Annotated in this window: 56 protein-coding genes, 1 tRNA gene and 1 pseudogene (2 of these 58 only partly in view); 29 read left to right on the forward strand and 29 right to left on the reverse strand. The window is 66.1% G+C overall.

Annotated features, from left to right (window positions below):
- The 7 genes from pth to ACSQ1W_RS13415 all read right to left on the reverse strand — a co-directional run.
- Nucleotides 1-522 carry the 5' portion of an aminoacyl-tRNA hydrolase gene (gene pth / locus ACSQ1W_RS13385; protein ID WP_436044112.1) on the reverse strand. The gene continues 60 nt to the left of window position 1, outside the view, so the window shows 522 of its 582 coding nt (coding positions 1-522); the start codon lies at nt 520-522; its stop codon lies beyond the left edge, outside the window.
- 51 nt (nt 523-573) lie between these two features.
- The gene (locus ACSQ1W_RS13390) at nt 574-1,227 is read right to left on the reverse strand and encodes a 50S ribosomal protein L25/general stress protein Ctc (RefSeq protein ID WP_192272463.1); all 654 of its coding nucleotides are present in this window, start codon (nt 1,225-1,227) and stop codon (nt 574-576) included.
- A gap of 112 nt (nt 1,228-1,339) precedes the next feature.
- On the reverse strand, nt 1,340-2,299 hold the full coding sequence (locus ACSQ1W_RS13395; RefSeq protein ID WP_055940747.1) for a ribose-phosphate diphosphokinase: 960 nt from the start codon (nt 2,297-2,299) through the stop codon (nt 1,340-1,342).
- A 32-nt stretch (nt 2,300-2,331) separates the two neighbouring features.
- Nucleotides 2,332-2,407: transfer RNA gene (locus tag ACSQ1W_RS13400), tRNA-Gln, on the reverse strand.
- A complete protein-coding gene (gene ispE / locus ACSQ1W_RS13405) occupies nt 2,406-3,296 on the reverse strand; it encodes a 4-(cytidine 5'-diphospho)-2-C-methyl-D-erythritol kinase (RefSeq protein ID WP_436044115.1) in 891 nt (296 codons plus the stop codon). The genes ACSQ1W_RS13400 and ispE overlap by 2 nt, the downstream gene beginning before the upstream one ends.
- Nucleotides 3,293-3,943: a lipoprotein insertase outer membrane protein LolB gene (gene lolB / locus ACSQ1W_RS13410; RefSeq protein ID WP_436044117.1), complete on the reverse strand. Its 651-nt coding sequence runs from the start codon at nt 3,941-3,943 to the stop codon at nt 3,293-3,295. Before lolB ends, ispE begins: the two co-directional genes overlap by 4 nt.
- Nucleotides 3,940-5,625 carry a tetratricopeptide repeat protein gene (locus ACSQ1W_RS13415; protein ID WP_436044119.1) on the reverse strand — a complete coding sequence of 562 codons (1,686 nt, stop codon included), beginning with the start codon at nt 5,623-5,625 and terminating at the stop codon, nt 3,940-3,942. Before ACSQ1W_RS13415 ends, lolB begins: the two co-directional genes overlap by 4 nt.
- 68 nt (nt 5,626-5,693) lie before the next feature.
- On the opposite strand from ACSQ1W_RS13415, the gene hemA reads away from it, so the two are divergent.
- Genes hemA through ACSQ1W_RS13455 form a run of 8 tightly spaced genes read left to right on the forward strand, consistent with a single transcriptional unit; the run spans nt 5,694 to nt 12,321 of the window.
- A complete protein-coding gene (hemA, locus tag ACSQ1W_RS13420; protein WP_436044121.1) occupies nt 5,694-6,974 on the forward strand; it encodes a glutamyl-tRNA reductase in 1,281 nt (426 codons plus the stop codon).
- The gene (gene prfA / locus ACSQ1W_RS13425; protein ID WP_436044123.1) at nt 6,952-8,037 is read left to right on the forward strand and encodes a peptide chain release factor 1; all 1,086 of its coding nucleotides are present in this window, start codon (nt 6,952-6,954) and stop codon (nt 8,035-8,037) included. Before hemA ends, prfA begins: the two co-directional genes overlap by 23 nt.
- Nucleotides 8,034-8,483 carry an N-acetyltransferase family protein gene (locus ACSQ1W_RS13430; protein WP_436044125.1) on the forward strand — a complete coding sequence of 150 codons (450 nt, stop codon included), beginning with the start codon at nt 8,034-8,036 and terminating at the stop codon, nt 8,481-8,483. Before prfA ends, ACSQ1W_RS13430 begins: the two co-directional genes overlap by 4 nt.
- A complete protein-coding gene (locus tag ACSQ1W_RS13435) occupies nt 8,480-10,207 on the forward strand; it encodes an O-linked N-acetylglucosamine transferase family protein (protein WP_436044127.1) in 1,728 nt (575 codons plus the stop codon). The genes ACSQ1W_RS13430 and ACSQ1W_RS13435 overlap by 4 nt, the downstream gene beginning before the upstream one ends.
- 25 nt (nt 10,208-10,232) lie before the next feature.
- On the forward strand, nt 10,233-10,751 hold the full coding sequence (gene moaB / locus ACSQ1W_RS13440) for a molybdenum cofactor biosynthesis protein B (RefSeq protein WP_192272479.1): 519 nt from the start codon (nt 10,233-10,235) through the stop codon (nt 10,749-10,751).
- A 16-nt stretch (nt 10,752-10,767) separates the two neighbouring features.
- Complete coding sequence (locus ACSQ1W_RS13445) at nt 10,768-11,106, forward strand: helix-turn-helix domain-containing protein (protein ID WP_192272481.1); 339 nt, start codon at nt 10,768-10,770, stop codon at nt 11,104-11,106.
- A gap of 27 nt (nt 11,107-11,133) precedes the next feature.
- Nucleotides 11,134-11,913: a polyphosphate kinase 2 gene (gene ppk2, locus ACSQ1W_RS13450; protein ID WP_436044129.1), complete on the forward strand. Its 780-nt coding sequence runs from the start codon at nt 11,134-11,136 to the stop codon at nt 11,911-11,913.
- Between the two features lie 3 nt (nt 11,914-11,916).
- Complete coding sequence (locus ACSQ1W_RS13455; RefSeq protein ID WP_436044130.1) at nt 11,917-12,321, forward strand: hypothetical protein; 405 nt, start codon at nt 11,917-11,919, stop codon at nt 12,319-12,321.
- A gap of 6 nt (nt 12,322-12,327) precedes the next feature.
- On the opposite strand, the gene ACSQ1W_RS13460 is transcribed toward ACSQ1W_RS13455, so the two are convergent.
- The 3 genes from ACSQ1W_RS13460 to ACSQ1W_RS13470 are packed head-to-tail and all read right to left on the reverse strand — an operon-like array spanning nt 12,328 to nt 14,440.
- On the reverse strand, nt 12,328-12,594 hold the full coding sequence (locus ACSQ1W_RS13460) for an acylphosphatase (RefSeq protein ID WP_436044132.1): 267 nt from the start codon (nt 12,592-12,594) through the stop codon (nt 12,328-12,330).
- Nucleotides 12,594-13,166: a TlpA family protein disulfide reductase gene (locus tag ACSQ1W_RS13465; protein ID WP_436044134.1), complete on the reverse strand. Its 573-nt coding sequence runs from the start codon at nt 13,164-13,166 to the stop codon at nt 12,594-12,596. The genes ACSQ1W_RS13460 and ACSQ1W_RS13465 overlap by 1 nt, the downstream gene beginning before the upstream one ends.
- Nucleotides 13,163-14,440: a YihY family inner membrane protein gene (locus tag ACSQ1W_RS13470; RefSeq protein WP_192272491.1), complete on the reverse strand. Its 1,278-nt coding sequence runs from the start codon at nt 14,438-14,440 to the stop codon at nt 13,163-13,165. The genes ACSQ1W_RS13465 and ACSQ1W_RS13470 overlap by 4 nt, the downstream gene beginning before the upstream one ends.
- Nucleotides 14,441-14,517: 77 nt before the next feature.
- On the opposite strand from ACSQ1W_RS13470, the gene wrbA reads away from it, so the two are divergent.
- The 9 genes from wrbA (at nt 14,518) to ACSQ1W_RS13515 (ending at nt 22,859) form a co-directional block, all read left to right on the forward strand.
- Nucleotides 14,518-15,114, forward strand: coding sequence for an NAD(P)H:quinone oxidoreductase (gene wrbA / locus ACSQ1W_RS13475; protein WP_436044136.1), 597 nt, complete (start codon nt 14,518-14,520; stop codon nt 15,112-15,114).
- Nucleotides 15,114-15,446, forward strand: coding sequence for a DUF2069 domain-containing protein (locus ACSQ1W_RS13480; protein ID WP_436044138.1), 333 nt, complete (start codon nt 15,114-15,116; stop codon nt 15,444-15,446). Before wrbA ends, ACSQ1W_RS13480 begins: the two co-directional genes overlap by 1 nt.
- Entirely contained in the window at nt 15,446-16,150 is a 705-nt protein-coding gene (locus tag ACSQ1W_RS13485) for a hypothetical protein (RefSeq protein WP_436044140.1), read from the forward strand. Before ACSQ1W_RS13480 ends, ACSQ1W_RS13485 begins: the two co-directional genes overlap by 1 nt.
- 20 nt (nt 16,151-16,170) lie before the next feature.
- Nucleotides 16,171-16,656: an asparaginase domain-containing protein gene (locus tag ACSQ1W_RS13490; RefSeq protein WP_436044142.1), complete on the forward strand. Its 486-nt coding sequence runs from the start codon at nt 16,171-16,173 to the stop codon at nt 16,654-16,656.
- A 220-nt stretch (nt 16,657-16,876) separates the two neighbouring features.
- On the forward strand, nt 16,877-17,395 hold the full coding sequence (locus ACSQ1W_RS13495) for an RNA polymerase sigma factor (RefSeq protein ID WP_436044144.1): 519 nt from the start codon (nt 16,877-16,879) through the stop codon (nt 17,393-17,395).
- A complete protein-coding gene (locus tag ACSQ1W_RS13500; protein WP_436044145.1) occupies nt 17,392-18,474 on the forward strand; it encodes a FecR family protein in 1,083 nt (360 codons plus the stop codon). Before ACSQ1W_RS13495 ends, ACSQ1W_RS13500 begins: the two co-directional genes overlap by 4 nt.
- Nucleotides 18,475-18,547: 73 nt before the next feature.
- Nucleotides 18,548-21,187, forward strand: a complete 2,640-nt coding sequence (locus ACSQ1W_RS13505) for a TonB-dependent receptor domain-containing protein (RefSeq protein WP_436044147.1) — start codon at nt 18,548-18,550, stop codon at nt 21,185-21,187.
- 13 nt (nt 21,188-21,200) lie between these two features.
- On the forward strand, nt 21,201-22,364 hold the full coding sequence (locus ACSQ1W_RS13510) for a redoxin family protein (protein ID WP_436044149.1): 1,164 nt from the start codon (nt 21,201-21,203) through the stop codon (nt 22,362-22,364).
- 258 nt (nt 22,365-22,622) lie between these two features.
- Complete coding sequence (locus tag ACSQ1W_RS13515; RefSeq protein ID WP_436044151.1) at nt 22,623-22,859, forward strand: hypothetical protein; 237 nt, start codon at nt 22,623-22,625, stop codon at nt 22,857-22,859.
- A 222-nt stretch (nt 22,860-23,081) separates the two neighbouring features.
- On the opposite strand, the gene ACSQ1W_RS13520 is transcribed toward ACSQ1W_RS13515, so the two are convergent.
- The 4 genes from ACSQ1W_RS13520 to ACSQ1W_RS13535 all read right to left on the reverse strand — a co-directional run bounded on the left by ACSQ1W_RS13520 (nt 23,082) and on the right by ACSQ1W_RS13535 (nt 26,257).
- Nucleotides 23,082-23,447, reverse strand: coding sequence for a GNAT family N-acetyltransferase (locus tag ACSQ1W_RS13520; protein WP_192272510.1), 366 nt, complete (start codon nt 23,445-23,447; stop codon nt 23,082-23,084).
- A gap of 1,252 nt (nt 23,448-24,699) precedes the next feature.
- Nucleotides 24,700-24,954 carry a hypothetical protein gene (locus ACSQ1W_RS13525; protein WP_436044153.1) on the reverse strand — a complete coding sequence of 85 codons (255 nt, stop codon included), beginning with the start codon at nt 24,952-24,954 and terminating at the stop codon, nt 24,700-24,702.
- A 327-nt stretch (nt 24,955-25,281) separates the two neighbouring features.
- Nucleotides 25,282-25,518 (reverse strand): hypothetical protein, encoded by a 237-nt coding sequence (locus ACSQ1W_RS13530; protein WP_436044155.1) that lies wholly within the window; start codon nt 25,516-25,518, stop codon nt 25,282-25,284.
- A gap of 427 nt (nt 25,519-25,945) precedes the next feature.
- The gene (locus ACSQ1W_RS13535; protein WP_436044157.1) at nt 25,946-26,257 is read right to left on the reverse strand and encodes a hypothetical protein; all 312 of its coding nucleotides are present in this window, start codon (nt 26,255-26,257) and stop codon (nt 25,946-25,948) included.
- Between the two features lie 529 nt (nt 26,258-26,786).
- On the opposite strand from ACSQ1W_RS13535, the gene ACSQ1W_RS13540 reads away from it, so the two are divergent.
- Nucleotides 26,787-28,496 (forward strand): diguanylate cyclase domain-containing protein, encoded by a 1,710-nt coding sequence (locus tag ACSQ1W_RS13540; protein ID WP_436044159.1) that lies wholly within the window; start codon nt 26,787-26,789, stop codon nt 28,494-28,496.
- A gap of 444 nt (nt 28,497-28,940) precedes the next feature.
- Here ACSQ1W_RS13540 and ACSQ1W_RS13545 read toward each other — a convergent pair whose 3' ends face one another.
- The 3 genes from ACSQ1W_RS13545 to sufT form a co-directional block, all read right to left on the reverse strand.
- Nucleotides 28,941-30,731: a S8 family serine peptidase gene (locus tag ACSQ1W_RS13545; RefSeq protein WP_436044161.1), complete on the reverse strand. Its 1,791-nt coding sequence runs from the start codon at nt 30,729-30,731 to the stop codon at nt 28,941-28,943.
- Between the two features lie 376 nt (nt 30,732-31,107).
- A complete protein-coding gene (locus ACSQ1W_RS13550; RefSeq protein WP_436046188.1) occupies nt 31,108-32,205 on the reverse strand; it encodes a branched-chain amino acid aminotransferase in 1,098 nt (365 codons plus the stop codon).
- A gap of 51 nt (nt 32,206-32,256) precedes the next feature.
- Nucleotides 32,257-32,808: a putative Fe-S cluster assembly protein SufT gene (gene sufT, locus ACSQ1W_RS13555; RefSeq protein WP_192272519.1), complete on the reverse strand. Its 552-nt coding sequence runs from the start codon at nt 32,806-32,808 to the stop codon at nt 32,257-32,259.
- A gap of 110 nt (nt 32,809-32,918) precedes the next feature.
- Between sufT and ACSQ1W_RS13560 the strand changes: the two genes are divergently transcribed.
- On the forward strand, nt 32,919-33,332 hold the full coding sequence (locus ACSQ1W_RS13560; protein WP_436044163.1) for a hypothetical protein: 414 nt from the start codon (nt 32,919-32,921) through the stop codon (nt 33,330-33,332).
- Between the two features lie 58 nt (nt 33,333-33,390).
- A complete protein-coding gene (locus ACSQ1W_RS13565) occupies nt 33,391-33,855 on the forward strand; it encodes a hypothetical protein (protein ID WP_436044165.1) in 465 nt (154 codons plus the stop codon).
- A gap of 31 nt (nt 33,856-33,886) precedes the next feature.
- Here the strand turns inward: ACSQ1W_RS13565 and ACSQ1W_RS13570 are convergent, their stop codons facing one another.
- The 3 genes from ACSQ1W_RS13570 to ACSQ1W_RS13580 are packed head-to-tail and all read right to left on the reverse strand — an operon-like array spanning nt 33,887 to nt 36,077.
- A complete protein-coding gene (locus ACSQ1W_RS13570; protein WP_436044166.1) occupies nt 33,887-35,275 on the reverse strand; it encodes an NAD(P)(+) transhydrogenase (Re/Si-specific) subunit beta in 1,389 nt (462 codons plus the stop codon).
- Nucleotides 35,272-35,781, reverse strand: a complete 510-nt coding sequence (locus ACSQ1W_RS13575; protein ID WP_436044167.1) for a hypothetical protein — start codon at nt 35,779-35,781, stop codon at nt 35,272-35,274. Before ACSQ1W_RS13575 ends, ACSQ1W_RS13570 begins: the two co-directional genes overlap by 4 nt.
- A complete protein-coding gene (locus tag ACSQ1W_RS13580; protein WP_192272524.1) occupies nt 35,778-36,077 on the reverse strand; it encodes an NAD(P) transhydrogenase subunit alpha in 300 nt (99 codons plus the stop codon). The genes ACSQ1W_RS13575 and ACSQ1W_RS13580 overlap by 4 nt, the downstream gene beginning before the upstream one ends.
- A 162-nt stretch (nt 36,078-36,239) precedes the next feature.
- Here ACSQ1W_RS13580 and ACSQ1W_RS13585 point away from each other — a divergent pair, with 162 nt between their 5' ends.
- Genes ACSQ1W_RS13585 through ACSQ1W_RS13600 form a run of 4 tightly spaced genes read left to right on the forward strand, consistent with a single transcriptional unit; the run spans nt 36,240 to nt 37,994 of the window.
- Complete coding sequence (locus ACSQ1W_RS13585; protein ID WP_436044169.1) at nt 36,240-36,575, forward strand: hypothetical protein; 336 nt, start codon at nt 36,240-36,242, stop codon at nt 36,573-36,575.
- A 23-nt stretch (nt 36,576-36,598) separates the two neighbouring features.
- The gene (locus tag ACSQ1W_RS13590) at nt 36,599-37,168 is read left to right on the forward strand and encodes an RNA polymerase sigma factor (RefSeq protein WP_436044171.1); all 570 of its coding nucleotides are present in this window, start codon (nt 36,599-36,601) and stop codon (nt 37,166-37,168) included.
- A complete protein-coding gene (locus ACSQ1W_RS13595) occupies nt 37,165-37,554 on the forward strand; it encodes a hypothetical protein (RefSeq protein WP_436044173.1) in 390 nt (129 codons plus the stop codon). Before ACSQ1W_RS13590 ends, ACSQ1W_RS13595 begins: the two co-directional genes overlap by 4 nt.
- Nucleotides 37,551-37,994 (forward strand): DUF3106 domain-containing protein, encoded by a 444-nt coding sequence (locus ACSQ1W_RS13600; RefSeq protein ID WP_436044175.1) that lies wholly within the window; start codon nt 37,551-37,553, stop codon nt 37,992-37,994. Before ACSQ1W_RS13595 ends, ACSQ1W_RS13600 begins: the two co-directional genes overlap by 4 nt.
- Before the next feature lie 21 nt (nt 37,995-38,015).
- Here the strand turns inward: ACSQ1W_RS13600 and ACSQ1W_RS13605 are convergent, their stop codons facing one another.
- The 4 genes and pseudogenes from ACSQ1W_RS13605 to ACSQ1W_RS13620 form a co-directional block, all read right to left on the reverse strand.
- Complete coding sequence (locus ACSQ1W_RS13605) at nt 38,016-38,588, reverse strand: tetratricopeptide repeat protein (RefSeq protein ID WP_436044177.1); 573 nt, start codon at nt 38,586-38,588, stop codon at nt 38,016-38,018.
- A 20-nt stretch (nt 38,589-38,608) separates the two neighbouring features.
- Nucleotides 38,609-39,700: an NAD(P) transhydrogenase subunit alpha gene (locus tag ACSQ1W_RS13610; protein ID WP_436044178.1), complete on the reverse strand. Its 1,092-nt coding sequence runs from the start codon at nt 39,698-39,700 to the stop codon at nt 38,609-38,611.
- 74 nt (nt 39,701-39,774) lie between these two features.
- Complete coding sequence (locus ACSQ1W_RS13615) at nt 39,775-42,096, reverse strand: DUF1631 domain-containing protein (RefSeq protein ID WP_436044180.1); 2,322 nt, start codon at nt 42,094-42,096, stop codon at nt 39,775-39,777.
- A gap of 188 nt (nt 42,097-42,284) precedes the next feature.
- A pseudogene (locus tag ACSQ1W_RS13620) lies at nt 42,285-44,408 on the reverse strand (DUF1631 family protein); the annotation flags it as partial.
- A 189-nt stretch (nt 44,409-44,597) separates the two neighbouring features.
- Between ACSQ1W_RS13620 and ACSQ1W_RS13625 the strand changes: the two are divergent.
- The 5 genes from ACSQ1W_RS13625 to ACSQ1W_RS13645 all read left to right on the forward strand — a co-directional run bounded on the left by ACSQ1W_RS13625 (nt 44,598) and on the right by ACSQ1W_RS13645 (nt 49,520).
- Nucleotides 44,598-45,179, forward strand: coding sequence for a nitroreductase family protein (locus ACSQ1W_RS13625; protein WP_436044182.1), 582 nt, complete (start codon nt 44,598-44,600; stop codon nt 45,177-45,179).
- On the forward strand, nt 45,172-46,080 hold the full coding sequence (locus ACSQ1W_RS13630) for a 5'-3' exonuclease (RefSeq protein WP_436044184.1): 909 nt from the start codon (nt 45,172-45,174) through the stop codon (nt 46,078-46,080). Before ACSQ1W_RS13625 ends, ACSQ1W_RS13630 begins: the two co-directional genes overlap by 8 nt.
- Nucleotides 46,081-46,145: 65 nt before the next feature.
- Nucleotides 46,146-47,120, forward strand: a complete 975-nt coding sequence (galE, locus tag ACSQ1W_RS13635) for a UDP-glucose 4-epimerase GalE (RefSeq protein ID WP_436044186.1) — start codon at nt 46,146-46,148, stop codon at nt 47,118-47,120.
- Nucleotides 47,121-47,155: 35 nt separating this feature from the next.
- Nucleotides 47,156-47,902, forward strand: a complete 747-nt coding sequence (locus tag ACSQ1W_RS13640) for a class I SAM-dependent methyltransferase (protein WP_436044188.1) — start codon at nt 47,156-47,158, stop codon at nt 47,900-47,902.
- Between the two features lie 151 nt (nt 47,903-48,053).
- Nucleotides 48,054-49,520 carry a tetratricopeptide repeat protein gene (locus tag ACSQ1W_RS13645; protein WP_436044190.1) on the forward strand — a complete coding sequence of 489 codons (1,467 nt, stop codon included), beginning with the start codon at nt 48,054-48,056 and terminating at the stop codon, nt 49,518-49,520.
- Here the strand turns inward: ACSQ1W_RS13645 and ACSQ1W_RS13650 are convergent.
- The 5 genes in view from ACSQ1W_RS13650 to ACSQ1W_RS13670 are tightly spaced (at most 18 nt apart) and all read right to left on the reverse strand, a layout consistent with a single transcriptional unit that may run on beyond the window.
- Nucleotides 49,486-50,292 (reverse strand): polysaccharide pyruvyl transferase family protein, encoded by an 807-nt coding sequence (locus ACSQ1W_RS13650; protein ID WP_436044192.1) that lies wholly within the window; start codon nt 50,290-50,292, stop codon nt 49,486-49,488. The two genes, ACSQ1W_RS13645 and ACSQ1W_RS13650, sit on opposite strands and share 35 nt — an antisense overlap.
- Complete coding sequence (locus ACSQ1W_RS13655; RefSeq protein ID WP_436044194.1) at nt 50,293-51,156, reverse strand: beta-1,6-N-acetylglucosaminyltransferase; 864 nt, start codon at nt 51,154-51,156, stop codon at nt 50,293-50,295. It abuts the gene before it with no gap.
- Entirely contained in the window at nt 51,153-51,887 is a 735-nt protein-coding gene (locus tag ACSQ1W_RS13660; RefSeq protein ID WP_336187898.1) for a CatB-related O-acetyltransferase, read from the reverse strand. The genes ACSQ1W_RS13655 and ACSQ1W_RS13660 overlap by 4 nt, the downstream gene beginning before the upstream one ends.
- A gap of 18 nt (nt 51,888-51,905) precedes the next feature.
- A complete protein-coding gene (locus ACSQ1W_RS13665) occupies nt 51,906-53,204 on the reverse strand; it encodes a glycosyltransferase family 4 protein (protein WP_436044196.1) in 1,299 nt (432 codons plus the stop codon).
- On the reverse strand, nt 53,201-55,030 hold the 3' portion of the coding sequence (locus tag ACSQ1W_RS13670; protein ID WP_436044198.1) for a glycosyltransferase family 2 protein. Its footprint extends 12 nt past the window's final position; only the last 1,830 of its 1,842 coding nucleotides appear in the window; its start codon lies off the right edge, out of view; the stop codon is at nt 53,201-53,203. Before ACSQ1W_RS13670 ends, ACSQ1W_RS13665 begins: the two co-directional genes overlap by 4 nt.

The raw sequence follows: 55,030 nt of genomic DNA on the forward strand, positions 1-55,030 counted from the left end.
CGGCAGCACGTCCACCGCATCGTCGATCGCCCGCGCGATCAGGATTTCATCGTCCTTGCCCGGCTTGCCCAGTACCCAGCCGGTCACCCGATCCTTGTGCCCCGGATGGCCGATACCGATCCGCAGCCGGTGGAATTTGCCGTGCCCGAGATGCTGGATGGTGTCGCGCAGACCGTTCTGGCCCCCGTGGCCGCCATCGAACTTCAGTCGTGCGGCGCCCGGTGCGAGATCCAGCTCATCATGCGCGAGCAGGGCCTCTTCCGGCGCGATCTTCCAGAAGCGCAGTGCGGCGGCTACCGACTTGCCGCTGAGATTCATGTAGGTGGCCGGCTTCAGCAACCACACCGGCTGACCCGCAATCACGACCTTGGCGGTCTCGCCGAACAGCTTGAAGTCCAGCCCGAACCGCTCACCCTGCCGTTCCGCCAGGGCGTCGACAAAATGGAACCCGGCGTTGTGCCGGGTTCGGGCATGTTCGGCACCGGGATTGCCCAGTCCGACGATGAGGCGCAAGCCTGCCATGGAGACGCATCACGCGCCTGCGCCCGCCGAGGCGGGCGCAGGATCACGCGATTACTTGTCGTCCTTCTTGGCGACCTTCGAAGCCGGCACGTCGGCCGACTCGGCCGGCGCTTCTTCGGCTTCTTCCTTGCCGTGCTTGGCGATCACGACGGCGACGTCGTGTTCCTTGCCCAGCTTCAGCTCGGGGATGGTCACGCCGGCCGGCAGCTTGACGTCGGACAGGTGGATCACCGCACCGATGGCCAGGTCGGCCAGGTCGATCTCGATGAATTCCGGCAGGTCCTTCGGCAGGCACTCGACGACGACTTCGTTCAGCTCGTGGGTGACCACGACTTCGGCGGACTTGCCGGCCGGCGACTTGTCTTCGTTGAGGAAGTGCAGCGGCACCGCGGTGCGCAGCGTCTCGTTCTCGTTCACGCGCTGGAAGTCCAGGTGCATGATCTGCTGCTTGAACGGATGGCGCTGCATGTCACGCAGCAGCACCTTCTGGATGTCGCCGTTGAGGCTCAGGTCCAGGATCGACGAGTAGAACCAGTCGTGCTGGGAGGCCAGCCAGACTTCGTTGTGGTTCAGCTGGATGCTGACCGGCTTCAGTTCGCCACCGTAAACGATGGCAGGCACGGTGCCCGCGTGACGGAGGCGGCGGCTCGCACCCTTACCCTCGTCTTCGCGGCGCTCGACCTTGATTTCATGCGTCTTAGCCATTTTCTTCACTACCTAGTTGTTGGACCGCCCTTCGGCGATCTGATGAAAGGTTCACCCGCGACCAGATGAACCCGGAGAGCCGCCCGCCGATGGTCCGGCGCGCAGCGGAGACTCAATCCACGTATAGCGAACTGACCGACTCGCCGAAGGCGATGCGGCGGATCGTTTCCGCCAGCAGTTCCGCCACCGACAGCTGGCGGATCTTGCTGCAGCCCTGCGCCTGCGGCGAGAGCGGGATCGTGTCGGTGACGACGAGTTCGTCGAGCACCGAGTTGTTCAGATTGTCCACCGCCGGGCCCGAGAGCACGGGGTGGGTGCAGTACGCCGCCACCTTGTTGGCGCCGTGCTGCTTCAGCGCCGCGGCGGCGGCGCAGAGCGTACCGGCGGTATCGACGATGTCGTCCACCAGCACGCAGTCCTTGCCTTCCACGTCACCGATGATGTTCATCACCGTGGCGACGTTGGCGCGCGGGCGGCGCTTGTCGATGATCGCCAGATCGGCGTCGTCGAGGCGCTTGGCCACCGCACGGGCGCGCACCACGCCACCCACGTCCGGCGACACCACCAGCAGGTTCTCCGTGCCGTAGGCGCGCCAGATGTCGGCTAGCAGCAGCGGAGACGCGTACACGTTGTCGACCGGGATATCGAAGAAACCCTGGATCTGGTCGGCATGCAGATCGACCGTCAGCACGCGGTCCGCGCTGACGGCGCCGAACATCTTCGCCGCCACCTTCGCCGTGATCGGCACGCGCGAGGAGCGCATGCGGCGATCCTGGCGGGCGTAGCCGAAGTACGGCACCACCGCGGTGACGCTGCTGGCCGAGGCGCGCTTCAGCGCGTCGATCAGGACCAGCAGCTCCACCAGGTTCTCAGCGCTCGGCGCGCAGGTCGGCTGCACGACGAACACTTCCTGCCGGCGCACGTTTTCCTGGATCTCGACCTGGACTTCGCCGTCGGAGAACCGGGACACCAGCGCCTTGCCGGGACGCACGCCCAGCTCGCGGCAGATGCTGTTCGCCAACGGCTTGTTGGCGTTGCCGGAGAACACGAGCAGGTTACGTTCGTCTTGCATGGGTCGTCTCGGCGGATGCAGCTGGACTGGATTGGCAGGGGCGGAAGGATTCGAACCTACGAATGCCGGGATCAAAACCCGGTGCCTTAACCACTTGGCGACGCCCCTAGGCGTACTTCTCCGTCCCGCGAACCTGCGCCAGCGCATCCAGCAGCGGCGAGCGCGCTGCGCCCTCCACCACCCAGGCATGAAGCCCGGCAGGCAGTGACGCCAGTGCGGCCTCGGCAGAGGTCCGGTCAGCGAACTCGACAAAGCAGCCGCCGCCGGAACCCGTCAAACGTGGCGCACCGATCTGCGACAGGGCCTGGAAGACTGCCTCGATGGCAGGCTCCCGGCGACGCACGACCGGCTCGAACGCGTTGCCGAGCAGTGATCCCGAAACGAAGTCCGATATTTTCGCGGGTGCAGCATCACGCGTCAAATCCGGCGACGCGAAAAGGGCTGCCGTCGGCACGTGGACACCCGGATCCACCAGCAGATACCAGGCTGGCGCGAGGGTCAGGGGCGCCAGAATCTCACCCACACCTTCGGCCCACGCATTCTCACCACGGACGAAGACAGGCACGTCCGCACCCAGCTGCAGCCCCAGCGACGCCAGCCGGTCTGTCGCCTGGCCACAGCCCCAGATCTGGTCCAGGGCGACCAGCACGGTCGCGGCATCCGACGATCCGCCGCCGAAACCGCCGCCGGCCGGAATGCGCTTTTCGACACCGATGTCGACACCTTTAGCGACATTGGCTTCTTTTTTGAGCAGCCTGGCGGCACGAACGACCAGGTCCTCCGCCTCCGGGACGCCCGGGGCGGACTCCCCCACCCGTCGGATCTCGCCATCCGCCCGAACCCGCAGGTGGATCGTGTCCCCCCACGCCAACAGCCGGAACACGGTCTGCAACAGGTGGTAGCCGTCCGCACGTCGCCCGACGATCTGCAGGGCCAGGTTGAGCTTGGCCGGGGCTGGCCAGGCCGACCAGCCCTCCTCCGCCGGGAACGCGCTCACTGCGGCGCCAGTTGCCATTGATCGACGGCGACCTTGACGGTAGCCCCCTGCCGACGCGCCTCCATGCGGCGCGGCATGACTGGCTGGGTACCCTCGGCCGGGAACCAGTCCAGATAGTCCACCCGCCATCCCTGCTGGGTCAGGCTCCGCACCCGGCCATCGGCGGCGTACTCCGTGCCCTCCACGGCGGCGGAGGGATCGGCGACACCGCGGGCCCAGTGCACCATCGAGGCGACCGGGATATCCCAGCCGGTGGCCTCGCGCAGCAGACGATCGGCATCGAGGCCTTCGCGCGGTCCGCCCTCCAGCCCATCCAGGCGGGCCGCCCGGGTCTGCAGGTCGCCGCCCAGGCGCCAGCTCTGCCGGGTGACTGGCGCGCTCAGGGCCACCTGGTAAGCCGTGCCCGTCTGTTGCCAGTCGATACGGCCACTGCCGCCCTTCCCGTTCGCATTGACGGCCACCCGCCCGGCAAACGACCAGTCCGGCTGCGACGCCAGCCATGCCGCACGGGTGGCCTGCGCTGCCTGTGCCGCAGCCAGCGCCTCGGGATCGCTCAGCGTCGGCGAATCCACGGCCGGGCCACGCGTGGCGCAGCCCGCCATCGACAGGGCTGCAAGCCCCGCCAGCAGGAAACCTGAAACATTCATGCGCCTGTCTTCTCCAGCGCCCGCAGCAGCGAGCGATTGTCGGGGTCGAGCTTGCGTGCCTCGTCGAAATACCGGCGCGCCTCGTCCTTCTGCCCCATCACCCACAGCACTTCGGCCACGTGCGCGGCGATCTCGGGGTCCTTCTGCAGCGTGAAGGCACGCCGCAGTTCGACCAGTGCTTCCGCATTGCGGCCGAGCCGGTACAGCACCCAGCCGTAGCTGTCGATGATGGCCGCGTCGTCCGGCACCGCGGTGCGCGCGCGATCGATCAACTCCAGCGCCTCCTGGTAGCGCGTGGTACGGTCGGCCAACGTGTAACCCAGTGCATTGAGCGCCGCCACATTGTCAGGCTCGATCACCAGGATGCGCCGGAAATCCGCCTCCGCATGGTCGATGCGGTCGCGTCGCTCCCACGCCAATCCACGCGAATACAGCAGCGCCAGATCGTCCGGATAGGCGGCCAGCCCGCGCGCGAAAACTTCCAGTTCGCCCTCGTCCTGCTCGGCCTGCTGACGCAGTTCGGCCTCCATGAGATAGGCGTCGCGTCGTGTGCCATCCTCGACGCTGGCGTCGCCCTGCAGTGCCCGGGCCTCGGCGAAGGCTTCGTCCTTGCGACCGAGGTCGAACAACGCCTTCAGCGTGCGGAGGCGGGCATCGGCGCGCTGGTCTCCCGCCGGGACGCTGCGGTACCACGCGAGCGCTTCCTCGCGCTTCTCCAGGAACTCCGCCATCTGGCCCAGCAGCAGGCGCCGGTCCGGGCTGTACTCCGTCGGCTGGTCCGTGCCGACCTTTTTCAGTTCCTCGTACAGCGCATTCAAGGCGGCCTTGTCGTCGGCCTTGGCCAGCAGTTGCGCACGCAATCCGTAGGTCAGCGTGTCCTGGGGGCCCTGCCCCATGGCGTGCGAGGCAGCGGCGGGATCGCCCAGCCGGTCGTACTCCTCGGCCAGCTTCAGCCGCAGTGCCGGATCGGTCGCCGCCTTGGGCAGCAGGCCATCCAGTACGACGCGCGCCTCCTGCTTGCGGTCGGCCTGCAGCAACTGGCTGGCCTGCAGCAGCGCCACCAACGGCTCGCCGGAGAATCGCTTCACGACATCGCCGACCATGCGCTCGGCCAGCGCAGGCTGCTCCAGTTGTTGCGCAAGGCCGGTGAATGCCAGCCACGGCTGCAGCTTGTTCGGAATGGCGCCGTCGTCCACCAGTTCGCGCAGCAATCGCGGCGCCAGCGCCGGATCCTTGCCCCCGCTTCCCAGTGCGGTCAGCGCGTAGCGCCAGCCCAGGTCATCGGCATCCTTCATCAAGGCGGACAGTTCCCGGCGTGCGACCCGCGCCTGACCTTGGCGCAGCGCCAACGTGGCCTCCGCACCACGCAGGGCCAGCGTGCGCGGTCCCCGCGCCCGCCACAGCTTGATCGCCTCGGCTGCCCGGGCATCGTCCTTGGCCAGCAGCGCGATGCGGGTGGCGCGCTCGGCCAACCCGGCGTCGTCGCCCCGCTTCGCCGCGTCGAGATACCAGCGCGCGGCCTCCGGCAGCTGTCCTGCCTGCAGGGCGAATTCGCCGGCCATGACCGTGCCCAGCGCATCGTCGGGCTGGTCGGCGGGCGGAGCCGCTTTCGCCGCCATGGCGGACGGGACAGCGGCCGCGAGGACCAGCGCGGCAACCCAGCTGCGAATCATTTCGGGCATGAACGTCACGTCGGCCGTAAAATGGCGGCCCTGATATGAGCCAGCAGCTTACTGCAAGCGCCTGAACGATGACGTTGTGGGTCCTCGGATTGAACCACCAGACCGCGCCGGTCGATCTGCGCGAACGCGTGGCGTTCGACGCCGGCACGGTGCCGCACGCATTGTCGTCGCTGCGGGCGCTGCCCGACGTGGTCGAGGCCGCCCTGCTGTCGACCTGCAACCGCACAGAGCTGTACGCGGTGGCCGAGGACGGCGATGTGCTGGCGAGCTGGCTGGCCACCCATGCCGAGGGCCTCGAGGGCTACCTCTACCGCCATCGCGATGCGGACGCCGTGCGCCATCTGTTCCGGGTCGCGACCGGGCTGGATTCGATGGTGCTGGGCGAACCGCAGATCCTCGGCCAGGTGAAGGACGCCTGGGCCACGGCGCGCGAACACGGTGCGCTCGGCAACCGCCTGGACCGCCTGTTCCAGCAGACCTTCGCCGTCGCCAAGCGCGCGCGCACCGATACCCGCGTCGGTGCGAACCCGGTATCGGTCGCCTCCACCGCGGTGCGCCTGGCGCAGAACTCCTTCGCCCGCCTCAGTGACTCCACCGTCCTGCTGGTCGGCGCCGGCGAAACCATCGAACTGGCCGCCAAGCACCTGAGCGAAGGCAAGGTGCGCCGACTGCTGGTCGCCAACCGCACGCTGGCGCACGCACAGGAACTGGCCACGCGCCACGGCGGCTACGCGCTGCCGCTGACCGACCTGGAACGGCATTTGGCCGAAGCCGACGTGGTGTTCTCCGCCACCGCGGCGCGCGAGCCCGTCGTGCTGCAGGCCCAGGTCGCGGCCGCGCTGGCCAAGCGCAAGCACAAGCCGATGCTGCTGTTCGACCTGGCGGTGCCGCGAGACATCGAGGCATCCGTGGCCGAGTTGCCCGATGCCTACCTCTACACGGTCGACGACCTGGAGCGCGCGGTCGAGGACAACCGTCGCGGGCGTCGCGAAGCCGCCGACGCCGCCGAAGCGATCATCGATGTGCAGGTCGGGCGCTTCATGGAAAGCCTGCTTGCCGGCTCCCGCCAGGAGCCGCTGAAGCGCCTCCGTGCGTTGGGCGAATCCACCCGCGAGGACGTGCTGGCCAAGGCGCGCCAGCAACTCGCCAACGGCCGCGAACCGGAGCAGGTGCTGGAGTTCCTCGCGCACACGCTGACCAACCGCCTGCTGCATCCGCCGACCGCGGCGCTGCGCGAAGCCGCCATGAGTGGCGACGGCGACCTGGCGCGCGCCGCCGACCGCCTGTTCCCCGCGCAGCCGCCCTACTCCCATCTGAAGAAAGACGATGACGCCGACGCTGCGCCGTAAGCTCGAAGCGTTGGCCGAGCGCCGGGAAGAACTCGAACGCCTGCTCGCCGATCCCGGCGTGATCGGCGACAGTGATCGCTTCCGCGCCTTCTCGCGCGAGTTTTCGCAGCTGGAACCCGTAGCCACCGCGATGGCGGAAGAAAAGCGCGCGCAGGCCGACCTGGCCGCCGCGCAGGCAATGCGCGACGACCCGGAGCTGGCCGAACTGGCCGACGAGGAGATCGCCGCTGCCCAGCAACGCCTGGCGCAGCTCGACGACGAACTGATGCTGTTGCTGCTGCCGAAGGACAACCGCGACGAGGGCAATCTGTTCCTCGAAGTCCGCGCCGGCACCGGCGGCGACGAAGCCGCGATCTTCGCCGGCGACCTGTTCCGCATGTACGCCCGCTATGCCGAGCGCCGAGGCTGGAAGGTCGAGATCGAATCCGACAGCCCCGGCGAACACGGCGGTTACAAGGAAGTGGTGGCGCGCGTCGTCGGCCGCGGCGCGTATTCCAAGCTGAAGTTCGAGTCCGGCACCCATCGCGTGCAGCGTGTGCCCGAAACCGAATCGCAGGGTCGTATCCACACGTCGGCGGCGACGGTGGCGATCATTCCGGACGTGGACGAGGTCGACGACATCGTCATCAATCCGGCCGACCTGAAAGTCGACACCTTCCGCTCCTCCGGCGCCGGCGGCCAGCACGTCAACAAGACCGAGTCGGCGATTCGCATCACCCACGTGCCCAGTGGCGTGGTGGTGGAATGCCAGACCGAGCGCAGCCAGCATGCCAACCGCGACAAGGCGATGAAGCGCCTGAAGGCGCAGCTGCTCGACGCAGAACGTAGCAAGCAGCAGGCGGCGCAGGCGGAGACCCGCAAGCTGCAGGTCGGCAGCGGCGACCGCAGCCAGCGCATCCGCACCTACAACTTTCCGCAGGGCCGCATCACCGACCACCGTGTCGAGGGCCTTACGCTGTACGACCTGCCCAACATCATCCAGGGCGACCTGGACGAACTGATCGACCGCCTCGGCCGCGAGCACCTGGCCGACGAACTCGCACGGCTGACGGAGGCCGCATGACCGCCACGATCAGGAAAGCGACGCCGGACGACCTCGACACTGTCGCCCCGCTGTTCGACCTGTACCGTGTGTTCTACGGCAAGCCGTCGGATCCGGCGCTGGCCCGCGACTTCATCCAGGCGCGCATGGCGCGCAACGAATCAGTGATCCTGCTGGCGGAGATCGGGCGGGATGCCGTCGGCTTCACCCAGCTCTATCCCGCCTTCTCGTCGGTCAGCGCCACCCGCACCTGGATCCTCAACGACCTGCTGGTAGTGCCGGAAGCGCGGCGCAGCGGCGTGGCCCGTGCATTGCTGGTCGCGGCCGCGGATTTCGCGCGCGACGACGGCGCGCTGCGGCTGGAACTGGAAACCGACCACGACAACGCGACCGCGCAGGCGCTGTACCACGCGATGGGCTGGACCGCGTACGACGGCACGCTGCGCTTCCGCCTGCCGCTGCGATGAGCCGCGTCGGTCCGGCCGTCAGCGAGCGTGATCGCCTGCGGCAGGCCGTGAGTGCGCAACCGCAGGATTTCATCGCCTGGGTCATGCTGGCCGATGCCGAACTCGACCACGGCGATGCCGAGGCCGGACTTCGCGCCGCGCAGCGCGCATTGAACCTGCGGCCACGGCATCCCGAAGCGCTCGCGCGACTCGGCCGCAGCCATTGGCTGTCAGGCCAGCACGTACAGGCCGCGCAGGCATTGAGCGAGGCCGCCGCGCAGGCGCCGCAGCATCCCGGCATCGCGCTGTGGCTCGGACACGCGTTGGAAGACGCCGGCGAGGCCGAAGCCGCCGCGCAGGCTTACGAACACGCCTACCGGTTGATGCCCGGCGAACCGATGTTCGCCGCCCATCTGCTCAACTGGCGCCGCAAGCTATGCGATTGGCGCGACCTCGACACGCTGTCGGCGCAGGTGCGTCGCGCCGTGCGTGAGGGGCATGGCGTCGTCGAACCGTTCGCGTTCCTCAGTGAAGACGCGAGCGCGAACGAGCAACTCGCCTGCGCCCGCCAGCGCGCGCAAGCGATAGCCGCCGTCATCCGTCCGTTGCCGCTCGCACCTCGCGCAGCAGAAGACGCACCGCTGCGCCTGGGCTTCCTGTCCAACGGTTTCGGTGCGCATCCCACCGGCCTGCTGACGGTGGCGTTCTTCGAGGCGGTGCAGGTGCAGGAAGCGGTGTCCGCGCACCTGTTCGCGCTTACACCCGATGACGGCGGCCCCATCCGGCAACGGCTGACCGCCGCGACGCAGCTGCACGACGTCGCCGGACAATCGCATGCGCGCATCGCGCAGGCCATCCGCGACCAGCGCATCGACGTGCTGTACGACCTGCGCGGCTGGGGCGGCGGCGGCACGCCGGAAGTGCTGGCGATGCGGCCCGCACCCGTGCAGGTCAACTGGCTGGCCTATCCCGGCACGTCCGGGGCGCCGTGGATCGATTACGTGCTGGCGGACCGCTTCGCCCTGCCCGATACGCTGGTGCCGTCGTACAGCGAAACCGTCGCGTATCTGCCTGGCGCCTTCCAGCCGTCGGACACGCGCCGCTCGATCGACACGCCGCCTTCGCGCGAGGCCTGCGGCCTGCCCGCCACCGGCGTTGTCTTCGCCTGCTTCAACAACAGCTACAAGCTCAATCCACGCAGCGTGTCGCGCATGCTCGATGTGCTGGCGAACGTCGACGGCAGCGTGCTGTGGCTGTTGTCCGGACCGGGCCGGGCCGACGAGCGCCTGCGCGCAGCCGCGCAGGCGCGCGGCATCGATCCCGCGCGACTGGTGTTCATGCGCAAGCTGCCGCATGCGGAGTACGTGGCGCGCTACCGGCACGTCGACCTGTTCCTCGACACGCATCCGTACAACGCACACACCACCGCGTCCGATGCGCTGTGGGCGGGCTGTGCAGTGCTGACCTGCCCGGGCATGACGTTCGCCGCGCGCGTCGCCGGCAGCCTCAACCATCATCTCGGCCTGGGTGACATGAACGTGCCCGATGATGCGACGTTCGTCGCCACCGCCATCCGGCTGGGTCGCGATGCCGATGCGCGCGCCGCCCTGCGCACCCGCCTGCAGACCGCGATCACCCACGCACCGCTGTTCGACATGCCCCGGTTCGCGGAAGGCTTCGCCGGCATCGCCCGGCGCATGGCTGACCGGCACCGCAAGGGCCTGCCGCCCGCGCCACTCGACTGACCCGCGATTGCGCTACCCTGCCGGCATGAGCCATGCCGATGCCTTGATCCCGCTGCACCTCTGCGTGCTGACCGTTTCGGACAGCCGCACCCTCGCCGAAGACCGCTCCGGCGACTACCTCATCGACGCCCTCACGCAGGAAGGTCATCAGCTGCACGAGCGCGCCCTGCTGCCCGACGACCGTTACCGCCTGCGCGCGCAGGTCTCGCAGTGGATCGCCGATCCCGCCGTCGACGGCATCCTGGTGACCGGCGGCACCGGCTTCACCGGGCGCGACTCCACGCCCGAAGCGCTGCTTCCGCTGCTCGACAAGGAAATGCCGGGCTTCGGCGAACTGTTCCGCCATGTCAGCGTCGAAGAGATCGGCACGTCGTCGCTGCAGTCGCGCGCGTTCGCCGGACTGGCGAACCAGACGTTCATCTTCTGCCTGCCCGGTTCCACCTCAGCCTGCCGCACGGCGTGGGAAAAGATCATCCGTGCGCAACTCGATGCGCGCACGCGACCGTGCAACCTGGCCACGCTGCGTCCCCGCCTGAAGGAATGAGCAAGGAGAGCCTGCGATGTCCCTCGATGCCACCCTGCGTCTGCTCACCAAGGCCAGCGGCCTGACCGCCGCCGATCTCGCCGCCGCCATCCCGCGCGCCGGCGTGGCCACGGTGAAGTCCTGGCTCGCCGGCGAGAAGATGCCCGGCGGCGACCAGCTCGCCGCACTGGCGCGTGCCTTCGGCATCCCGGCCGGCGCACTGCTGTCGGAACTGGCCACGACGCTGGACCCCGCCCGCACGCAGGGCGAACACGACCTGCTCGCCGCCTACCGCGCGCTCAACACGCGCCAGCAAGGCGCATTGCTGGAAGTCGCCCGCGGCATGGCCGGGCACAAGGCCCGCCGCAAGCGCTGATTCCCCACCACCGCACAGGATGCCGCGATGAAACCGCTCAAGCGCAAGGACTACGAAGCCCGGCTCAAGCCGCTGCAACTGGAACTGGCGGCGATGGCGCGCTGGGCCTCGCACTGCGGCGCCCGCATCGTGGTGGTGATGGAAGGCCGCGACACCGCCGGCAAGGGCGGCGCGATCGGCGCGATCACCGAGCATCTCAACCCACGCCAGTGCCGCGTGGTGGCACTGCCGAAGCCGAGCGAACGCGAGGCCACGCAGTGGTATTTCCAGCGCTACATCTCGCACCTGCCGGCGGCCGGTGAGATCGTCCTGTTCGACCGCAGCTGGTACAACCGCGCCGGCGTCGAGAAGGTGATGGGCTACTGCACCGACGAGCAGCACGCGCGCTTCCTGCAACAGGCGCCGGTGTTCGAGCGCGGCATCACCGACGACGGCATCCTGCTGTTCAAGTACTGGCTGTGCGTGGACCAGGCGCAGCAGGAGGAACGCTTCGCCGAGCGCGCCGAAGAGCCGCTGAAGAGCTGGAAGCTGTCGCCGATCGACCTGAAGGCGCGCGAGAAGTACGCCGACTACACTGCTGCGCGCGAGACCATGCTCAAGGCCACGCACACCAAGCACGCGCCGTGGACGCTGGTCGACTTCAACGACCAGCGCAGCGGGCGGCTGACGTTGATCCGTGACCTGCTCGATCGCCTGCCCGACACGCAGGTACCGCTGGAACCGCTGGGCCTGCCGCCGCTGAAGGGCAAGCTGCACAAGGAGCGCTACGGCGTGCTGAAGCCGATCAAGCCGCAGCGCGAAGGCTGATCGATGCGGTTACCCCTGATGGCCACGCTGTGGCTGCTCGCTGCACCCGTACTGGCGCAGGATGTGCCGCCGCAGGAGGATGCATCCGCAACCACACTGGATACCCTGGTCGTGCGCCCGGAGCCGGAGGAAGTGCTGGATCTCTACCGCTTCGAGAATCCGGTGGATGTCGAGCCGACAGCGTTCGGACGCAGTTGGAAGGAACCGACCAGCCTGGAGCAGCTGGGCAAGAACGGCGGCATCGTGCCCGTACTGGCCGGACTCGCCGCGAAAGGCATCCAGGCCGGCGCGCGCAAGATCCCCGGCTGGAAGGAGCCGATGCAGGCCGTCGTCGCAAGGCCGCCACCGCTGGACGAGGAACAGCAGGCCCGCGCCCTGCGCCTGCACGACGCCGGCGAGCCGCGGTGAGGCGCGTCAGCCGGTGACGAAACCTTCGTTCACCGGCATCGTCCACGCCTCGCGCACGACCGCATCGACGCGCGCGGCAGGAGGCCCCAGGCGCAACCACGCTTCCAGCGCATCGAGCGCCACGGCATCACCCTCGGCGATCACCTCCACGCGACCATCCGGAAGATTGGTCGCACGACCGGACAGGCCGAGATCCAACGCACGCTCGCGTGTCGAGGCGCGATAGAACACGCCCTGCACCTTGCCGCTGACCAGGAAGCGGGCGCCCGCCATCAGGCCTTCGCTTTCGGACCACCGGCAGCCGCAATGGCCGCTTCGATCTCCTTGCCGGTCACCGGGCCGAGGAACTGCTTGGCGACCTTGCCGTCCGGCGCGATCAGATAGGTGAGCGGCAGGCCGCGCGGCGTGGCGAAATCGGCCGGCGGGTTGTACACGTCGAGGATGGCGATCGGATACACGACCGGCCGTTCGGCGAGGAACGCCTTCAGTTCGTCCGCTTCGATTTCCTCGTAGGCGAGACCGATCACCTCGATATGCTCGTTGTCCTTGTCGAGCGCGGACAGGTCGGGCATTTCCTTCAGGCAGGGTGCGCACCAGGTCGCCCAGAAGTTCACCACCACCCACTTGCCGCGCCGGTCGGCCAGCGCGTACTCGGCACCGTCCAGCGTCTTCAGCTGCAGCGTGGGGATCTCCGCCGTGCGATCGGCCGGCTTCTGCGCGGCGGGATCGATGGCCTGCACGTGCGCTTCGATCGCCGGACCGGCGACCTCGGCAGGCGCCGAGCCGGCATTGCAGGCCGCCAGCGTCAGCACGACAGCCAGCGACAGGGAGGAAACGGACTTCATGCAGGCTCCTGGTTGGATTCGACGAACAGGTCGCTGACGCGCTTCTTCAACAGTTCGCGCAAGGGCATGCGTAGGTCGTCCAGCGCGGCGCGCGCGGCGCGACCCAGCACATCGTCATGGAACGGAAGATGCGCTTCGGCGACCGGGATGCGCAGCTGGCAGGCTTCATAGAGATCGCACAACGTCAGGTCGTCAAGATCGCGCGACAGCAGCCATTCGCCTTCCTCGTCGCGACGCAGCAGGTTGATGCCGGACAGCTGGCCCAGCATCTGCTGGATCAGCGAATCGGTCAGCATCGGTTCCATCGCCAGGATCTGGTCGCTGTGCAGGCCGCGACCCTGCTCGCGCGCCTGCGAGAAGCGGCCGAGCATGCGCAGCAGCCCATACAGTTCGTAGCCCAGCGGCAGGCGCATGGCGACCGGCTGGTAGCGGAAGGCGGCCATGCCCGACGCCAGCGACGCGCCCAGCAGCACCGCGACCCAGCACAGGAAGATCCACAGCAGCAGGATGGGTGCGGCCGCCACCGCGCCATAGATCTTCTGGTAGGAATTGAAGCTGCCCAGATAGAGACCGAGACCCCACTTCGCCAGCTCCAGCAGCACCGTCGCCAGCAGCGCACCCGCCACCGCATAGCGCCACTTGATGGTCCGGTGCGGCACTACGCGGTAGATCACCACGATGGCCGCCAGTTCGATCAGCACCGGTGCCACGCTCAGCGACAGCGCCTGCAGCCATTTGCCGCCGCTGGTCGCGAACACCGGCAGCGCATAGAAGCGCGCCGACAGCGCCAGCGACGCCGCCGCCATCAGCGCCCCCAGCGTCAGCACGGTCCAGTACACCAGGAAGCGCGACAGCTTCGGCCGCGCGCTGTGCACGCGCCAGATGCGGTTGAAAGTGGTCTCGATGCTGTTGAGCGTGATCAGCAGCGACGCCACCAGCGCGATCACGCCCACTGCGGTCAGCTTGCCGGTGTTGGCCAGGAAACCGTCCAGCCGCTCCTTCAGGCTCACCGCCGCGCCGGGCAGGAAGTTGGCGAAGATGTAGTCGCGCAACTGCGCGCTCCATTCCTGGAACACCGGGAATGCGGACAGCACGCCGAATACCACCATCGCCAGCGGGACGAGCGCGAACAGGGTGGTATAAGCCAGCGAACCGGCGGCCTGGAACAGGCGGTCGTCGAGGAAGCGCTTGGCCAGGAAGCGGAAGAACGTGCCCATCCGCGCACGGTCGCGCACGCGGTCGGTCCAGCGGTTCAACGTATCCAGGGGCTCCATGGGCGGAAGGGTAACCGATGCGTCACGGGTCCGACATCGCCGATACTAGGCGCCTTCCACGCAATGAAGATGGCCCGATGCCCGAGATCCTGGTGCTCTACTACAGCCGCGGCGGGTCCGTGGCGCGGCTGGCGCGGCAGATCGCGCGCGGCATCGGCGAAGTGGACGGCATGTCCGCGCGCCTGCGCACCGTGCCACCGGTGGCGGCGGTGACGCAGCAGGCCGCACCTCCGGTGCCCGAGGATGGCGCCCCCTACGTGGACAAACAGGACCTGGCCGAGTGCAGTGGCCTGATCCTCGGCAGCCCCACCCGCTTCGGCAACATGGCCGCGCCGGTCAAGCACTTCATCGATGGCCTGGGCGCGGAATGGGCAAGCGGCACGCTGGTCGGCAAGCCAGCGGCGGTGTTCACCTCCACCGCCACCCAGCACGGCGGGCAGGAATCCACCCTGCTGTCGATGCAGGTGCCGCTGCTGCACCACGGCTGCGTGATCGTCGGCATTCCGTTCACCGAACCGCAGCTCAGCACCACGCGCACCGGCGGCACGCCGTATGGCGCCAGCCATGTGGCCGGTGGCGAGGACGATCCGCAGCCCAGCGATGAAGAAGCCGCGCTCGCGCGTGCGCTCGGCCGTCGCGTCGCCGACATCGCGCGTCGGCTGGAGCCGCGCTGATGGACCGCTCGCGCCTGCTGCTCGCCGGCCTGCTGCAACTGCTGGCCATCCTGTATGCGGTGTGGTTCTGGGGCGACCGCCAGTACACGCTGGCGCTGCTGGTGTTCTCGCTGCCGCCGGTGCTGCTGATGATCGGCGTGATGGCGCGGCGGCGCACGGCGGCGTTCTGGGCCGGCGTGTTCGCGCTGTTCTGGTTTTCGCATGCGGTGATGGTGGCGTGGGCCGATCCGGTGAAGGCGAAGTTCGCCTGGGTGGGCATCGTGCTGTCGATCGGCATCGTGCTGGCGACCAGCTGGCCGGCGTTCGCCAAACGGTTCGGCAGGAAGGGCTGATGCGCTTCGTCGCCGCGCTGCTGTGCTGCCTGCTGGCGCCCTGCGCGTGGGCGCAGGAAGACGCGGTCTGTGAGCCCGGCGAACCGGAGCGCGCGGAGAATCGCGACGGCAGCGTGCTGACCGTGCAGACCGAATGTGCATCGCCCGAGCTGCGCCGCTATGTCGCCACCCTCACCTGCGATGCGGGCCGCGTGTGCGACCGGCTGGAGGTCACCCAAGAGGTGGTCTACAACAGCATGGGGAACATCGGCCTGACCGACCTGGACGAGGACGGGATGCACGAGGTCGAGGTCCGCGGCATGTGCGGCGCCGGACCGAACTGCGAGGGCAACGTCTACCGGATCGACCCGGCCACGCGGACGCTGCAGCACTTCTTCAGCGGCGGCTACTACGAGCTGCAGGTCATCGACGGCTGGCTGGTGGAGGCTGGACGCAGCAGCTGCTGCAGCTGGGAGTTCCACCTGTGGCAACTGGATGCACCGCACGCGCTGCCGCTGGAGTACGACAACATGGACCTGATGGTGCAGGTGGGCGCCAGCGGCGACGCGGACACGGTCGAGGGCGTGGTGTGCACGTTCATCCGGCAAAGCGGCGATAATTCGCAGGTGGTGGCCCCGCCCTCGCGCGCGCTGGAACGGATCTGCGAGCACTACGGCGAGGCCTACGAGCTGACTTCCCCCGATACAACGCCTGGCGCGCCGTGAGCGCCGGCAGGAGCCTTGAGATGGACGAGCTGCTGATCGTCACCACCGGTGGCACGATCGACAAGATCTACTTCGACGACAAGTCCGATTACCAGATCGGCGACCCGCAGATCGGCATGATCCTGCGCGAGCTGGGGGTGACGTTCCGCTTCACGGTCATCCCGATCCTGCGCAAGGATTCGCTGCACATCACCGACGAGGACCGCGAGCTGGTGCGCGCGACCATTGCGGCGCAATCGACGAAGCATGTGCTGGTCACGCACGGCACCGACAGCATGGTGCAGACGGGCCATGTGCTGGCGTCGATCCCGGACAAGACCATCGTGATGACCGGCGCGCTCAGCCCGGCCCGCTTCCGCGGCTCGGACGCCGAGTTCAACATCGGCTGCGCCATCGGCGCGGTGCAGTCGCTGCCGTCGGGCGTATACATCGCCATGAACGGACGGATCTGGGATCCGGCGAGGGTGCGGAAGAACGTGGCGGCGAACCGGTTCGAGGCCGTTTGACGCTGCGAAGCGGCTGAACATCATGAGCGACGGGGCCCGCGGATGCGGGCCTTGTCGTTGAAGGGCCGGAGCGACTCGTCGCCGCCCCCGTGCCCGTGGCGGCCCGCACCCGAATCGGAATCCGGGCACAAGGATGCCCCGCCGTGCCAGGGCCAGCGTATGCGATGACGCGATTGGCGCCCTCGTGCGTCTTATCCTGCGTCGACCCACAGGAGCGCCCATGCCAAGCCGGTCCGCCACGCCCTCGCACCCCACGTTCGAGCAGCTCAACCGTCGCTTCCGCCCAGCGTTGATGGCGTTCTTCCTGCGCCGTCTCGGCCACCACGCCGAAGCCGAGGACCTGACCCAGGAGGTGTTCGTGCGGCTGGCCAGCGTGGATACGGACCGCATGGATTCGAGCGAGGCCTACATCTTCCGCATGGCCGCCAACCTGCTCCGCGATCGCAGCCGCCGCGAGAAGGTGCGCTTCGACTACCGCGCGACCGCGCAGGCCGACGAAGACGCCAATCTCGACCTGCTCGACCCCTCGCGCGTCGCGGCCAGCCGGCAGTCGCTGGAAGGCGTGGCCACGGCCCTGCGCGAACTGCCCGAGGACACCCGCATCATGTTCGTGCTGTATCGGCTGGAACACCTGGACCGGCGTGATATCGCCGCCGCCTTCGAGACGTCGGCCAGCACGGTCGACCGCCACCTGGCCCGCGCCATGGCCCACCTTGCCCGCAGGATGGGGGACGCATGAACCCGATCGACGACATGGACGCCGACCCCATCGATGTCGCCAGCCATTGGTGCCTGCAACTGGCCGATGGCCGCCTGCAGGGCGATGCGCTCGCCCGCTTCCAGACCTGGCTGGACGAGGATCCGCGCCACCGCGCCGCCTTCGATACGGTGGCCAGGACCTGGCAGGCCTTCGATGCCTCGCCCGCCGCGCCGTCGTTGATGGCCATGCGCGAGGAGGCGCTGTCCCACTACGCACGCCGCCAGTCGCGTCGCTGGCGACGCCCGGCCGGTATGCGCCGCCCGATGCTCGCCGCGGTGGCGGCGTGCCTGCTGCTTGCCGTCGCAGGATGGGGATGGATCCAGGCGCAGCCCGACGTCTACCGCACCGGTCTCGGCGAGCGCCAGCTCGTGCGCCTGGACGACGGCTCGCAACTCTCGCTGGATGCCGATACCCAGGTCGAGGTGCGCTACAACCATGACCGCCGCCAGTTGGTGCTGCGCCAGGGTCGCGCGCGCTTCCAGGTCATGCGTGATCCGCTACGCCCCTTCAGTGTCTCCGCAGGCGATCGCACCGTGGTCGCCACCGGCACCGAGTTCAGCGTCGAACTGCTGGCGGCACAGGTGCACGTGGTGCTCTACGAAGGCAGCGTCGACGTGCTGCCCCGGGATGCCGCCACCTCCCCGCCACCGTCAGCATCGCCCCCGTCTCCGTCCACCGTCCACCGCGCCCGGGAGATGCGCCTCGTGCCCGGCCAGGAACTGGTCGCAGGCATCGACGCGGCCGACGCCCGCATCCGCGAGGTCGATGCCCCACGCACGCGCGGCTGGGAGAGCGGGCAGCTGTCGTTCAACGATGAGCCGCTGGGCCAGGCCATCGAACGCATGAACCGCTATGCCGGATCGCACGTGCTCGCCACGGGCGACGTTCCCAGCGCCTCGCTGCGCATCAGCGGGACATTCACGGCAGGAGACAACGAGGCCTTCGTGGAAGGCATCACCGGCGTTTTCCCGGTCACGGTCCGCGAAGAAGGCCCGCGCTATGTCTTCGTCCAACGCCCCGGCACGTCAACGCCAGAGGAGAAGATGACAACACAGTGACGCGATCGCGCAGCTGGTGCGTCTTACCCATGGACGCCACCACCACCTTGCACGCCATCGCCACGGGGATTCCATGACTGCCACGCCACTGCGCTCCTTCCACCGCACGCGTTTCTGCCTCGCCATCGCCGCCATTCTCGCGCTGCCCAGTACGCCGGCATTCGCACAGCAGGCCATCGACGCCCCGAACACGGCGCAACCCGCGCCGATCCGCTTCGACATACCGGCACAACCGTTGCCGGACGCGCTGCAGGCGTTCGCACGGGCATCGCGCCAGCAGGTGTCGTTCGATGCCGGCCAGCTGGCCGGACGCCGGTCGCAAGCGCTCCACGGCGACTACACCAGCGACGACGCGCTGCATCGCCTGCTGGAAGGCAGCGGCGTGGAAGCCACCCGCGGGCGCCGCGGCGTCTGGCTGGTGAAGCCGGCCCACACGCCATCCCCGTCGGCCGCACAGGATCCTGCCTCGCTGGAAGCCGTGGTCGTCACCGGCACGCACATCCGCGACGTCGCGCCCACCGGTTCGCCGGTGGTCGTGATCGATGCCGAGGACATCCGGCGCAGCGGTTACTCCGGCACCGAACAACTGCTGCAGGCCTTGCCGCAGAACTTCCGCGGCGGCGACGCCGGTGCCTCGGCGGACGTCAACTTCAGCACGGGCTCCCAACGCGGCTTCAACATGACCTCGGGCTCGGGCGTGAACCTGCGCGGCCTCGGCGCGAATGCCACCCTGGTGCTGATCAACGGACGCCGCATCTCGGCATCGTCCGGCGGTACGTTCACCGACATCTCGATGATCCCGCTCGATGCCATCGAGCGGATCGAAGTGCTGACCGACGGCGCCTCCGCCGTGTATGGCGCCGATGCCGTGGGCGGCGTGGTCAACATCATCCTCAAGTCCGATTACGACAGCGCGGAAACCCGTCTTTCCTATGGCGCCACCACGCGCGACGGACGCGACGAGTACCGCGTCTCGCACACGATGGGCCAGCGCTGGCGCAACGGCGGCATGCTGCTGACCGCCGATTACCTGCACCAGAGCCAGCTGATGGCCAGCGAGCGCGCCTTCACGAGCAACGTTCCCGCACCGACGACCCTGATGCCCTCCAACAAGATGGCTTCGCTGGTGTTCAGTGGCGAACAGGCTCTGGGCGACGCACTCACCCTGAAGGGCGATCTGCAGTACTCGCGCGCCCGTCGCTTCTCCACCACCACCAGCGGAATCGGGCGCAGCGACAGCGACATCACCCCGATCCGGAAGAACGCGGCGCTTACCCTCGACTACGCCCTGTCCAACGACTGGAACATGTCGCTCGACGTGTTCGCCAGCGAAGAAGAGGCCCGCAGCCGCCTGAATGCATTCCGGCCCAATGGCGACCCGGACTACGACTACCTGCACATCCGCACGCAGGAACAACGCGGCACCGAGATCAAGGGTTCCGGCAAGGTGGCGGAACTGCCCGGCGGCAGCATGCGGCTGGCGCTCGGCATGGGCTACAAGGAGGAGGACTACCACCGCAGCATCGATCTCTACGGCACCCACCAGCAAGCCGACCGCCGCAACACCTCGGCCTTCGCGGAGGTGCACATCCCGCTGGTCGGCGAGGGCAATGCACGCAGCGGCGTGCGCCGGCTCGACCTGTCGCTGGCCGCGCGCCATGACGATTACTCCGACTTCGGCAGCACCAACAACCCGCGCATCGGCCTGTCCTGGTCGCCGACCGAGCGCCTGACCGTGCGCTCCAGCTACAGCACCTCCTTTCGCGCACCGGCGATCGGCGAAGAAGCCCGCTTCAGCAGCAATGGCCTGATCGGCGCCGAGATCAGCAGCTTCCCGATCGACCCGGAAGGCAACCAGTGGGTGCCGGTACTGATGTGGCTGGGCTCGGAGCCCCTCACGCCGGAACTCGCGCGCAACCGCAGCGTCGGCATCGACTGGAAGCCCGCCTTCGCCGACGGCATGAGCATCGCGCTGACGTACTACGACATCCGCTACACCGACCGCATCGTGCTGCCTCCGCTGACGATGACGGCGCTATTGGATCCGGCATTGCAGGGCTTCGTCCAGCGCTACGACAGTCCGGAGCAGCTGCGTGCGCTGGTCGACGCCGCCATCGCCGATGGTGTCCGGCTGATGGACTACACGTTCGGCGAATTCGGCGACGACCCCCTCTCGCAGACCACCACGGCCTTCAGCTATATGTGGACGAATGCCGCGAGGGTGGACATGAGCGGCTTCGACCTCGGGGTGCGCTACCCGTTTCGCCGCAACGACCATTTCTTCGACATCGGCCTCGATGCCAGCTACATCCACACGACCGAAACCCGGTTGAACCAGACCGCACCGCCCTACGACGTGGTCGGCACGTTCGGCAATCCCCCCAAGTGGCGGGCACGCGGTTCGTTTTCCTGGACGTACCTCGACCTGTCGACCAGCCTCAACGTCAACTTCAGCGACGCCTACACCGACACCACGGGGCTTGTGGAACGGCCCGTCCGTGCTTACACCACCGTCGACCTGGTGACCCGCTACGCCTTTGCGCCCGAGGCGCGCGGCCTGCTCGATGGCCTCTCGCTCTCGCTCAACGTGGTCAACCTGTTCGACGAGCAGCCGCCCTACATCACGTCCAGCGGGCGGGGTGCGCATTACGACCCGGCCAATGCCAGCCCGCTCGGCCGGATGGTGTCGCTGCAAGTCGCCAAGCGCTGGTAAGGGAGACGCCCACATGCGCCTTTCTCATGCCTGCCGTTGGCTGGTCGTCAGCCTCTTCCTGTTCGTGACCCTGCCTGCCCTCGCGGCCACCGCCACCGGGCCGCAACGGTTCGGCATCGGCGACGCCCCCCCTGCGCTCGAACCCCTGGCGTGGATCAAGGACAAGCCGATGCAACCCTTGGCTCCCGGCCAGGTCCACGTGGTCAACTTCTTCGCCACCTGGTGCGGGGCTTCCCGCGAGTCGATGACGCTGATGTCGCGGATGGCGCGCGAACACGGCCCGGCGCTGACCATCGTCGGGGTGAACGTGCGCGAATCCGAGCGTGGCACCGCCACGATCGACGCGGTGTCGCGCTTCGTCACCGAACGCCCCGAGAGCTTCGCGTACTCGGTGGCCATGGATGCACCGGAGACCACGCCGCTGTTCACCCACTGGATGCGCGGCGCCGGGATGTACGCCATCCCGACCGCCTTCATCATCGGGCGCGATGGGCGCGTGGCATGGATCGGCATCGCCATCGATGACGGCAATTCCTATCCCTTCGAACAGGCGTTGGCCGATGCCCTGCGCGATGGCGTGGATCTCGATCGATCACGCAAGCTGCATGCGGAGACATCGGCCCAGATCGCCGAGTACCTGCGCGACCGCGAGATCCTCGCCGACATGGATGCGGCGCAGGTACGCGGCGATCATGCGGCGACGCTGGCCGCCGCGGATGCCGTCATCGCCGCGCACCCGGACTACCGGTTGCGCACGGCGTACACCCGGCTCGGCGCCATGCTGCACCTCGACGAGGCGGACGCCCTCGCCTTCGCAGAACAGGAACTCGACGCGCTGAAAGGCGGTGAATTCGAGGACCGGGCCGAGGTCATCGCCGGCAGTCTCGGCAGCGTCATCGCGCGCCATCCGAAGGCCTCGCCACACGCACAAGCGGTTGCGATGTCCTACCTGCAGCGCGGACTGCGCGCCGATCCCGCCGGCTACGGTGGCGTGCTCAACTGGCTGAACATCGCCGCGCTGGAGCATGCCCGCGGCAACCGGCCGCAGGCGATCGAGGCGCAGACGCAGGCCTTGCGCCTGACGGATGGCGTGCGTCAGATCACGCCGGACATGCGTGCGAGCATCGAGAAGAAGCTGGAGACCTATCGCGCCAGACCCGAAGATTCCGTCGATTGACGGCAGAGGCACTCGAGACGGCAATTCGGTTTGGACAGCATAAGAAAGACGAGGCCCGCAGATGCGGGCCTCGTGCTCTATGTGGAAGGGAACTGGTCTCTCCCCCTTCTCTTCCTCACTCCGCCCAGCGCCCCAAACAGGTCGCGATAGGGATATTTGCGTTTACCTCGAGCGGCGCGCAGATTCTGGTTGCCGAGTCCTTCGGCAAGCGAACTACTCCTCTCTTTCGCTTTCAGAACATTGTCAATGGAGAATGACATGCTCTACAAACACGCTATGCAAATGGTCGGCATTGGCCTTCTTGTCCTGGGCGGCATCATGGCAGTTTCCAGCGATGCTCACGCTCAAGCCGTGACCCCCGGTGTCGCATGTGAGCCCTACAATTCCCGATGGAATGTTTGCACACGCACCTTCTTCAACTACGAAACAGGAAAGTGGGATCAAGAGGTCTACTACGCGCCTCGTAAAGGTATGTATGACGAAATTGAACCATAACGCCTGATGCACGTGAGGCCAGCCCAACAGGCTGGCCTTTTCTTCTTGGGGACGCGGATCAGAGTGCCTCTCCGATTGCTCGGGTGTCCTGAAACTTCGGTCGTGCTGCCGGCCAGCAAAGGCAAGGCCCGCTGATGCGGGCCTTGTGCTTTAAGGAAGAAGGCATTGTTCGTGATCCGAATTCTTCGGTCGTAACCCTATCCTGACCGCCGTCTCTTACCCCTACGGCGGCGAGATGACGTAGGCGCAGAGGCTTGCCGACGTCGGGACGGCCTTTGCACCCATGCCCTCGTAGAGCGAGATTGCCCTGTGATTGCTGGAGCGCACGTTGTTGACCACAAGTTCCCGGCACCCCTTGTCGCGCGCCTTCTGCCGCAACCGCTCGACCACGATGCTGCCGTAGCCACGTGAGCGCTGCCTTGAATCGATTTCGATCTTCTCCAGCACAAAGCTGGCGCCGGGTTCGAACCAGCCATGGGCACGACCTACCCGGCGGCCATCGAGCCACGGCTCGACGACATAGTGGCGCCGCTGACCGCTCTCATCGAAGCGCCAGTCTGCTTTCAGTTGAAGATGGTTCGGTTTCAAAAATGTCCTGCTGGGCGACAAAGGCCTGACGCCTGCGTTGCGCAGGGCCGGCGTGCGGGCGCGGATTCTAGCGCACCTTGGAAACAGGGGTCAGAGCACCGCTCTCAAGTCGGTTGTTCACTATTCACCTGATCGTCAGACGGGCGTCCGAACGCGGACACACCGCCTTGTCAAGCTAGGCATTGGCTTGGACATCAATCCATGGGGAATAGCCCCTGGCTGAACAGCTGCGCGGGAGCATACCGGCGGCAACCGAGAGCAGGCGATCGACGCAGACGCAGGCCTTGTGCCTGACGAGTGGAGTGAGACGGATCACACCGGAGATGCGCGCGAGCATCGAGAAGAAGCTGCAGACCAATCGCGCGTAACCGGAGAATTCCGTCGAGGGCAGAGGCACTCGGAGATGTACTCCGACCCCGCATTCGATCCGGGATCCGGCGAAGGTGGGGAAGAACGTGGTGCGAACAGGTTCGAGGCGGTTTTAGGTTGTAAGATCACCCGAACCTCAGTAACGACAAGGCCCGCTCATGCGGGCCTTGTGCTCTTCAGACAGGGAATAGGTCTCTGACCCTGCTTTCGACATCAGTTGTACGGCTTTGTCGGATTCGGATTTCCCGTCCTTGGCACCCAAACCCACGCGCATCCGGAGGACACGCACACCCACGTGAAGCACCCTGTCTCAGTGCAGACCGCACCCTCACCGGCCTTGGCCGGCGCCGGGACGGTTGCACCGATGCTGCCAACCATCAACGTCACTGCCAACGTAAGAGCAAACTTTGCTTTCATAAGATCGTCCTTGTCTCGTGTTCGCACTCGTAAGTGAGTGCGAAGGCAGTAGATATCTCAGGATATTTCGTGTCAATACAACTCCGCCGGTAAATAAATGTACGGCGCAACTCAGACGTTGACCCCTGTTCTCCGTACTCCGTTCCCCGCGTTGCTTGATCGCGCCCGGCGTTCCCGGAGATCATGGTTCGAGCACCGCACGCGGCGTCGTCGCCCGATGTTCTTCATCGAACAGAGGCAATTCATGCGTAACTCGAGGGTACCTCTGCCCAGTTCCAAGAGACGATGGTGAACTACGGGAGAGAACTTGCGCACGCCGAGTTCAGTCGCAGCCAGCCCGAGGTGTTCGAGATGATGCCGCGTGACGGTCACTGCAAGGGGTGAGCTTCTGCGAACGTCCTGCAGGCTGGAGTGAAGGGCGAAAAAGGCGCGAGAGCACCTTCCACGCAGCCCCTCGCCCGACCCGTCAACCGCCCGCCGGCAACTGCCATTCCGATTGGCGCCTGTAGCGCTCGATCACTGCGTTGGCCGCCGGCGTGCTGCATGGATGGGACTTCAGCACGTCCAGGGTCCTGGTACGGATGATTTCGTCATGCCCGACAAAGAACGCTTGGAGATCGGACGCAGGCGCTCCATGCTTCTGCACCAGCTCGATCCTGACGGCATGGGCGACTTTCCGGAAGTTCGCGTCGTGCGCTTCGTCCAGCTTGGGCGTGGACACGCCGCAGGCTGCTGCGACGGCCTTCGAGGCGACGAACTCGTCGTAGATCCTGAAGAGGTTTTTCTCCTGCGGAGGCTGTGCCGCCTGCGATGCGCCCGACGGCGCCGGAGGGGTGGGCGGCGTGCTTGATTGCCCGGAGCATCCCGTGGCACCAAGCATGGCCACGAGTGCGGCGGGTAGAAGTCCACGTAAGTGAGCCACAGCTACCTCCCCAATATCAGAACTTCATGAAAGCTCGGCTGGCTGAACATTTCGAATATGAGCCCTAATACCTCAACTAGTCCGCGCCGCTAAGCTCCGTCACCTTGCATAAATGGTTAGCCCTCACTAGGCACGGCCTTCCAGATCCTGAAGTAGCTTCTCTAGAGCAGGCCTGTGCTCGACTGAGATTGCCTCCTGGTTGTACAGCAACTGAGCGCTTATGTAGCCACGAACGTTCTCAACTTGGTCGTCGGGAATCTCCGATTGATCGAGTGACGAGAGTGCCAAATCAACAAGAGTGGTTTCCAGCGCAGAGACAGTCCCGCCATCACGGGCTGCGAACAAGATTTCTAGACCTGTCATAGAGAGATTCTTCCGGTCAACACCTGAGTTAAGCCAAGCCCCAAAGTGGGCTCGGTTTGAATGAATCGTTAGACCTGCTCATTCTGGCCCATATCAAGTAAGCCTTGGAGATGCCGGACATCTGGGCGAACAGCAGGATGAGCTCGAACCCAGTGCCGACCGATGTACTCCTCGACGGATCGCCCTGCAAGGAATTCCTTAAGCGTTCCGGTTGACGCAGCGCCCAACAGATCGTGGCAGTTATGCATAGCCTCCTCCGAAACCGTCGCGCCGGGTTCGCCTAGCACCTCTCCCCACTCCTTCTGAATGGAGGAGATCAACTTTCCCACTGCGCGCTCAAGTTCTGTCCGATTGCGAGGCATGATGAAAGCGGGTCTAACGCCTGAAACAAGTCGACCCGTGAAGTGAGTTCGGCCTGAATGAATTGCTAGGCGCGCCGCACATAAGCACGCGCTTCCTGACTGAGCATTGGACGCAGGATTCGATTAAGTCCCACTTGATGAAGGTGCTCGAGCACGCAAGTATCTGCTGCATTCTCCTGATCGCCTCCCGCGGCCACCGCACGACTGAGATGGTCGGCAAGAAGTTGCCACTGCTTCTGCGTAGGTTGAGCCTTCTTTAGGAATGGCATGAGCGACATGTAGACGTAATGCAGACTAGAAGATGGCTGCCCGTCATCTTCAATGTCTTTGGCCCAATATGCGGGGAAGCTGGGAAATATCAGCGCGAGATCGCTCACGAGATCTGACTGGCAGTACTGTTTCATAGCGCCTAACACCCAGCGACCCCACCTCCGGAGTGATACCGCCGAGTATTCGGCCACAGGGCGGCATAGGTCAACGACGGAAAGCCTTTACCACCGCCCCTTACGGCTTTACAACCTTGCCGGCCGCCCCACCCGGCACTGAAACATTCTGCGCGCGTGCGGTGTCCGCGAAGACGGGGATCGAGTATTCATTGAGGCGCCGCACCCGACCCTTCGACTTCCCGTCGGCATCTGCGATTGCGATTGGTGCTCGTGGCGCTCCATCACCGCGTCGGCAGCCATCATGCGGCATGGATAGAACCTCAGCACGTCCAGGGCCTGGTGTGGATGAGGCCATCGTGCCTGCCGAAGAACGTATCGAGATCGGACGCGGGCACCCCATGTTTCCAGACTACCCGCTGACACTCATTGATAGCACATCGGGGGCAGGCGCGATAAGTCTTTTCCGCGGGCCGAACGCGCCGCTAGAGTCGCCACCAGCAAGGCCGCTTGAAGCAGGGCGATGTCAGATTCCACAGACAGGCAGGACATGGGGCCGGACGCGCTGCTGGCGGCCCTGGATACGCTCGGCATCCCCGCCGCCATCACGACCGAGGACGGCGGGATCATCGGACTTGGCCGGACGTGGCGGGAATTCGCCGCACTGGACGAAACCGCGGGCGGGATGGCGTGGGACCGTCTCGTGCCGGCGTCCCACCTGGACGCACTGCGCGCATGGCTGACACGCATGCCATGCGAAGGAGAGGCGCCCGCTCTCGAATGCCCGCTTGCCCACGCCTCCGGCGCGATGCGCTGGCACCAGCTCGGCAAGCGGCTCGTGGCATCGGGCGAGGCCGTTCGCTGGCTCTGCTACGCAACGGACATCGGCGCACTCAAACGGCGGGAAACGCGGCTCAACGATGAAGCCTCCCTCCAGGCGAAGATGCTCGACGTCAGCGTGGATTGCATCAAGCTCATCGCCCCGGACGGATGCCTCCTCCACATCAACAAGGCCGGTTGCCTGGCGCTGGGCGTATCGGCCGAAGAAAGTGTCGGCAAGCGCTGGTCGTCCCTCCTTCCCGAAGAAATCCGGGCGAGCGCGGAAGCGTCGCTGGCCGACGCCATGGCGGGCAGGACCAGCCGGTTCCCCGGCCGCAGCGTCTCCGACGCGATGGGCGAGCAGTTCTGGGACAACCTGCTGACACCCGTACTGGACGAGGACGGCGGAACACGATCGGTCCTGTGCGTTTCCCGGGAAGTCACCGCGGAACACCGCGCGGTACAGACACTGCGGGAGAACGAAGAGCGCCTCGCGATGGCCGCCAAGGTCGGCGGACTGGGGATCTGGGACTACGACATCGCCGGTGACCGGCTTCATTGCGACGCGTCCTGGTATCGCATCATGGGGCGGGACCCGAGCGATACGATCCAGACCATTGCCGAGTTTCGTCCGCTGATCCACCCGGAAGACGTCGACCGCGCGACGGACGTAGGCAGGACCGCCTCGGATCTGCTCGCCGAGGACCTCGACTACTCCATCACGTTCCGTGTCGTCCGCCCCAACGGGGATATCCGATGGGTAAGGTCGCTGGCGTATCTGGAACAGAAGGAGGGCCGTGCCGTCCGCGCGGTGGGGTTCGTCGCCGACATCACCGATGCATGGCGCGGCGAGTTGGCGCTCCGGGATGCGAATCGTGCGCTCGAGGAAGAGAAGACCTCGCTGGCCAGGAAGGTGCTGGAGGATCCGCTGACAGGCATTTCCAATCGCCGCCATCTGGACAGCGAACTCGCGCGGGTCTGGGTGCACGCCAACGAGACGGCCCAGCCGCTCAGCGTGGGAATGATCGATGTCGATAGATTCAAGCAGTTCAACGACCGGTACGGCCATCTGGCTGGCGACGCCGCGCTCAAGCGGATCGCGAAGGCCCTCCAGGGCGTGGCGCGGCGAACCGACCTGGTGGCACGCTACGGTGGCGAGGAGTTCGCGTTCGTGCTCGCCGGCACCGCGGATCCCACGGTGACCATGGACAGGTTCCTGGATGCCGTGGCGGGTCTCGCGATCCCGCACGAGGACTCGCCGACGGGACGTCTTTCGATCAGCGGCGGCGTTGTGGTGTCGCTGTCCGTCACTGAATCACCCAAGCACCTGATACAAGCGAGCGACGAGGCACTCTACGAAGCGAAGCTGGGCGGCCGCGACAGGTTCGTCGTGCGTGTCCTGCCCGGACCGTAGGCGCGAACTGTCGGCGAGACATCCGGGTGGTGCCGACCGCATGCGCGGCGCTACGCACTGCGGGCGCCACCCGGCGCTAAGGTTGCGGCCTACAGGCGGGGGGCAGAGTACATTTCTTCAATAAAGGACCCCAAATGGATTGGCGCTCTGATCCCTCTTTCGGACCCCTGGTTATCATGCGTGCACTTGTGGCCTAACGTCCGAATTAAGCCGCGCTGCGAAGCGGCCTCGGCCTGGATGAATTGCTAGGCATCAGCCTAGAGCGCTCTTCTTCGGCGTCGAACCAACAAGGTGCGCCCGCGAAGCCCGGCGACCACGGCCGCGAAGAAAACTTCACCGATGGGCGCCTGGCGCGGCAGTACTGCGTCGCCCCAAACAAAAGAACCCCGACCAAGGCCGGGGTTCTTTCTGCACATCCCTGCGCACTCCCTCAGAGGGCAATCCTCAGAAAGTGATACTCCAGCTGTTGATATAGCCGGTATCCGCCGCTGCACGATCACGCGCACGCAGGCGCCACGAACCATTGAGCGCTTCGCTGGACAGGTTCACCGTGTACGTCTGGTTGATGTTGTCCGCACTGCCACCCGTGCGGTTGTGCAGCACATACACCGACCCGTCCGGCGCCAGCAGGTCGACGATCAGGTCGCCCTTGTACGTATGCACGATGTTGACCGCCACCTGCGCATTGCTCGGCGCATTGCCCGTCCGGCCCGACACCGCGATGGTGCTGGTCACGCCCGTCGTGTTGTTGTCCGGGATGTTGACGTCGGTGCCGTTGGTGTACGTCTGCACGCCACCCACCGGCGGCGTACCACCCTGCGCCGCGACCACCGCCGCGTCCGCATTGACGATGCCCGCCCCGCAGCCACCCGAACACGTGCCCGGCAACGGACGCGCCGTGTTCTTGATGATGGTCTCCACCTGCGCCGGCGTCAGGGGCGACGGCGCCGCGGCCTGCATCAGCGCGACCACGCCCGCCACATGCGGCGCCGCCATCGACGTGCCGTTGTACGACGCGTAGCTGGCGCTGCCCGGCGTGGTGGTGCCGGTGTTGAGCGTGGACAGGATGCTCGCGCCCGGTGCAGAGATGTCGATGCCCGTGCCGTAGTTGGAGAAGCTGGCGCGCGAACCGGCCGAGGTCGTCGCTGCCACCGCGATGACGTTGGGGCAGTTCGCCGGCACCGCCGTGGACACGTTGGCGTTGCTGTTGCCCGCCGCCACCACCACCGTGGTGCCACGGCCGACCGCGCCGTTGATCGCGTTCTGGTAGGTGGCCGAACAGGTACCGCCACCGCCCAGCGACATGTTGATGACTTCGGCCGGGTTGGCGTTCGCCGGCACGCCGCTCACCGTGCCGCCCGAGGCCCAGGTGATCGCATCGGCGATGTCCGAGGTCAGGCCGCCGCAGCGACCCAGCACGCGTACCGGCACGACCTTGGCACCGAATGCGGTACCGGCCACGCCGGTGCTGTTGTTGGTCACCGCCGCCACCGTGCCGGCCACGTGGGTGCCGTGCCAGCTGGAATTGCTGACCGGCGAGCCGCTGTAGCACTCGTTCGCCACCGGGTTCCAGTCGCCCTCGTCGTTCGGGTTGGAATCGCGGCCGTTGCCGTCGCGCGAGACGAACGTGTCGCTGATGAAGTCGTAGCCCGGCAGGATGTTCGCGTTGAGGTCGGCATGGTTGGTGATGCCGGTGTCGATCACCGCGACCACCACGCCCGCACCGGTGGACTTGTCCCAGGCCGGACGCACGTTGATGCCGGAGGCGGTCGTGCCGAAGCCCCACTGCTCGGACAGGCGCGCATCGTTCGGCGTCAGCACGGCGTACATGCGCTGGTCGACTTCCACGTATTCGACATTCGGATCCGCAGCCAGCTGGCGCATCAGCGATTCGGCTTCCACGCGGTCCAGCTTGCGGTCGGCGCGCACGACGTCCGCCCCGCCGGCAGCCAGGCGGCGCAGCTTCTCCAGCCCCAGCGCGCGACCGCCGCGCTTGGCGACGCCCGTGCTGGCCGCCGTGCTCAGCGAGCGCTGCAGCTGCGCCGCATTGGTGCTTTCCGTACTGCCGTCGCGGTACTTCACGATGAAACGGTCGTAGCCGCCGGGTTCTTCCACCTGCAAGCCGCTCATGTCGACGCGGCCGGCCATCGCCGGCAGCGCGTACAACGACGCGAGCACGGCGGACGACAGGCACAGCAGGCGCACACGCGAACCACGCTTTGCAAATCCGGACATCAGACTCTCCCTCAAAGATGAAATGAAAAGCCGCCAATGCGGCAATAACCCGGTCGAGGGCGCTGGGCAGGTACGAGGGGGTGGACAGGCTGTTGCGTTCGACCGGATGAACGCGCTGCGATGCAGGGCGTACAGCGACGCTATCGGTTTGCGACCACGTGAATCAGCGATGAAAGACACAGTTCGTAACGACATGTTGCAAACGTAATCATCGGAATACATGCATGAAGCGATGGTCACCGGTAGACATCGCCGCGTAGATTCATTTACGTGTCGTGCGCGTGATGAGCGCGAATTTTTTATTCGCACCACTGCTTCTTTCCTGCATAAAAAAAGCCCGCTTGTCAGCGGGCTTTTTTCTGCGACGCGTTGCGGATCAGTCGCGCAGCTTCACCAGCCAGCCGTGGCGATCCGGCAGGCGGCCGTACTGGATGTCGGTGAGTTCCTTGCGGATGCCCATCGTCACCTCGCCGGCCGGCGCGTTGATGTCGCCGACTTCGAAACCGCGGCCCTTCAGCTGGCCGATCGGCGTGATCACCGCGGCGGTGCCGCAGGCGAACACTTCGACGATGTCGCCCGAGGCGACGCCCTGCTTCCACTCGTCGATGGAAATCCTGCGCTCTTCGACGGTGTGGCCGCGATCGCGCGCGATCTGGATGATGCTGTCGCGGGTGATGCCTTCCAGGATGCTGCCCGACAGTTCCGGCGTGGCGATGCGGCCGTCCTTGTAGACCAGGAACACGTTCATGCCGCCCAGCTCTTCCAGGTACTTGCCTTCGACCGGATCGAGGAACAGCACCTGCGAGCAGCCCTGCGCCTGTGCTTCCTGCTGCGGCAGCAGCGAGGCGGCATAGTTGCCGCCGCACTTGGCCGCGCCGGTGCCGCCCTTGCCGGCGCGCGCATAGTCCTCGGACAACCAGATCGCCACCGGCGACACGCCCTTGGCGAAGTACGCACCGGCGGGACTGGCGATGACGTAGTAACCGGCCTGCTGCGCGGCGCGCACGCCGAGGAAGGCCTCGGTGGCGATCATGAAGGGACGGAAGTACAGGCTGGTCTCCGGCGCCGACGGCACCCAGTCGCCATCGATGGCGACCAGCTGGCGCAGCGATTCGACGAACTCGTTGACCGGCAGCTGCGGCAGCGCCAGGCGTGCGGCCGAGCGCTGCAGGCGCGCACCGTTGGCATCGGGGCGGTAGGTCCAGATGGAGCCGTCGGCATGGCGATAGGCCTTGATGCCTTCGAAGATCTCCTGGCCGTAGTGCAGCACCGACGCGGCCGGGTCGAGCGACAGCGGGCCGTAGGCGCGGACTTCGGCGTCGTGCCAGCCCTGCGCCTTGTCCCAGGTGATGGCGACCATGTGGTCGGTGAAGTGCAGGCCGAACCCGGGGTTGGCGAGGATGGCGTCGCGCTCGGCCTGGGTGCGGGCCTTGTCGGAGCGGTTCACGCGGTAGGTCAACGGGGCGGCGTTCATCACGTTCATCTCTTCCTTCCTGACGGGTTCTGCAAGGGACGAGCCGGAGGCTCAGAGCATGCCGGTTTCCAGCTTGGCGGCATCGGACATCATGTGGCGGCCCCACGGCGGATCGAACACCAGGTCGACGTCGGCCTCGGCGATGGTGGGAATCATCTCCAGCTTGCTGCGCACGTCGTCGACCAGGATCTCGCCCATGCCGCAGCCGGGCGCGGTCAGCGTCATCTTCACCTCGACGCCGCGCTGGCCGTCGTCGCGGGTCGTGAGGTTGGCCTCGTAGACCAGGCCGAGGTCGACGATGTTGAAGGGGATCTCCGGATCGAAGCAGGTGCGCAGCTGGTTCCAGACCAGCGCCTCGACCTCTTCGTCGCTGGCGTTGTCGGGCAGCGACAGCGGTTCGGTGGGTTCCTTGCCGATCGCGTCGGCATCCTTGCCCGCGATGCGGAACAGGTTGCCCTCGACGAAGACCGTGTAGCTGCCGCCCAGTGCCTGGGTGATGTAGCCATAGCTGCCGGCCGGCAGGGTGACGAGTTCGCCCTGCGGCACCAGCACGGCGGCGCAGTCGCGGGAGAATTGGACGGGTTCGCTGCTGCGGGAGTACATGCCAGACCAGATGGGGGCGCGCGTGGGGCGCTGCAAGACGGCCTATTGTAGCCCCCGCACCCCGGCGGTCGCGTTCAGGCCGTATCCTTGGCGGCCCTGCCGGAGTCTCCATGTCCCCCGCCCCGCGTCGCATCCCCCGCTGGCTGCTCCCCGTGATGCTCGTCGTGGCCAGCGCCTGCGTGCTGGTGATCTGGGTGTCGCTGGCGCTCTACCTGCAGCGCCAGACCGGCTGGATGGCCCTGCTGGTCGCGCTCGACGTGGTGCTGGTGCTGCGCCTGGGCGGGATGGCTGCCGGCACGCGCCGCGCGGTGCTGGCCGCAGCGGTCACCGCCGCGATCTCGGCGATGGCGCTGTGGACGGTGCCGGCGACCCAGCTCGGGTTCGCGCTCGGACTCAGTCCATGGGAATCCGCCCTGCGGCTGGGCGCGCATCACGGCTGGACGCTGATCTCCCTCACCACTACGCCGCTGGACGTAGTGGCACTGGTGGCGGCCCCGCTGCTGGCGGCATGGTGGACGCGCTGAGGGCAGTGCCGGAATTCGCACCACGCCCTTCGCCATCCTCCGTCGCAGGGACATACGCATGAAACATCGGCTCGCCCCCGCGCTTCCCCTGCTGGTCGGTGGCGGCTTGCTGATCGGAACGCTGGACCTGCTCTTCGCCTTCGGCTTCTGGGCACCGCGCGGCGCCACCTTCACCGGCATCCTGCACTCGATCGCCGCCGGCTGGTACGGCGCGCAGAGCCGCGAAATGGGGTTGCATAGTGCCGTCGTGGGCGCGCTGTCGCACTACCTGATCGCCAGTGCCTTCGTACTCGCCTACTGGGCGGCGGCGGGGCGGCGGCCCGCGCTACTCCGCCATCCCTGGATCTGCGGCAGCGCCTACGGCGTGGCGCTGTACCTGGCGATGAACTTCATCGTGTTGCCGCTGTCTGCCGCCGGCGCGCCGAGCTTCGCGGACACGGCATGGGTGGCCAGCAGTGTCGTTGCCCACGCGCTCATCGGCGTGCTCTGCGCCTGGTTCGCACGCAAGGCGCGGCGATACTGAGCGTGGCCGGCGGACAGTATCCGCCGCGCCTTCAGTGTCCGCCGTCGAGCGCCTTCAGTTCGCTGACCAGCGCATTCGCCATCTCGCTGCCGTCGCCGTACAGCATGCGGGTGTTGTCGGCATAGAAAAGCGCATTCTCGATGCCGGCGAAGCCGGTGCCCTTGCCGCGCTTGATGACGATGGTGTTCTTGGAGTTCACCACGTCGAGGATCGGCATGCCGTAGATCGGCGAGGCCGGATCGGTCTTCGCCACCGGGTTCACCACGTCGTTGGCGCCGATCACCAGCGACACATCGGTGTTGGCGAACTCGGGGTTGATGTCGTCCATGTCGGCGATCAGGTCATAGGGCACGCCGGCTTCGGCCAGCAGGACGTTCATGTGACCCGGCATGCGGCCGGCGACCGGGTGGATGGCGAACTTCACCTTGACTCCGCGATCCATCAGCTTCTGCGTCAGCTCCCAGATCTTGTGCTGCGCCTGCGCCACCGCCAGGCCGTAACCGGGCACGATCACCACGCGTTCGGCGTAGGCCATCATCGCGGCGACGTCGGCGGCTTCGATCGGCTTCATCGAACCGCCGATCTCCTGCATCGCCGCGCTGCCGCCGCCGAAGTTGGAGAACAGCACGTTGGTGATCTTGCGGTTCATCGCCTTGGCCATCAGCCGCGTCAGCAGCATGCCGGCCGCACCGACCATGGTGCCGGCGATGATCAGCGCCTCGTTGCCCAGCACATAGCCTTCGAACGCGACGGCCAAGCCGGTGAACGCGTTGTACAGCGAGATCACCACCGGCATGTCGGCGCCGCCGATGGGCAGCGTCATCAGCACGCCCAGCGCCAGCGACAGCACGAAGAACGCGATGATCCACGGCATCGCCAGCGTGGTCAGCGCCATCACGCCGCAGACGACGGCGGCCAGCGCGACCAGCGCGTTGAACCACTGCTGGCCCGGGAAGGTGTAGCGCTTGTCCATGCGCCCGTCGAGCTTGGCCCAGGCGATCACCGAACCGGTCAGCGACACCGCGCCGATCAGCGCGCCGATCACCGCCAGCGACAGCGTGAACGTCGACGGGGCGGGTTCGCCCGACGAGTAGCGCACCAGTTCCACCGCGCCGATGGCCGCGGCCGAGCCACCTCCCATGCCGTTGAACAGCGCGACCATCTGCGGCATGTCGGTGATGGCGACCTTCTTGCCCCAGATCCAGTTGAGGCCCACGCCGATCACGATGGCCGCGATCATCAGGCCGATGTTGTGCAGCCCAGGCAGGAAGAACGTCGCAATGGTGGCGATCAACATGCCGGCGCCCGCCCACTGGATGCCGCTGCGCGCGGTCTTGGGGCTGGCCATGCGCTGCAGGCCGAGCAGGAACAGCGTGGCCGCGACGAAATAGCTCAGCTTCACCAGTGTCAACGCACTCATGCCCGGCTCCCTTCCGACGACGACGCGGATTGCTTGTCCAACCGATGGTGTTCACGCATTTCGATGGCTGTCTTGAGCAGGCCGATCATGCCGAGGCCGAAGGCCACCAGGCCGAGCGAGAGCTGGTTCACCGCGGTGGTATCGGCCAGGTAAGCCCCTGCCAGCCCGCCCGCCATCGCACCGAACGAATAGAACGCGAGCAGTGCCAGCATCCAGCGCCCCTTGCGCGGGTCCTGCCAGACGCGGCGCGACATCTCGTTCTGGGTGCGCGTGGGGTCCTGCAGCGACGACAGGCCGATGCCGACGCCGGCATACAGCAATGCGTAGTTCCAGTCGTCGTAGACCGGCGACCAGCTGGCCGTGGACACGGCCGCGATCGACCAGGCCGACTTGGCCATGTAGCCCAGTGCGACCAGCAACGCGGGGTACTGCAGATAGCTCCCCCACTGGAAGACATCCCGGACCGACCAACGCTGGCGTGCAGGCATCAGGGCAGCGCTGCTCACTTGCCACCCGCCGGCGGCTTGCTGCTCTTGAACATCTCCAGCATGCGCTCGGTGACCACGTAGCCGCCGGCGGCGTTGCCCGCGCCCAGCAGCACGGCGATGAAGCCGATGGCCTTCTCCAGCGTGGTATCGGCATGGCCCAGCACGACCATCGCGCCGATCAGCACGATGCCGTGGATGAAGTTGGAACCCGACATCAGCGGGGTGTGCAGGATCACCGGCACCCGGGAAATGATCACGTGGCCGGCGATGGCCGCCAGCATGAAGATGTACAGCGCCACGAACCCGTCGCTCATCCGCTCCCCCATCCTGTCCACGTTGTCGATGCACGGGCGCTGCCCGGTGCTTCCGCATCATAACCGCACCTGAACCCGGCGGTGGGTGGGGTCAGGACGTCAACCTGCGGCCACCTCGGGCGTTTCCGTGCCTGCACCACCCACCCCACGAAGGAGCCGACCATGAAGCGCATGTCGTTGCTGGGCCTGACCATCCTGCTGCTGGCCGCCACCGGGACCGCCGTTGCCGGCGACCGGGGCGATCGCATCGACCAGCGCCTGGACCGCAAGGGCGAGCGCATCGAACACCGGCTGGACGCGCGTGGCGACCGCATCGAGCGCCAGTTCGACCGCCGTGCGCAGTGGGCCGACCAGCATGGCCGTCCGCACCTCGCCAACCGCCTGGAGCGCCGGGGCGACCGTGTCGATGCGCGGCTTGACCGCAAGGGTGATCGTGCCGAAGCGCGCTGGGATCGTCGGGGCGACCGCATCGACCGTCGCCTCGACCGTCGCGGCTGATTCACGGCAGCGGCCCTTAAGCTATGTTGGTGAGCAGCCCGTCCAGTCCGTTGCCGGAAACGTCGTCGCCCGCGCCGCTGGCGGCGACGATCGACCTGTTCCTGGCCGACATCGGACCCCGCGCGTTCCGTTTCGCCGAGGCCGGCCTGCGCCACCGCGAGGATGCGCTGGATGCCGTGCAGGACGCGATGATGAAGATGCTGGCCTACCGCGAGCATCCGGCGGCCGAGTGGTCGCCGCTGTTCTGGAGCATCCTGCGCCGGCGCATCATCGACATGCAGCGTCGCGCCGGTTTCCGGCTGCGCTGGCTGCTGCCGACCGGCGACCGCGGCGAAGAAAGCCCGGTGGACTGGGCACCGGACCACGGTGCCGGCCCCGCACAGGCGCATGACCAGCGCGAAGCCTACGCACGACTGGTGCAGGCCCTGCGCGCCCTGCCCAACCGGCAACGCGAGGCATTCACCTTGCGCGTACTCGAAGAACTGGACGTCGCCGACACGGCGCGCGCGATGGGCTGCTCGGAAGGATCGGTGAAGACCCACCTGTCCCGCGCGCGCGACGCCCTGCAACGGCAACTGGAGGAATTCCGATGAACCACGACAACGGCCATGGCATGGACCCGCAGGCCCGGCGCCTGCATCAGGCCGCCCTGGCCCAGGTATCGCCGCAGACGCTGATGCGATTGCGCGCCGCGCGCCATGAGGCCGGCCTGCAGGCGTCGCCGGTCGGCCATGGCCGTACGTGGCGCTGGTTGACGGCCACCGCGTTCTCGGCGGTGTTGGCGGTGGGCATCGGCCTGCAATGGCTGCCCCGCACGCCTACGGTTCCCGCGTCGGTGCCTGTCGCCGCCATCCCGTCCGATGGCGACGCCATCGTGGACGAACTGGGGGTCGCCGGTACGTTCGACGAAGATCCCGATCTTTACCTGTGGCTGGCATCCGCCGATGCACAGCCCCTTGCCATGGAGTCGACCCGATGAAGGTCCCTGTCCTTCGCATCCTTGCCCTCGGCCTGGTGTTCGCAGCCGGTCAAGCGTTCGCACAGGCATCCCCTGCCCCCCTGCCGGCGTGGGACAAGCTGACGCCGCAGCAGCGCGAGGCGCTGATCGCACCCGTGCGCGACCGCTGGAACCGCGAACCGGAAGATCGTGCCCGCATGCTGGAACGCGCGCAGCGCTGGCAGGCCATGACCCCCGAGCAGCGCGCGCAGGCCCGCCATGGCATGAAGCGCTTCGAGGACATGAACCCCGACCAGCGCCGCGAGGCGCGCGCGCTTTACGGCCACATGAAGGCGCTCACGCCCGAGCAGCGGGACGCATTGCGCGAGCAATGGAAGAAGATGACGCCGGCACAGCGCGAGGCCTGGATGCGCGACAACGCGCGGCCACCGCGCGACCGCGACCGGCGGCAGGAGCGCTGACGCACGCCGTCGCGGCGCAGGTCAGCCGCGCTCGGCCTTCCACCTCAGGTACAGCGCGCGCATCTGTACCTGCTGGGGATCGCTCCAGTAGCTAATGCGCTTCGCCATGCCTTCCTCGGCGCCCCACTCCGGATTCCCGTCCACAGCCAGGTCATACCAGTGCAGCGCCGCGACAGGGTCGTTCGCGCTCCAGTAGGCAAGCGCCCGCGTGTAGGTGATCCAGCCCGGCCGACCGCCGTGCAAGCGTTCGGCTTCGGCCCAGTCAGACAACGCGCCCTCGATATCGCCCTGGTCGTAGCGCGACCATCCACGAGACCAATGCACGTGTCGTCGTTGGGGGCTTGCCGGCTCGCTTGCCGCGAGCGCGGCGTCGTAGTCACGGCGCTCCCGCTCGCGATCGCCCATCTCGCCGTAGAGATGGGCACGATGGACCAGCGCGGAGACATTGCGCGGATTCTTCTGCAACGCAGCCTGGATCATCGCCCGGAACTTGACCCGCCCGCCTGGCGGATACCCGAGGTAGGACGCCGCGGGATCCGGGTCGACGTAGCGCGGCTCCTGGGCGACAGCCTGTCCGACCAGAAGCACGGCCATCAATGGCCATGTCCACCGCGTCATGCGACTGTGCGCTCCGGCCATACCGTTTTCGCCAGCAGTTCGTCGTCCCAGTCGAACTGCAGCGCGCCCTCCTTGACGAACAGCGCGACGAAGTTCAGCACGTTGCGCGCGTACATCTCGCTGGCGTGCACCGCGCCGAGGCTGGCGAGATTGAGCGGACCGGCGATCGTCACGCCGTCGTGCGCGTAGGTCTCGCCCGGTCGCGTCAGTTCGCAGTTGCCGCCGGTCTCGGCGGCGAGATCGACGATGACGCTGCCCGGCTTCATCCCCTGGACCATCGCGGTGGTGATGATCTTCGGCGCGGGCCGGCCCGGCACGGCCGCGGTGCAGACCACCACGTCGATGCCTTTCAGGTGATCGGCCAGGCGCTGCTGCTGCTGCGCGCGTTCCTCTTCCGTCAGCTGGCGCGCGTAGCCGCCCTCGCCCGCCGCACTGACGCCGAGGTCGAGGAACTTGCCGCCCAGCGATTCGATCTGTTCGCGCGTCTCCGGACGCACGTCGAAGCCTTCGACCTGCGCACCGAGGCGTTTGGCCGTGGCCACGCCCTGCAGGCCTGCGACACCGGCACCCACGATCAGCACCTTCGACGGGCGGATCGTGCCGGCGGCGGTCGTCAGCATCGGGAAGAAGCGCGGTGCGAGCTGCGCGGCGATCAGCACCGCCTTGTAACCGGCCATGCCGGCCTGCGAACTGAGCACATCCATCGCCTGCGCGCGCGTCGTGCGCGGCAACCGTTCCAGCGGGAATGCCTGGATGCCGTTCGCCTGCAGGGCAGCGGTGCGCGCGGGATCGGCCGACGGTTGCAGCACACCGACCAACGTCGCGCCGGACTTCAAACCACCGATCGCCTCCGCTGACGGCGGCTGCACGCACAGCACCAGGTCCGCACTGCCTCGTGCCTGGTCGTCGCCGAGTTCGGCACCCGCGTCGGTGTAGGCCGTGTCGACGAAGCCGGCGTCGGCACCGGCGCCATGCTCCACGACGACGCGCGCGCCGGCGGCGATCAGCTTCTTGACGGTTTCCGGCGTCGCGGCCACGCGGCGTTCGCCGGCAGCGGTTTCCTTCAGTACCCGAACTTCGACCGCCATTGCGCCCCTCGTCGTTAGGTCGTCCGTGGGGCGATGCTAACAGAGCGCGGCCGCGCCGCGCGGAGGCCATCCGGTCAGGCGGGCGCGGCGGCCGAGGGAACCGGTTCGAGGCGTTCGATCACGCCCTGCATGGCGCTGTCGAACGCGTCTTCGCTCTGGTGCGTGCGCAGGCGGCCCAGCCGCACCATCGCCGCCAGTTCTTCCGGCGAGGCGACGCAGAACCGCACGCCGCGGCGGTTGACGAACAGCAGGCGCGAGGAGATCGGGCTGACCCACGACAGCTTGCCCGCCTGCACGCGGTTGTCCTTGTCGATGAAGTCCAGCCAGGTGCCGATCGGCAGGCCGCGGAAATGGTCCGCGTCGCTGTGGTCGAAATCGAGCGTGTCGGCCCCCGCCACCAGGTGGATGGGTGTGGCCTCCTCGTCGACGACAGGCTTGGGCAGCACCACCTGCGGCAGTTCCGGCAGCGCTTTTTCCAGGTCGGGACGCGCGGCGGCCACGGCCTGCAGCGTGTCGTGCAACGCATCGACCGCACCGGCGGCGGCGTCCTGGTTCATGCCGACGCTCGCGAACACCTTGAGCATCTGCGACCGCCATGCCTGCAACCACGGCTTGCCGACCACGTGCCGCTGCGCCTCGGTCAGTTCCTCGAGCACGCCATCGGCCAGGGCCAGCGATTCGCGCAGACTCTCGCCTTCGTCGCCCTCGCGCAACACCGCCATGGTGACGTGGTGGGCCCAGGGCTGGCGCAGGAAGTCCTCGATCGCCTGCGGCACGCGCCGGTCGGCCAGGCGCTCGTCCAGTTCTGCGGTCATGCGCGCACGCGCGGCCTCCAGGCGCTCCTGGCCGCGCTGGATCTCGGCAGCACGGCGCTCGGCGATCTCGATACGGCGGCGGTGCTGTTCCAGGTACGCGCGGAATTCTTCTTCCAGGGTCAGGAAGATGGCCAGGTTCTCGTTGAACTCGGCGACCAGGCGGTCGACGACTTCCTCGACCTTGGTCAGCAGCGTGCGCTCGGCGGCGCTCTCGCCGTTGTTGCCCTCGCAGGCCTCGGCCAGCACGTTAAGCAGGCGGCGCGCCGGGTGGGTCTTCTGCACGAACATGCGGCGGTCGAGCAGTGCCACCTTCACGAACGGCACCACCAGCCGACCGATCAGTTCGCGCGGACGGCCTTCCAGGTCGCGCTCGTCGAGCATGACGTCGAACAGCATGCCGACCAGGTCGATCGCGTCCTCGTCGACCGGCGCCAGGCGCGCCTGCGACGGGTCCACGCCCAACTGGGTGGCGCTGCTGAGCACTTCGTTCTTCAGCCGCTGCGACAGCGACTCGCCGGTGTCGCCGATCGCCGCGCGCAGCGTGGCGCTGGGCGAGGCCTGCAGCAGCGACAGGACCGACAGCATCTCGCGCTGCGACAGATCGCGCTGGCGGGGATCGACGGCACGCGCCTCTGGGGCTTCACCGGTATCCCGGCCGCGACGCGACTCCTGCAACAGGTGATGCAGGGCTTCCAGCAGCACGCCCTGTGCGCCGGGCGCGGACCCGTAGCCCGGCGGCACGTCGCCGAAGCCGGGGGCAGCCGGCGCGGCCTGGGTGGCCTGCAGACCACGGCTGACGCCTGCCATGCGGTTGAGGAACCGGGCCGCCCATGCGGGCGCACCGGGGTCTTCGCCATCGCCCGTGGCATCCAGGTCCGGGGCGGCCTCACCGACCGATGCAGCGGCGGCGGCCGGCGGACGGCGCGCAGGAAGTTCCGGCATCACGCCGACCTGCATCAGGCGCTGGTCCAGCGACGCGTAGATGCGGGCGATGGCAGGCACCAGGTCGCGCTCGCACAGCTTGATCACCACCAGCCGGACGTCGGGCGCCAGATCGCAGGCCACGAAAGCCTGGTGGACGGCGACGCCGATGTGCTCCGGACCGATCGGGTTGAGGTCGCTGTCGAGGGTGACATCGCCGGCGATCCAGCCGAGCCGGCGATCCAGTCGCCCCAGCACAGGCTTGCATTCGCGCTGGATGACGCTGGCGAAATTGCGCACGGCCAGGCGCGACTCCAGCTCCTGCTCGGACACCAGGCTCAGGGTGTCGTCCGCCGATTCCACGAACACGCGTTCGGCGGGCGACGGCTGGCCGGCCTCGAGCGCCTTCCACGACCGCTGCAACTGGGCGCGGAACCGCCCGATGATGTCCTCGCGGCGACGGCGCAGTTCGCGCATCGCATCGAGGAAGGCCATCTGCGAAGGACCGGCGCGTTCGGCGCGGTCGAACAAGGCATCGTCGAATCGCCCCAGCGCCACCGCGAAGGCATCGACCAGCGGCGGGACGGCGGCGTCGCGCGCCTGCTCCAGCAGGCGCGTGTCGCGCCCGGGGCGGTCGGCGATGTTCGGGACATTCGACATGCGCAGGGTTCCCCGCCCGGGGGGGCGAAAGAAAGGTGGGGGATACGGACGGGGATCCGTGATGACATCGTAGGAAATCCGGCCGACAGGCAACCGTGACGTCCTCGGCAGTTTGATGCTGCGCAACACGTTACCTCATCGGAGAGCGTTGCGGCACAGGGCTTGCATGGCGCCCGGCCGTGCCCGCGTCAGGGCGACGCCGGGACCACCAGACGGTCCACCACCCCCTGCATGGCGCTGTAGAACGCATCCTCGTCGCGGTGCATCCGCACGCGCCCGAGCTGCCCCATCACCACCAGTTCCTGGACCGATGCCAAGCAGATGCGCGCGCCTGCGCGATTGACGAACATCATGCGGCCCGACACCGGGCTGATCCAGCTCAGCCTGCCGGCCTGCACGCGATTGTCCTTGTCGACGAAATCCAGCCAGCTGCCTTCCCGCAACTGCTGGAAATAATCCGTCATCACTGGATCCTGCCGCCCCAGCCCTTCCTGCAGTTCATGCGACTCCAGCAAGCCGGGCAGCAACGGCGCGGGCGCGGCGGGCGACAGCGGCGCATCCGCGGCGGCCGGCGCGTCCTCCCGCGGCGCGACAAGCGCAGCAAAGAGCTGCTCGCGCTGCCGCGCGACGACATCCTTCGCCTGACCCGAGGCCATCCACATCGGCTGCAGCCAATCCAGCGCCGCATGCCAGGCGCGTACGTCATCGCGATCGTTCGCCACCGCGACCGCCTCGAGCAGACCGTCCAGCATCATCGGCGCCGCCCGCGGCTTGTTGAGGCCCTGCATGCGCGCCGCGTACGCCGGCCAACCCTCCGCCAGGACGCGCCGCATCGCCGCAGGCATGTCGTGCGCCTGCAACCTGGCCTCGAGGTCTGCGGCGAACTGCGCCACGACCGCGGCTTCGGCATCCTTCGCCTGCTGTTCGGCGGCCAGCGCGCGCTCGACCTTGTCCGCTTCGCTGCGATAGCGCGTGTAGAAGTCATTGAACTCCGTGCGCGCCACGCGGAACACCGACTGGCTTTCGTCGAAATCCGCGACCAGCCGCAATACGGTGTCCCTTACCTTGTCCAGCAGCAGGCGCTGCGCTTCGTTCTCGCCGGGGTTCCCGTCGCAGGCTTCGACCAGCACGTTGAGCAGGCGGCGCGCCGAATGCGTGGCCTGCAGGAACAGCTTGCGGTCCTGCAGGGCGACCTTGGTCATCGGCGCCATCAGCCGCCCCAGTACATGGATCTGGTCCTGGCCGAGATGGCTCTCGCGGAAGATCACCTCGAACAGCATGCCGACCAGGTCGACCACGTTCTCGTCGGCATCGGAGATGGCTACTGCTTCCGGCGCGACGCCCAGTCCCGCCGCGTGCAGGAAGATCTGCCGCTTGAAGGCCGCCTTCAGTTTCTCGGGCGTGGCCAGCACCTCGGCATGCACCTCCGGCGCGGCGATCTGCAACAGGGTCAGCGCCACCACCAGTTCGCGCTGCGACAACGAGGTCTGCGCCGCCGGGGACGCCGTGGCACCCGGGCCGCGCGCGTGCCGATGCCGGGACGCCTCCAGCAACTGGTGGAGTGCCGGCGGCAGCGTGCCGGCCTCCGATGGCGCAGCCGGTGCATCGGCATCCCCGTTGTCCCACGCCACGAAGAACCGCGTCATCCAGTCCGGCTCGCTCGTCGCTTCGTCGCCCGCACTGGGGAGCGCCTGCGCGCGACGCAGGCGCGGGCCGGCGCTGTCCTGCGGCCCCAGGCGACGCACCAGGCGCGCATGCATGGATTCGTAGATCGGACCGATGAGCTCGACGAACTCGCGCGCGCAGCACTGCATCGCCAGGGCGCGGACGTTGCCGGGCAGCGCCCCATCCGACAGGCCGCGATACACCGCCATCGCGATGCGCGCCGGCGAATACGGCGCGCTGTCGGGCGACAGGCGGATCCCCATGTCCAGCCAGGTCAGGTAACCGTTGAGGCGCAGCAGTTCGGACTGCCATTCCCGTGAGATGACATCCGCCAACTGCTCGGTCGCCAGCCGAACGTCCAGTTCGTCTTCTTCGACCAGGCCAAGCCCCGCCTCGTCGCGCTCCTGCCCGAACCGCACCGTGGGCGCCTCGCCCGCCGACGCCGCGCGCCAAGCCGAGGCCATGTCGTCGCGGAAGCCGCGCAGGATCGCCTCCCTGCGCTCCTTGAGCGCCAGCAGGCCATCCAGGTAAGGGCCGCGATCCAGCTCCATGCGTTCCAGCCGGTCCAGCATCGGCTGCCGCAGTCCGTCCACCACATCGGTGAACGCCGCCTCCAACGGCGCCTGCATCGCCTCGCGCAGCAACTCGACGAGCGGATGGCCTGACGTGGGAAGAGGCGGCGGCGTGGCAGGCATTGCGTCGTTCGGTCGGCCAGGTTGTCCACGGCGGCCCGTATCGACTCACGGTTCCGTGCGTACCAGCGGACCGTAACGCGTCCGCTGCGATTAAACTCGTGCATCGATACTGTGTACTGCATCCCACTATAAGGCGACTCGATGCCCACTGAAAGCCTGCTGCAGGCACTGGACGCGCGACGTTCCGTGCCATCGAAGCAACTGGGTGAACCCGGCCCCGATGCGGCCACGCTGGCCCGCATGCTGGCCTCTGCAGTGCGCGTGCCGGACCACGGCAAGCTGGTGCCGTTCCGTTTCATCCATATCCGCGGCGATGCACGCCACGCGCTGGGCGACCGGTTGGCCGCGCGCACGCGCGCGCTCGACCCGGATGCACCCGATGCCGCCGTGGAAAAGGACCGTGGCCGCTTCTCCAGTGCGCCCGACATCATCACGGTGGTCGCGCGCCTGACGCCCGGCCACAAGGTGCCCGAACAGGAACAGCTGCTCACTGCCGGCAGCGTCTGCTTTGCCCTGTTGCAGGCGGCGCAGGCGTGCGGCTTCGGTGCGCAGTGGCTGACCGGCTGGATGGCCTACGACGATCACGTCTCGCAGCTGCTGGGCCTTGCCGCGAACGAGAAGGTCGCTGGTTTCATCCACATCGGCACGCCGCGGCTGCAGGCGCCCGAGCGGGAACGCCCGGATCCCGCCGCCCTGCTGAGCGAGTGGACACCCGATGCCTGAGGCGCCGCACCCGCGCCCGCTCTACCTGGTCGACGCCAGCCTGTACGTCTTCCGCGCCTGGCACTCGATACCGGACGAGTTCCAGGATGCCGACGGCTGGCCCACCAACGCGGTGCACGGCTTCGCGCGCTTCCTGTTGGAACTGCTGGAGAAGGAGCGCCCCGCGCACATCGCGATCGCCTTCGACGAAGCGCTGGACAGCTGCTTCCGCAACCGCCTGTACCCGGCCTACAAGGCCAACCGCGATCCTGCGCCGGAAGAACTCCGCCGGCAGTTCACCCACTGCAAGGCGCTTTGTGCCGCGCTCGGGCTGAGCGTGCTGTCGCATGGCGAGTACGAAGCCGACGACCTGATCGGCAGCGCGCTGCATGCGGCGCGGCCGCAGGATTTCCGCGGCGTCATCGTCTCCGCCGACAAGGATCTGTCGCAGTTGCTCGGCGAGCACGACGAGCAATGGGATTTCGCGCGCGGCCAGCGCTGGGGCATGGCCGGGGTCAAGGCGCGCCTCGGCGTGGAAGCGCGGCAGATCGCCGACTACCTGGCACTGACCGGCGACGCGGTGGACAACATTCCCGGTGTCAGCGGCATCGGGGCAAAATCGGCCGCGATCCTGCTGGCGCACTTCGGCGATCTCGACACCCTGCTCTCTCGGGTGGACGAAGTGGCCTTCCTCCGCCTGCGTGGCGCCGCGACCCTGGCCACGCGCCTGCGCGAACAACGCGAGCACGCCCTGCTCTGGCGCCAGCTCACCACCATCGCACTGGACGCACCGCTCGGCGACATCGCCACCCAGCACGCGCGTGGACAGGCCGACGGCGACATGCTCGCCGGACTCTCCGATGCCCTGCGCTTCGGCCCGATGACGCGGCGGCGGTTGCGCGTGGCGGCCGGCCTGGAGTGAGTCGCGCCCTGCCTTCGCCTTGTGCGGCGGATACAATGCCGGCTCGGCTCTCAAGGAAGAACTCGATGCATTTGCTTGTTTGTGGCGGCGCCGGTTATGTCGGCTCCCATGTCGCCAAGGTGCTGGGCGCCCGCGGTCATCGCGTCACGGTCCTGGACAACCTGAGCACCGGTCACGAGCAGGCGGTCCGCTGGGGGCCGCTGATCCGGGCCGACCTCCTCGACCCCGATAGTCTCGAGGCGGCCTTCCAGGGGCAGCACTACGACGCCGTGCTCCATTTCTGCGCCCGCTCCCTGGTCGGGGAGTCGATGAGTGCGCCCTACGACTACTACGAGAACAACGTCGTGGGAACGCTGAACCTGCTGCGCGTGATGCGCCGCCACGCTGTGGGTCGCATCGTGTTCTCCTCCACGGCCGCCGTCTTCGGCAATCCGGTCAGCGCGCTCATTGACGAGGATCACCCCAAGGCGCCGATCAATCCGTACGGGGCCAGCAAGCTGATGGTCGAGCGCATCCTGGCGGATGCGGCGCAGGCCTATGGATTGCGCTCGGTGTGCCTGCGCTATTTCAACGCGGCCGGGGCGTCCGCTGCGGACGGCATCGGCGAGTCCCATGAACCCGAAACGCACCTGATCCCCAACCTGCTGCGCGCGTTGATCAATCCTGCGGCGCCGTTGAAGGTGTTCGGGCAGGACTACCCGACACCGGATGGCACCTGCGTGCGGGACTACGTGCACGTGCTTGATCTGGCGGATGCGCACGTGCGGGCGCTGGACTACATGACGGACACGCCGGGTGCGCACGCCTTCAATCTGGGCAACGGCACGGGCTTCAGTGTCATGCAGGTGATCCGTGCGGCCGAACAGGTCACCGGGTTGCCGGTGCCGTTCGAGGCCGCGCCACGTCGTGCCGGTGATCCGCCCGTGCTCGTGGCGGCAAGCCGGCGGGCGCGCGAGGTATTGGGGTGGGCGCCGACCTTTACCGACATCGAAGCCGTGCTGCGCAGCGCCTGGGATTGGCACCGCGCTCCGGCATTCTGAGTGGGCCACGCGCCCTGTACGCAAGAGGATCCACGATGAAGCTTCCGCATTTCCTGTCCAGCTACCTGAAGCACAGCAAGGACCTGATGGACTCGCACGACGAGGGCGAGGCGATGTCGCTGGCGGTGGGGGGCGACTACGAGGCCGTGGGGATGCTGGAGTTCCAGTTGCTCAAGCATCTGGGGCTGCGACCGGAGCACACGGTCGTGGACGTGGGCTGCGGCAGCGGGCGGCTTGCCTACCAGTTGAAGGACTATCTGACGGGGCCGTACGTCGGTATCGACGTGGTGCCGGAGCTGTTCCAGTACGCGCAACGCAAGTGCGGGCGGGACGATTGGCGCTTCTATTCAGCACCCGGCACGGTGATCCCGGAGCCGGATGCCTCGGCGGACTTCATCACGTTCTTCTCGGTGTTCACGCACCTGCAGTTCGAGGAAACCTACCGTTACCTCCAGGACGCCAAGCGGGTACTCAAGCCCGGCGGCAAGATCGTGTTCTCGTTCCTGGAGTTCCGCATCCCTTCGCACTGGAACATCTTCGAAGCCTCGCTGCAGGACACACGCCCGGACAAGGTGCTGAACCAGTTCATGGATCGGGATGGGATCCAGGCGTGGGCGCGACACTTGGGTCTGGAGGTCAACCAAATTCTGGATGGCGACAGGAACTACATACCCCTCGATCAGTTGATCCGGTGGGATGATGGTCGTGAAATGAGAAGTGAGGGTAGCTTGGGCCAGTCGGCTTGCGTCCTCGGGCTGCCCGAACTCCCTCACCATGACTAAGCTACCCAGTCCGATTGTATGCACAGGGTTCCATCGAAGTGGCACTTCGTTGGCAGCGCAGTGGCTTCACAAGACAGGCTTCGACCTCGGGGCACGACTCGTACCCCCTCACCCATCCAACCCCGACGGACACTTCGAAGATGAAGATGTGGTGGCTCTACACGACCGATGGCTGGCTCGCCAATGTACCGATTGGATCCATGCTTCCAGCGAGCCGCCCGCCATCGATGAGGAACTGATATCAGATATTCAGGCCTATGCCGCTAATCGCACGAAAGAGACCGCGGCGTGGGCCATTAAGGATCCGCGTGCCACGTTATGTCTACCGGCATGGGAAACTGCCACACAACATAAAGCCCACTACCTTCTGGTCGTCAGGCATTGGACGGAGTGTGCTCAGTCCCTCCTCTTCCGCCACTCGCGCGAACTGGCCTACCACCTCCCGCGTGGTGAAGGGGCGCGCCAGCATCTCCGACTGTGGGTCCAGCCTCAGCTTGCGTACCAAGCATGGCTAAGCGCCAATCGAGCCCTACTTCATTTCGCGAGCACCAATCAGAGCTGCTCAATTGTCACCGCCGACTTTCTCCGTAGTGCGAACTGTGTCGAACTGCTGCTGAGTGACGGGCGGAAGGTTGCGCTCACTGCCAACGATAAGCCGCGAATCTTGCAGGGGCTTCTGCGCGACGCCCCAATGTCGCAGTACCACCATGCACTAGACCCTGCTCTCTTGTTAGAGCTTGATGGATTGTGGGACGAACTGACCGCGCTTACAGAACTGAAATCCCCCGCTGATCTCACTAAGCGCGACTACACCGCATTCACTTTAATCAACGAGACACATACAGCCACAACTCCCGCCAAGTCGCTGCCGGAAACTAATGCAGCACCCCGGAACGGAGACGGGACTCTAGACGTCGCAAAGATACTAGCCGACGTAGAGCAACGCCCAGTGGAAAATCGCGCCATCAAAGCATTGGCGGAAACCCACAAGCTCATGGTCGCTGGACGCTTGGAGGACGCTCTTGCCGTTGTAAAGCACGGCTTGAGCTCCACGCCTGACAGCGTCGATCTGAATATTACTTATGGCGACCTGCTGCTTCGACTGAGCCGGGCCGAGCTCGCCCTTGCCCCGTACCAACTCGCAGCGCAGACCAAGGACACTCCTGGACTTCGACTACGCTTAGTTAAGGCTTGGCTGGCGCGAGGCGAGTATCAATCCGCGCAACATGCCGCTCTGCAGCTGCTGCACGATGACCCCGGAAACCAAGAGGTGATCCATCTCGTCGGCACATGCATACTGGCAGAGTCGGGGCCAGAAGCAGCCATCGCTTGGCTAGAAACTCAAGAAGGACTGGGGCGCGCCTCACTGTTGCTTCTGGCGAAACTCTTGTTTCCCGTGGACTACATCAGAGCGAATCAAGTCTACCTACAAGCAGTGATCGCCACCATTTCGAAGGAAAATCTCGAGTCCTGGCGGGACGAAATATTAAGCCAAGTGACCGATCAGCACTCGCGCAGTCGACTTGAGTTCGCTCTTCACCGGCACTGGGATGCGCTGCAAGGCCTGCCCGCCCCCCAACCCATCAAGATTCCATCAGCCGGACAGAAGACAACCTGAAACCAGCCATCTCCATGACGGCCGAATTCTTACCATAGTTGTTGTCGTACAAGTGAACTTCGATTCCAAGCAGTCCCGCCCCCACGGCTACATGTAATCGGTCTGTCCGTACAAGCCTGGCGGGGGCGAGGGCCGTCAGGAAACACGCGGCATTGGCCATGATGCTTTGAGTCGAATTGAGCTTGGGATAGTAGATCGCGGATAGATCCACCCAACTTTTCACACCTTTAGGTCGGCGTCCCGCCTCACCATCTCCGCGAAATATGTCTAGCACCAAAGAGGATCGCTCTCCAATCGCGTCCCGGAAGCTCTTAACCGCCGCCAAGCAGTCGTCCTGAAACGATAAGCCGAATGCCATATCGCAAGCGCCGTGCGCCTCTACACCCGGCATACCGGACAAGTACTCTAACGACAATGCGTCCCTGCAGAACACCGTCATGCCAGAGCTAGCACGCCAGAAATCCTCGTGACCCCGAACAGTGTGTGGCAGCACCAGTACCGGGCGCCCCAGCGACTGAAGGAAACGCAAGCAAGCGACACCACCCTCGTACATGTCCACCAGAGCCCCGCCGCCGCCGTAAACGCATACATCTCCATCGCGGACTTGCTCTGCACCGCCGGTAAGGAACTGCCACTTGAGCCCCTTCCTATTAAACGCCTGGATCGTCGCGGCTGCGATCAGGTTGTCCCCCTGATTGCCTCCATTTGGCATATACAGGACCCTGACGTTGTCACCGTACTTTTTCTTAATGAAATCGACGGGATCTTCCATTTAGCCTCTCAGGAATTTTTCAGTGTAAAGATCAAGGAATGGGCCGTCTTGCTTCACCTTTCGGAGGAACAGGGTGCTGTCACCAAAGGCAGGAATGTCTTCGAGAGCACCGAACACGTAGGGTTTTGGCTCACGAGAAAAATCCGCATAGACAGGACAGGGTTCCGAAGGCTGTGCTGCGCCCGAATGCATTGCGGCCAGAGTGTGGAAATAGATCTCATCCGGAATTGCAGAGAATCTAAAAGACTCGATCAGCCAATCATTGTTGTCATACTGCTCAAGGCAGAATTCGGCGACATCCCGCGGCAGACACCACCACTGCGGGCCCGCAAAGATCTGCACTGGAAATTTTCCACGCCGACGCAGGACCTGGAGCTCATTCACGAATGCCAATGAGCCCTCGTCGATGTACCGGCTTTCCGCCGGCAACCATCGAGGCGTAGTGAACGACGAATCGAAGTGGAAATAGTTAGCATACCTCGCGTGGGGCTCACTTCCTGGCAAGCAGACGTGCGAAGTCATTCTGATGCCTGCACTCGATATGCGGCGATAAAGATCATTCCCAGGCAGCGTAGGGATCGCATCGTCAGACACCAGCAAGAAGTGGGTGTTCTCCGGGCGCTGCAGGGCGCATCGCAGTAGAGACAAGGTAGCCTGAACCATGCTGAAGCCCCCCCAAAAAACGGAACGGCGGTCTGGCACGAAGCTGACGTTTCGCGACTGGCTAAGCGGGGCATAACCGTCTAGCGCCGCCTTTCTGTCCACGTGCAGATAAACCTCAAACTGCTCGGGGTCCAATAGCGGCACGTATCGCTCCAACGCACTCGTACAAGAATGCGCCAAAACCATGATCGCTACGCTCACGACCGGGCCTCCGCCTCGATGGGTCTGATTTCACCCTGATCGATCATATATCGCTCCAAGATCAACGGCGCCAATTCACCTGCTGTCAACGCCGCTTCAATTCGACCAAGCGACTCCTCGACACAGGAAAAATCAAGCCCCGCAAGTCCAAATACATTGTATTTCCACCACTGGACTGCCTCGAATCGCTTGATGATGGACTCGTTGAATCTGTACTTTTTAATTTTCGCGGGAACCCCCGCGACGATCGCATACGGCGGTACATCATCTATGACTACTGCCCCCGCAGCGATGATCGCGCCATCGCCTACGGTCACACCCGACCGGACAATCACGTTCTTGCCGATCCAGACATCATTTCCAATAGTTACTACAGCGTTAGACGTGAAGCCCTTTTCTGGCGGCAGATTCTCGTAACCGCGCGCGCTGAGCCAGGCAGACCAGCCATGTACATCGCGCACGTACTGCATCATGGAAGTTGAAAGCCAGCTGGTCGGATGCTGATCGGATGCGATATCCACCCCGGGGGCGATCGAGCAGAACCTGCCGATTCTGCAGACACCAAGCTTTCCACCGTAGATGCCAGTGAATGCGCCCACCTGAATCAGGTTGAGTGGCGCCAGCTCGGCCTGAATGACTAGCGGCGCCTCGAACCAACTTCTTGGATCGAGGCGCGGTGGCGCCTTCGAAAACGTCAGCCCTGCGCTGGCAGGCGTCGCATTGGAAATCATTGAAGCGCTCCTTGATGCTTAGCGCAGTTCTGGAACGCCTAAGCCTGGCGCACCACTCCACAGCACGTTCAGATGCTGCGTCGAACACTCAGCCTGCGATGCGGGGGAATGAACACCTTGGCGGCAAATTGACCATTGCTCGACACTGCTGGCACGCACCAAAGATCTCGCCCACGCATCGGCATTGGCCACCGGCACATGAAGGCCGTTGACCCCATCGACGACTTTCTCTTCCATACCACCGATGTTGCTCACCAACAGAGGTCGACCATAGAGAAATGCCTCCTGGATCACCATCGGCGAGTTCTCCCACCAGACGGACGGCACCACCACCCAGTCGATGTTGGCCATGCGGCTGGCGATCTCATGCGGCTGGTAGGGCCCCACCCACTGGACCACGCCCTCCTTGATCAACGGATCCACCAATTCCTTGATCTTGTCCCTGAACTCGCCGCTCTGCGTCTCCAGATTGGCGCCATGCACTTCCAGCACGATCTGCTTGCGCTCGGACTTGCGCATCTGCGCCAGCGCACGCAGCAGCACATCCAGACCCTTGAACGGATTGATCTGCCCGAAATAGCCGAACCGGTTGCGGGTCTCCCCTTCGGCCAGCGGTCGCGGCGGTAGCGGCTGGACGTCATCCTGACCGTTCTCGATCACCACGATCTTGTCGGCCGGGATACCCCACGCGATGTAACGCTGGCGCAGGAACTCGGACGGCGACACGAACTGGTCAACGTAGGCGAAGTGGCTCTGGATGAAATCCTTGCGACGCCAGAAGTCCTGCACCGAGTATTGTGGGAAGCACAGACGGCAATCGTCGTACGACTCTCGACTGCAGAGCCGGCCATTGGTCTTGATCATCTGCCCCTGATTGTTGCAGATCGCCATGTACTCATGCAGCGTCAACACAAGTTTGATGCTCGGGTCGAACTCCTTGATCAGACGCAGAAACTCCACACCCAGATGCGCGTAGTGGTGCGTGTGCACGACATTGGGACGCAGTGCGCGCAGCAAGTCGAGGAAGCCATTTACCAGCGACCGGCGGTGCTGCGCCTTGAGCATGGTCCAATCGCCGATGCTCTGCTCCCACAGGTACTCGTTGGCACGCCTTGGCGTAATCGCGCCATTAGCGCCACGACCACGATCTGCGCTGGCCAGAAACCATGCCTCTTCCACATCAGCGCTGTCGCGATAGGCCTTATACAGGTTGTAGGCAGCGATCTCGCCGCCCCCGAGGCTGAAATCCGGGTGGCGATGCGACATCACCAATATGCGTGGCTTGTTGGACATCGGTAACGTCTCGACTGCGTTCACGGGGCGGCTTCCATTGATGATTCGATCTGCTCGCGCCAGCGTGACTGATGCCGCAGTGCGTTCCATAGCGTGACCCTTCCGCGGAAATCCTGGCTACCAAGCGCGGTCATCGACTGCCGCTCGAGGTGTATCAATTCAACCTCGGGCAGGTAAGCGGAAGAAAGACCCTCCGCCCTCAATTTCAGACAGAAGTCGGAGTCCTCGAAATCGCCGATCAGGTATCCAGTATCCCAGCCGCCGATACGATCGAAATCTTCTCGTCTCACCAGCAGGCATGCACCGGTGACCGCTGGCACTTCGATGATACCGGTGCGCCGATCCAATGATGGATCCAGCCCCATCATTGGGTGCTCGTTGATGAAGACGTCGTGTTCCGGCAACCAGGCAAAGCGCATACCCGCGTGTTGGATACCGCCATCGGCAAAGAGTAGCCGCGGCCCCACAGCGCCGACATCGGTCCGTGCGTCCAGCACCTCCATCATGCGCGGGAGCCAACCTGGACCACGGGGAAAGACATCGCTGTTGAGGAACAACAGGCGCTTGCCCTTTGCATGTTCCGCGCCGAGATTGTTGGCACCGGAGAAGCCGCGATTGACGCCCCCCCAAACCCAAGTAAACGGTACCCGGTACAAGGCGTAGAGTTCTTCCGCCATCTGGCGGAAGCCGGGGACGATACCGGGATCGTCCAGGACATAGATCAGTTGCGCGTTCTCCCGGAGCCAGCCATCCCGTACCCAAGCCAACATCTGACTCTCGACGAAATCCACGCGGCCATACAGTGGTACGACAATGCTGACCTCTGGGGAGACCGGGGTAGTCCCGCATTCGCGCAACGAGACGGGATAGTCGTTCCACTGCGTTCGTGAACGTTCGATCATCCCAGACACCAGAGGCGCATCGAGCTTCTCGACACGCTGCGCCCAATCCTCCCCCCCCGCTCCGACACCGAACAACCAGCGAGCGAACGTCGCAGGATCCTCGCTCAGCGGGCTGAGCCCTGCTTCGGATAGCAGGTGTACGCCCTGCTCGGACAGTGCCTTGATCCGGAAGACCGTGGGTGCGCCGGAAACCGCCGCGTGGAAGATAAAGCCAGACATGCGGGCAGATGCACCGAACAACGCGCCGAACAACTGGTGCACGTCATTACGTACCAGCCGATAAGACCCCTCCAGTTCGTAGGTATTTCCCGCGTCGTCCTCACCCCAAACCTGCGTACCTGGCTTGGTGGCCAACCAACCGACCACTACGACCTGCCCTGTTCCGCGAATGATGTGCGCAGCTTCAACATGCGCCTTGGCGTCCAGGCATTCCGTGTTCGCCGCAGGGAAACGGGTGATCGCGTCTCGCCATTCGGGCGTATGCGGCGCCATGGCGCTGGTCAGCAGACCCGCTGAAGGCCCCAACATGCCCGAGTCTCCCGCAGTCAGCTCGCTTGCAGGCCTCAGAACGAGTGGCTGACTGCCCGCTCGGCCACTATTCACAGCCCACGACAGACCGATGGAAGCGCCTGCTGCGGCTTCCGCGATCAGCACGAAGCCCGTCTGGGCGTCCTTAGGCAGGCTCAAATGCGTGGCTACATCTTGCCTACTGAAACGGGTCTCGCTGGTGGACACGGTTCGGCCATCCGCCTGCAGCGCGAACTGGACAGGACCCGTGCTCCAACCGCCGACGAGCACTCGCCCCGCGAGACGGACGGCGACATCCACTTTGATGCGGACCGGCGTTCCGCCTGACTCGTCAGGCAGTTCAAGAGGTACCTGCTGGACATCGACAGAGGGGACACCCAAGGTGCTCGCCACCTTCGACAGCAGGGCCTTTCGTCCCAA

The organism is Pseudoxanthomonas sp. LjRoot143, assembly GCF_964252945.1.
Classification (GTDB): domain Bacteria; phylum Pseudomonadota; class Gammaproteobacteria; order Xanthomonadales; family Xanthomonadaceae; genus Pseudoxanthomonas_A.

What these genes read in the sequence shown, in the direction of transcription:
- ACSQ1W_RS13390 (WP_192272463.1), bottom strand. Translation starts at nt 1,227, where the DNA reads ATGGCTAAGACGCATGAAATCAAGGTCGAGCGCCGCGAAGACGAGGGT.
- ACSQ1W_RS13395 (WP_055940747.1), bottom strand. Translation starts at nt 2,299, where the DNA reads ATGCAAGACGAACGTAACCTGCTCGTGTTCTCCGGCAACGCCAACAAG.
- lolB (WP_436044117.1), bottom strand. Translation starts at nt 3,943, where the DNA reads ATGAATGTTTCAGGTTTCCTGCTGGCGGGGCTTGCAGCCCTGTCGATG.
- ACSQ1W_RS13415 (WP_436044119.1), bottom strand. Translation starts at nt 5,625, where the DNA reads ATGCCCGAAATGATTCGCAGCTGGGTTGCCGCGCTGGTCCTCGCGGCC.
- hemA (WP_436044121.1), top strand. Translation starts at nt 5,694, where the DNA reads ATGACGTTGTGGGTCCTCGGATTGAACCACCAGACCGCGCCGGTCGAT.
- prfA (WP_436044123.1), top strand. Translation starts at nt 6,952, where the DNA reads ATGACGCCGACGCTGCGCCGTAAGCTCGAAGCGTTGGCCGAGCGCCGG.
- ACSQ1W_RS13430 (WP_436044125.1), top strand. Translation starts at nt 8,034, where the DNA reads ATGACCGCCACGATCAGGAAAGCGACGCCGGACGACCTCGACACTGTC.
- ACSQ1W_RS13435 (WP_436044127.1), top strand. Translation starts at nt 8,480, where the DNA reads ATGAGCCGCGTCGGTCCGGCCGTCAGCGAGCGTGATCGCCTGCGGCAG.
- moaB (WP_192272479.1), top strand. Translation starts at nt 10,233, where the DNA reads ATGAGCCATGCCGATGCCTTGATCCCGCTGCACCTCTGCGTGCTGACC.
- ACSQ1W_RS13445 (WP_192272481.1), top strand. Translation starts at nt 10,768, where the DNA reads ATGTCCCTCGATGCCACCCTGCGTCTGCTCACCAAGGCCAGCGGCCTG.
- ppk2 (WP_436044129.1), top strand. Translation starts at nt 11,134, where the DNA reads ATGAAACCGCTCAAGCGCAAGGACTACGAAGCCCGGCTCAAGCCGCTG.
- ACSQ1W_RS13455 (WP_436044130.1), top strand. Translation starts at nt 11,917, where the DNA reads ATGCGGTTACCCCTGATGGCCACGCTGTGGCTGCTCGCTGCACCCGTA.
- ACSQ1W_RS13460 (WP_436044132.1), bottom strand. Translation starts at nt 12,594, where the DNA reads ATGGCGGGCGCCCGCTTCCTGGTCAGCGGCAAGGTGCAGGGCGTGTTC.
- ACSQ1W_RS13465 (WP_436044134.1), bottom strand. Translation starts at nt 13,166, where the DNA reads ATGAAGTCCGTTTCCTCCCTGTCGCTGGCTGTCGTGCTGACGCTGGCG.
- ACSQ1W_RS13470 (WP_192272491.1), bottom strand. Translation starts at nt 14,440, where the DNA reads ATGGAGCCCCTGGATACGTTGAACCGCTGGACCGACCGCGTGCGCGAC.
- wrbA (WP_436044136.1), top strand. Translation starts at nt 14,518, where the DNA reads ATGCCCGAGATCCTGGTGCTCTACTACAGCCGCGGCGGGTCCGTGGCG.
- ACSQ1W_RS13480 (WP_436044138.1), top strand. Translation starts at nt 15,114, where the DNA reads ATGGACCGCTCGCGCCTGCTGCTCGCCGGCCTGCTGCAACTGCTGGCC.
- ACSQ1W_RS13485 (WP_436044140.1), top strand. Translation starts at nt 15,446, where the DNA reads ATGCGCTTCGTCGCCGCGCTGCTGTGCTGCCTGCTGGCGCCCTGCGCG.
- ACSQ1W_RS13490 (WP_436044142.1), top strand. Translation starts at nt 16,171, where the DNA reads ATGGACGAGCTGCTGATCGTCACCACCGGTGGCACGATCGACAAGATC.
- ACSQ1W_RS13495 (WP_436044144.1), top strand. Translation starts at nt 16,877, where the DNA reads ATGCCAAGCCGGTCCGCCACGCCCTCGCACCCCACGTTCGAGCAGCTC.
- ACSQ1W_RS13500 (WP_436044145.1), top strand. Translation starts at nt 17,392, where the DNA reads ATGAACCCGATCGACGACATGGACGCCGACCCCATCGATGTCGCCAGC.
- ACSQ1W_RS13505 (WP_436044147.1), top strand. Translation starts at nt 18,548, where the DNA reads ATGACTGCCACGCCACTGCGCTCCTTCCACCGCACGCGTTTCTGCCTC.
- ACSQ1W_RS13510 (WP_436044149.1), top strand. Translation starts at nt 21,201, where the DNA reads ATGCGCCTTTCTCATGCCTGCCGTTGGCTGGTCGTCAGCCTCTTCCTG.
- ACSQ1W_RS13515 (WP_436044151.1), top strand. Translation starts at nt 22,623, where the DNA reads ATGCTCTACAAACACGCTATGCAAATGGTCGGCATTGGCCTTCTTGTC.
- ACSQ1W_RS13530 (WP_436044155.1), bottom strand. Translation starts at nt 25,518, where the DNA reads ATGACAGGTCTAGAAATCTTGTTCGCAGCCCGTGATGGCGGGACTGTC.
- ACSQ1W_RS13540 (WP_436044159.1), top strand. Translation starts at nt 26,787, where the DNA reads ATGTCAGATTCCACAGACAGGCAGGACATGGGGCCGGACGCGCTGCTG.
- ACSQ1W_RS13545 (WP_436044161.1), bottom strand. Translation starts at nt 30,731, where the DNA reads ATGTCCGGATTTGCAAAGCGTGGTTCGCGTGTGCGCCTGCTGTGCCTG.
- ACSQ1W_RS13550 (WP_436046188.1), bottom strand. Translation starts at nt 32,205, where the DNA reads ATGAACGCCGCCCCGTTGACCTACCGCGTGAACCGCTCCGACAAGGCC.
- sufT (WP_192272519.1), bottom strand. Translation starts at nt 32,808, where the DNA reads ATGTACTCCCGCAGCAGCGAACCCGTCCAATTCTCCCGCGACTGCGCC.
- ACSQ1W_RS13560 (WP_436044163.1), top strand. Translation starts at nt 32,919, where the DNA reads ATGTCCCCCGCCCCGCGTCGCATCCCCCGCTGGCTGCTCCCCGTGATG.
- ACSQ1W_RS13565 (WP_436044165.1), top strand. Translation starts at nt 33,391, where the DNA reads ATGAAACATCGGCTCGCCCCCGCGCTTCCCCTGCTGGTCGGTGGCGGC.
- ACSQ1W_RS13570 (WP_436044166.1), bottom strand. Translation starts at nt 35,275, where the DNA reads ATGAGTGCGTTGACACTGGTGAAGCTGAGCTATTTCGTCGCGGCCACG.
- ACSQ1W_RS13580 (WP_192272524.1), bottom strand. Translation starts at nt 36,077, where the DNA reads ATGAGCGACGGGTTCGTGGCGCTGTACATCTTCATGCTGGCGGCCATC.
- ACSQ1W_RS13585 (WP_436044169.1), top strand. Translation starts at nt 36,240, where the DNA reads ATGAAGCGCATGTCGTTGCTGGGCCTGACCATCCTGCTGCTGGCCGCC.
- ACSQ1W_RS13590 (WP_436044171.1), top strand. Translation starts at nt 36,599, where the DNA reads ATGTTGGTGAGCAGCCCGTCCAGTCCGTTGCCGGAAACGTCGTCGCCC.
- ACSQ1W_RS13595 (WP_436044173.1), top strand. Translation starts at nt 37,165, where the DNA reads ATGAACCACGACAACGGCCATGGCATGGACCCGCAGGCCCGGCGCCTG.
- ACSQ1W_RS13600 (WP_436044175.1), top strand. Translation starts at nt 37,551, where the DNA reads ATGAAGGTCCCTGTCCTTCGCATCCTTGCCCTCGGCCTGGTGTTCGCA.
- ACSQ1W_RS13605 (WP_436044177.1), bottom strand. Translation starts at nt 38,588, where the DNA reads ATGGCCGTGCTTCTGGTCGGACAGGCTGTCGCCCAGGAGCCGCGCTAC.
- ACSQ1W_RS13610 (WP_436044178.1), bottom strand. Translation starts at nt 39,700, where the DNA reads ATGGCGGTCGAAGTTCGGGTACTGAAGGAAACCGCTGCCGGCGAACGC.
- ACSQ1W_RS13615 (WP_436044180.1), bottom strand. Translation starts at nt 42,096, where the DNA reads ATGTCGAATGTCCCGAACATCGCCGACCGCCCCGGGCGCGACACGCGC.
- ACSQ1W_RS13625 (WP_436044182.1), top strand. Translation starts at nt 44,598, where the DNA reads ATGCCCACTGAAAGCCTGCTGCAGGCACTGGACGCGCGACGTTCCGTG.
- ACSQ1W_RS13630 (WP_436044184.1), top strand. Translation starts at nt 45,172, where the DNA reads ATGCCTGAGGCGCCGCACCCGCGCCCGCTCTACCTGGTCGACGCCAGC.
- galE (WP_436044186.1), top strand. Translation starts at nt 46,146, where the DNA reads ATGCATTTGCTTGTTTGTGGCGGCGCCGGTTATGTCGGCTCCCATGTC.
- ACSQ1W_RS13640 (WP_436044188.1), top strand. Translation starts at nt 47,156, where the DNA reads ATGAAGCTTCCGCATTTCCTGTCCAGCTACCTGAAGCACAGCAAGGAC.
- ACSQ1W_RS13650 (WP_436044192.1), bottom strand. Translation starts at nt 50,292, where the DNA reads ATGGAAGATCCCGTCGATTTCATTAAGAAAAAGTACGGTGACAACGTC.
- ACSQ1W_RS13660 (WP_336187898.1), bottom strand. Translation starts at nt 51,887, where the DNA reads ATGATTTCCAATGCGACGCCTGCCAGCGCAGGGCTGACGTTTTCGAAG.